Source organism: Aeromonas sp. CD (genome assembly GCF_033349375.1).
In the GTDB taxonomy this organism is placed as follows: domain Bacteria; phylum Pseudomonadota; class Gammaproteobacteria; order Enterobacterales; family Aeromonadaceae; genus Aeromonas; species Aeromonas hydrophila.
Genome location: NZ_CP137631.1, coordinates 3,627,588 through 3,685,006 on the forward strand (window position 1 = coordinate 3,627,588; position 57,419 = coordinate 3,685,006).

A 57,419-nucleotide genomic window follows, 5' to 3' on the forward strand; every position below is an offset into this window, starting at 1 on the left:
TGATGATCCCCAACCTCTACAAGTTGGCGGGCCAGCTCATCCCCTTCGTGCTGCACGTGGCGGCGCGCACCGTGGCGACCCATGCCCTGTCGATTTTCGGCGATCACTCGGACGTGATGGCGGTGCGCCAGACCGGCTGTGCCCTGCTCTGCGCCAGCAATGTGCAAGAAGCCCAGGACTTTGCCCTGATCGCTCAGGTGGCCAGCCTCAACAGCCGACTGCCCTTCATCCACTTCTTCGACGGCTTTCGTACCTCCCACGAGATCGCCAAGATAGTGCCGCTCGATGACGACACCCTGCGCGCCCTGCTGCCGGCCGAGGCGATCCGTGCCCATCGGGAGCGGGCGCTGACCCCCGACAAGCCGGTCATTCGCGGTACCGCCGCCAACCCGGACACCTATTTCCAGTGCCGGGAGGCCACCAACCCCTGGTATGACGATGGGTATCGCCATGTGAGCGAGGCGATGGACGCCTTCGGTGAGCGCACCGGCCGCCACTACCGGCCGTTCGAATACCTGGGTCACCCACAGGCCGAGCGGGTGCTGGTGCTGATGGGTTCCGCCATCGGCACCTGCGAGGAGGTGATCGCGCGGCTGATTGCACAGGGTGAGAAGGTGGGGCTGGTGAAGGTACGGCTCTACCGCCCCTTCTCGGCCGCACACCTGCTGGCGGTCATTCCGCAGAGCGCCCGCAAGATTGCGGTGCTGGATCGCACCAAGGAGCCGGGCGCCCTGGCCGAGCCGCTCTATCTGGACGTGATGAGCGCCCTGGCCGAGGCGGTCAGCCGAGGGGATCGTGCCAGCCTGCCACGGGTCATCGGCGGGCGCTACGGCCTCTCCTCCAAGGAGTTCAACCCGGCCTGCGTGCAGGCCATCTTCGATGAGCTGGCCCTGGACAACCCAAGGCCGCGCTTCACCGTCGGCATCTTCGACGACGTCACCGGCCTCTCCCTGCCGCTGCCGGCCCTCGATTATTCGAGTTCCGACCTTGGCAACCAGCACAAGCTGGAGGCGCTGTTCTACGGCCTTGGCAGCGACGGTACCGTGTCGGCGGCCAAGAACAGCATCAAGATCCTCGGCAACCACACCGACCTCTACCCTCAGGGCTACTTCGTCTACGACTCCAAGAAGGCGGGCGGCCTCACCGTCTCCCACCTGCGGGTCGGCGAGCGGCCGCTGCAGTCGGCCTACCTGGTGGACGAGGCGGACTTCATCGGCTGCCACCAGTGGCAGTTCATCGACATGTACCAGATGGCGGAGCGGCTGAGGCCCGACGGCATCTTCCTGCTCAACAGTCCCTACGACGCCGAGCAAATCTGGCAGCGGCTGCCCCAGGAGGTGCAACAGGCCCTGCTCCAGAAGCGTGCGCGCCTCTACACCATCAACGCCGCCAAGATTGCCCGCGAGTGCCAGCTCGGCAACCGCATCAATACCGTGATGCAGATGGCCTTCTTCCAGCTCACCGCCATCATACCGCCGGCAGAGGCGACCGAGCTGCTGCGCCAGACCATCGCATCAAGCTATGGCAGCAAGGGGCAGACACTGGTGGAGCGCAACTGGCAGGCCCTGGCCGCCACCTGTGAGGCGTTGACTCAGGTGCCGCTGCAGGCGCTTGACCCCGCCAGCCACCAGCGCCCGCCCGTGGTATCGACCAAGGCCCCCGACTTCGTACAGACCGTCACCGCCACCATGCTGGCGGGGCTGGGTGACAGCCTGCCGGTCTCCGCCTTCCCGCCGGACGGCACCTGGCCGGTGGGCACTACCCGCTGGGAGAAACGCAACATCGCCAAGGAGGTGCCCATCTGGCAGGCAGACCTCTGCACCCAGTGCAACTACTGCGTGGCGGCCTGCCCCCACTCCGCCATCCGTGCCAAGGTAGTGGACAAAGCGTCGCTGGAAGGGGCCCCCGCCACCCTGGATGCACTGGATGTGAAGGCCCGCGACATGCGCGGCCAGCAATACGTACTGCAGGTAGCGCCTGAGGATTGCACCGGCTGCAACCTCTGCGTCGAGGTGTGCCCGGCCAAGGATCGCACCGAACCGAGCCGCAAGGCGATCAACATGGAGTCCAGGCTGGATCACCTCGAGGCCCAGAAGGCCAACTACGACTTCTTCCTGGACTTGCCCGAGCGCAGCGCCGAGCAGCTGGAGCGCATCGACATCCGCACCTCCCAGCTCATCTCGCCGCTGTTTGAATACTCGGGCGCCTGCTCCGGCTGCGGCGAGACCCCCTACATCAAGCTGCTGACCCAGCTCTACGGGGACAGACTGCTCATCGCCAACGCCACCGGTTGCTCCTCCATCTATGGCGGCAACCTGCCCAGCACCCCCTACACCACCAACGCCGACGGGCGCGGGCCGGCCTGGGCCAACTCCTTGTTCGAGGACAACGCCGAGTTTGGCTTGGGCTTCAGGCTCACCGTGGATCAGCATCGCGAGCGGGTACGCCGCCTACTGGCGAGTCTGGGGGACGCCGTCCCGGCCGAACTGCAACAGGGGCTGCAAGACGCCAGCCTGCCGGTCTCCGAGCAGCGCGCCCATATCGAGCAGCTGCGCGCACTGCTGCAGGGGCGCACCGACGCCGCGGCCCGGGAGCTGGCCCGTGATGCAGACTACCTGGTGGAGAAATCGGTCTGGCTCATCGGCGGCGACGGCTGGGCCTACGACATCGGCTACGGCGGGCTGGATCACGTGCTGAGCCTGGGGGAGAACATCAACGTGCTGGTGCTCGACACCCAGTGCTACTCCAACACCGGCGGCCAGCAGTCCAAGGCCACCCCGCTCGGCGCCATCACCAAGTTTGGCGAGCAGGGCAAGCGCAAGGGGCGCAAGGATCTTGGCGCCAACGTGATGATGTACGGTCACGTCTACGTGGCGCAGATCTCCCTCGGCGCCCAGATGAACCAGACAGTGAAGGCGATTCAGGAGGCCGAAGCCTACCCGGGTCCGTCGCTCATCATCGCCTACAGCCCCTGCGAGGAGCACGGCTACGATCTGGCCCAGAGCCACGAGCAGATGAAGCAGCTGACCGCCACCGGCTTCTGGCCGCTCTACCGCTACGACCCGCGCCGCAGCGAGGAGGGCAAGGCGCCGCTGGCACTGGACTCTCGGGCCCCCAGCGCATCGCTGGCCGAGACCCTGCAGCAGGAGCCCCGCTTCAAGCGGCTGGAACGCCAGTTGCCGGAGATTGCCAGCCAGCTCTATCGGGAGGCGGAGCTGGACGCCAACCGCCGCTTCGCCTGGCTGAGCCAGCTGGCCGGCAAGGAGGCGCCAGCCCAGGAGTAGCAACGCAATCCCACCAACAAACAGGGCTCCCCATGGGGAGCCCTGTTGCTATGTCGCCGTCACGCCATCAGGCGTGGATACTGGCCAGCTCGTGGCGTTTCAACGCCAGCAGAGTGATGAGCAGCGCGGCGGTGGCGATCAGTGCCATGCCGATATAGGTGGCGCTGAAACCGGGTGCCAGCTCGGCCGGGCTCAGACTGGCCAGGTTGTGGCTGCTGCCCGCCGGCAGGGCGGAGTGAAACAGCACGGAGCAGATGGCCACCCCCACAGCGCCCCCCAGCTCACGGCCGAAGTTGAACAGCGACATGCCGATGCCGCGATCTTCCCGTGGCAGGGCGTTTTGCACCACCACCGACAGCGCCGGCAACACCAGGCCCAACCCCAACCCGGCAAACCCCAGCCCCAGTCTGGCCCAGACGTCGAAGTGGATTTGCCACAGCGCCAGCGCCGACAGGGCGAACCCCACCACCACGAAACGCCGGTAGTAGCCGGTGCGGCCGATCAGCTTGCCGCCGACGAAGGCCCCTGCCGTGATGCAGATCATGAAGATCACCATGTAGAGCCCGCTCTCGCTGGCCCCCATCCCCTTCTGCCACTGCATCTGCAGCGGTAGGTAGACCAGCACCGCGAACATCAGCAACTGCGAGGCCAGTGCCAGCAGCACGCTCACCAGATAACCGGGCAGCCGGGCCAGATGGGCCGGCAGAATAGGATCATGGGCGCGCCGCTCCACCAGAATGAGCAGCAGCAGGGCCAGCGCCAGTCCCGCCGCCAGCCAGATGGCGGGCAGGGCCGTCTCCGGCGAGAGCAGCAGCAGGCTCAGGGTGGTGACGGTGATCAGCAGCGCCGCCCCCTTCCAGTCGAAGCGACTGTGGCGGCGCACATTGAGGTGACCCAGGTTGCGGTTCACCAGCCAGAGCGCGAGCGCCCCGAGCGGCAGGTTGATCCAGAAGATCCAGCGCCAGCTGAGCTGCTCGGTGAAGTAGCCGCCGAGCAGGGGCCCGGCGATGCTGGAGACCGCATAGACCGCCGAGATGTAGCCCTGATACTTGCCCACCTCCCGCGGCGGTATGCTGTCGGCGATGACGGTGAAGGCGAGCGCGATCAGGCCGCCGCCCCCCAATCCTTGCAGCACGCGGGCCGCCAGCAGGGTCGGCAGATCCTGAGCCAGGCCGCAGGCCACGGATCCGGCCAGAAACAGGCCGATGCCGATGTTGAGCATGCGCACCCGGCCAAACATGTCACTCAGCTTGCCATAAATGGGCAGGGCGGCGGTGGCCGCCAGCAGGTAGGCGGTGACCACCCAGGTGAGGGCGGCGCCGGCGTTCAGCTCGGCCCCGATGATGGGCAAGGGGGTGGTGACTATGCTCTTTTCCAGTGAACCCAGGGCGATCACCAGGGCCACGCTCGAGAAGATGGTTTTTGGGGACATATAGGGGCTCGCTAATTTGAAATGCCAGGATCTGCGGCGCAGAACTTATTATTGTCTCATAAATCACCAGTCGATGGCCAAAACCACTGCCATGGCGCCGCCGACCCGCAACCATGACCCCGGTCGCGGCATTGCCTCCTGCATTCTGATAGGCTGGCTGTTCACACCCCAAGAGGAAGCAGCCCCATGTCCGAGCAGTTCCGGTTTGAGCAATACGATGCCCTGATTTTCGATATGGACGGCACCCTGGTCGACTCCATGCCCCTGCATCTGGATGCCTGGGAGGAGACCAGCGCCGAGTTCGGCCTGCCCTTCGATCGTGCCCAGCTCAATGAATTCGGCGGCATTCCCACCCGCAAGATAGTCGCCATCCTGGCCGAGCAGCATGGGCTGGATATCGATGTGGACGCCTTCACCCGGCGCAAGGTGGCGCTCTATCTTGAGCATATCGACAAGGTCAGCGTGTTTCCCACCATGTGGGAGCTGGTCAAGCGCTGCCACGGCAAGGTCCCGATGGGCATAGGCACGGGTTCATCGCGCGAGCACGCCCTGCACATCCTGAAAAACACCGGTCTGGATGCCTATATTCCCGTGCTGGTCAGTGCCGATGACATCGACAACCACAAGCCCCACCCCGACACCTTTCTGAAAGTGGCCGAGCTGCTCGGCGCCAACCCCGCCAACTGCCTGGTGTTCGAAGATACCCAGATTGGCCTGCAGGCCGGCCGCGCCGCCGGGATGGAGACGGTGCTGGCACTGGAGGGGGAGCTATACCAGAGGTAGCAGGGGAAAACCGGGCGGCGTTGGGCAAGACCGCAGCCCCCATCCTTCCCCTTACGAAGGCCTGTATCACCTGACCCGGCAAGCCCCTTTGGCAAACAAAACGCCTCCGCTGGGGAGGCGCTTTTTGGCGGGTCAGAGCGGCACAACAGCCTTGGTCGATGGTCTATTACATAGCGTTGGTGGATTCGAAAATCTTGTCCGCCAAGGTCTCTACAATCTTAATTGGAAAGAATTGATTCAGCTTCGCTCATGATATAGGCAATCTGCTCTTCACAATTTTTTCTACTGAAAATTTTATAGGTCGATAGGTGCGGCAACCTGATTAGTAATGATTTTTTCCCTTCCCGTTCATACCACCGCATCTGATACGTCACACGTCCCCATCCGATATGCGTGCGGTGCTCTTTACCAATCTGCTGATATCCCTGAGCTAATAGCAGCTGGTGTAACTCATCAAACACCAGCTGTGAAATTGATATATATAGGCGATTATATACTTTGTTAATCCTATCTGCCCAGATAGGCCTCATTTTTTCAATCAGCATCTGCTTATTGTTCAATGCATGCCAATTTGGAGAACGTGGTGGAATATAGTTTGTCATCAGACACCCATCCATCAATTCCTGATAAGTGGCTCCAACCATATTACCGAGTAAGGAGAACAATGCTCGCATCTGTTGCTGGAAAGGGGCTTCCCCTGCAGGAGCCCCATACCACTCCTCATCATAATAAGCACATTTTCCCTCACAAGATATAGCTCCTTGTGTCCAACCACTACCACCAGGATTTAACCCAAAAAAAGCTATTGGATAACGTGAATTCAACATGTTTTTATATGAGCAAAAAAGAAGATTCCAACCCAGTTCATTACTACTCAGCACATACTGATTCTCGATATAAGCAGTCATGGCTTTTTTATCATCTAATACAATCATTTATTCCTTCTCTCCTATCTGACCGACAATGAAAACAATACTGATATTCACCCCAAAGAAAGTCAATATAAAAATACAATTCAAGTGGGTTTAAAAAAACAAACCCAACCACTCATTCCATCTCAAGCATTTTAGAATCCTTTTATATGCATATGCGCACAAAAAACTCGACGTACCGATGTGGCAATCGCTCTAAAAACTCTAGTTGGAAAAATGTAACGAAGTGAATTTATAAAATCACCTACGCATTAATGTTATATATGAACTCTCATTTTTTATATCCATCATCATTATTTTTTACAAAGCAATTTATTATCGCTATCCCTAACTCCATTTTGTGGCGGGCCGATGAATTGGCTGAGTGAACTTTAATGCTTGGTGGTATGAAACCATGAATGATTACCTCTTCCTCTATCCACAGGATAACATCATAACCTGTTCCTCTCTTATCATTCCCTAGATCATGATCGAGGCTAATTTCAGAAACTTTACCTGTTTTTAACCATTTTATCGCCTCATCAGGACAGAATATACTAACCCAGCCTTCCGGTGTTTCTCTTTCGTCATCTAGATACAGTTTCATATTATCCAGCCTAATTAATTAGACAAACAATGTGTGCGTTTAAATAAGCCCCAGAAACTAGATACATATCAACTATCTCTACTTCATCCGGCCTGACTAGCCAAAATAATTAGCCTGCATCAATCTCATTGCCAGCAACTACTTATTTCACCCAACAGACGAGACATCCCACTATTAGCACCATCGATGATCTGCTCACCTGGAAATGGCAAATCAGATGACAGATGCGACTCTGGATTGATGTAATAGACCTTGGCCATAGGATTGGTGTTACCCAATAGAGAGTGAGCTGGTTCAACCAGTAGGCTGGTACCAATAATCACCACGATATCCGCCTCACAGAGCCAGCGGCGAGCCTGCCGATAGCCATAAATTTTTTCGCCAAACAGAACAACGTCGGGACGCAATTGCGAGCCAGTGTGTGGGCAACAGTCACCCACATAAATATCATCACACCATGGTCGGCGATATTTTGGGTGGCGAAATCCTTTGGGTACCAGAAACTGGATAGAGCCATGCAAATGGGTAACACTATGACTTCCAGCCCTTTCATGTAGATCATCGATATTCTGAGTGATGATCCTGACATGGTACTTCTGCTGTAGCTCAGCCATTAAGTAATGAGCCTGCGAAGGGCATGCTTTCAACATACTCCTTCGGCGTCGGTTGTGAAAGATCAAGAATTCAGTTAGGTTTTTCTCCAAGCTACTAACTTGAGAGTAGCGAATATTATCGCTTTGATACCAGAGTCCACTTTTCCCTCTAAACGTGGGAACTCCACTCTCGGCAGACAGACCCGCACCGGTAAAAAAGACCATGTTTAGTCGACCAATTTCATTTCGATTGTCGAGTTGCATACGATTTTTTCGATGGCGACGTTGATGTCTTAGCGCACGAGAAGAGATAATCTTCATTGCGACTCCTTGGGTAAAATATGTTTTACACAACAATATTTAGCGACACCAAATTAAAGGCTGGCATGAGTTAATAACGTATATTAACAAATGCGTGACTTATAGAAAGTATAGTCTCATCTACCCCAGAATTATGCTCGAAAGTAGGTTTACTATGCATAAAAAACCAAAAACGGTAATCCTGTGCAAAGTCATTGCAGGCCGATAATAACGAACCCCGACAATCACTATTTACTTTATCCAAGAGCACCTGTAGATCTTCTTGTGATATATCTTGAAGGCTAACCCCTTGGTGTCTGAGCCACCACTCTACCGCACACAAAGCGGTTAATAGGTTATAGTGTTGAAATGGCCGCTCCGAGGTAATGAGATAAAATAGTTCAGCTGCTCTGGAAAAAATACAGGGTTCATAACCCTCTCTGGTTTGATCTTGTGTAACCAATAGGATTATCCAATCCAGGATTTGCATCATTCTTCGAATGCGAAATCTAGCTGGAAGCTCTTGCTCCACCGAGTACACAATACACTGGTGGATTTCTAGTATTTTTCTCGCTGATATCATCAATACTTCCTAATAAATAGACTGGCGCTATACCACTCATATAAGGAAGATTTAGAAGCCTTTTATATCGCTAAATCAGGCTAAATTGGATAACCCACATATCAAAACAACGCCTCCGCAAGGGAGGCGTTTTCATTAGTAGCAGTGCCGGGATGACCCGGCCCCGCTTTACATGGCGTTGGTGGATTCGAAGATCTTGTCGGCCGAGGCTTCGACGAAGCCCGGGTAGAGCACACCGTCGGCCTGCGGGTAACGCAGGGCGAATTCGTAGAAACAACTCGGGATGGTGCGCACGCCGTCGGTGAAGGCCACGTCCGCCTTGTCGGCCATGGTGGACGATTGCTCCAGCATCACCTGCGGCTCCCCTTTCACCTCGCCACCCACGCCATTGAGCACGAAGCCTGCGGCCTTGAGGGCGGCATTGACCTGCTGGATGGTGTCGAAGTCTTTCAGGCGGTTGATGTTGACGGTGAAGTGGTTGGCGCGATAGCCCCAGGCCGCCATCCAGGCCGCATACTCGCTCTCCGCCAGCAGGGTCTGGTAATCGGCCCAGGATACCTGCCAGGGGGCGCCGGCATAGAGGAAGGCCTGGGTGTCGGTCAGATGATCAGGCACCTGATCCGCCAGCTTGTGGATGATGGCCTGGGCCGCGTCAGAGAGCTCTTCCACCTTCAGCTCGCTGATGAACACCTTGGGCGCGTCCGGGTCTTTATGCTCGAAGTGCTTGGCGTAGAGCTTCTTGGCCTTGAACACGTACTCGCCCTTCTGCTCGTAGCCGAGCGCCAGGAAATGGGCGGCCAGCTTCTCCAGCCCCAGCTTGGGCAGGTTGTAGGTGCGAAACGCCACGTGATCGTTGACGATGGGCTCGCCACCACCCAGCAGTTGATGAACCTTGTGGGCACTCGGGGTGACTTGAATGTAGTTATCCCACAAATGACCGAACAGGGTGTCGATATCCTTTTGCATCTCTCTTTCCTTTGATTGCGGGTACAGACAAGGGCACCAGTTCAGTGCCCCTTTTATTGTCGTGGTCAGACGCTGGCTCCAACGCAGAGAGCGCACGCCTTTGCCTTGTTTAGAACGTCAGGCCGGGGGACAGCTGATCCGGCATGGCGGCCTTGCTGTCTTCGACGGAAGCCACCGGGTACGCACAGTAGTCGGCGGCGTAGTAGGCGCTCGCCCTGTGGTTGCCGGAGGCGCCGATGCCACCGAACGGCGCGGCACTGGAGGCACCGGTGATGGGCTTGTTCCAGTTGACGATGCCGGCGCGAATGCGTTTGAAGAAGTGCTGCCAGTCCGCCTCGTTGTCACCGAGCAAGCCGGCCGAGAGGCCGAAGCTGGTGGCATTCGCCTTCTCGATGGCGGAATCGAAGTCGTCGTAACGAATGAGCTGCAGCAGCGGGCCGAAGTACTCTTCGTCCGGCAGCGCGCTGACTGCGGTCACGTCTATGATGCCTGGGGAGACGAAGCCGGTGCCCGCTTCCAGGTGCGTGAGGGTGAGCAGACTCTCGCCACCGAGGCGCTGCAGGTTGGCTTGCGCCTCGACCATGCCAAGCGCTGCTCGCTCGCTTATCATGGCGCCCATGAACGGCTGCTCGGCGGCGTCATAGAGGCCGACCTTGATCTGGCTGACCACCTCTACCAGGCGCTTGACCAGGGCATCGCCCCGCGCGCCGCGCTCGACAAACAGGCGGCGCGAGCAGGTGCAGCGCTGGCCAGAGGTAATGAAGGCGGACTGCACGATGGCATGGACGGCGCCATCGATGTCGCTCACGTCTTTCACGATCAGCGGGTTGTTGCCACCCATCTCGAGGGCCAGGATCTTGCCCGGCTGGCCGGCAAACTGCTGGTGCAGGAAGTGACCGGTACGGGACGAGCCGGTGAAGAAGAGGCCGTCGATGTCCGGATTGCCGGCCAGCGCCTTGCCGGTGTCGACCTCGCCCTGTACCAGGTTGAGCACGCCCTTGGGCAGTCCCGCCTCCTGCCAGATCTTCAACATGGCCTCAGCCACCATGGGAGTCAGCTCGGAGGGCTTGAACACCACGGTATTGCCGGCGATCAGCGCCGGTACGATATGGCCGTTGGGCAGGTGGCCCGGGAAGTTGTAGGGGCCGAACACGGCGACCACGCCGTGGGGCTTGTGGCGCACGAACGCCTTGGCGCCCGGCATGGGGTTCTCCACCGTGCCGGTGCGCTCGTCATGGGCGCGGATGGAGATGGCGATCTTGCCCTGCATGGCGGCCACTTCGGTGCGGGTCTCCCACAGCGGTTTGCCGGTTTCGCGGGCGATGGTCAGCGCCAACGCCTCCTTGTGCTCGCCGAGCAGGTCGGCATAGCGGCGCACGATGGCCAGACGATCCTCGAGGGCCAGATCGGACCAATGATAGAAGGCATGGCGGGCGGCCTTGACGGCGGCCTCTACCTGGGCGGCGCTGGCGGCCTCCCCTTGCCAGATCACCTGATTCTTGGCCGGGTCCTTTGACTCGAACGGCTTGCCTGCACCGGCCAGCCACTGACCATCAATAAACTGAACTAACTGGCTCATCCTTCACTCCCTGTGGTTCGCAGGCAGCCTTGGCTGCCTGTTTCATATGCGGTTTTACTGCTGATATGGCTCAATCGAGATCGACGGCGCGCACCATGTCGCCATCCTGCACCTTGAGTGCGGCCGCCATCTTGGGCGGGATGATGGCTTCGTGCTTGTCCAGATCGACCCGGATGTTGCCGTAGCAGGCGCGGTAGTGCTCGTAGCGGGTATTGCAGACCAGATGGGTCTTGCCGCCGATGGGCTCACCCACCAGCACCCGCAGCTTCTGACTGCGGCGCACGCTGCGAATGTTCTTCACGTCACACTCGACGGTGGGGCCGGCATCGAAGATGTCGACATAGCCGCGATTCACAAATCCTTCGTCCTGCAGCATCTTGATGGCCGGACGGGTCTTCTCGTGGGTCTGACCGATGACGGCACGCGCCTCGTTGCTCAGCAGATTGACGTAGATGGGGTACTTGGGCATCAGTTCGGCGATGAAGCGCTTCTTGCCGATGCCGGTGAGATAGTCGACGGTGGGAAAATCCATCGAGAAGAAATGCTTTTGCAGCCACTCGTAGAAGGGGCTGTGACCATCGGTATCGGAGACGCCACGCATCTCGGCGAAGACGGTCTCGTCAAACAGCTCGGGGTGTTCGGCCATGAACAGAAAGCGGTGCTTGGAGAGCAGACGGCCATTGAGCCCCTCGCGGGCGCATTCGCGCAGAAACAGGGTGCAGAGCTCGGAATTGCCGGTGTAGTCGTTGGAGAGGGTGAGGGTTTCCACGACGTTGTAGATGCCGAGCTTGGGGGAAGAGTGCACCACCTTGCCGATGTGATAGTTGTAGAACGGCTGGGACAGGCCCACGGCCGCATCGATGGCGCAGGTACCGACCATTTCGCCGGTCTCCAGATCCTCGGCGACGAAGAAATAGAGGCAGTCACCCTTGCCCGCAGGCTTGTCCGAAAAGGTCTGGGTGGAAGCATCTATCTTGCGCTGCAGCAGTTCATCGTTGACGGGCAACGAGGTCATGCCGGTGCCGGATTCGATGGCACAGGTCTTGAGACCGGCAAAATCTTTTTGCTCGATGGGACGGATAACCAACATAAATGACAACTCCCTTTCATTGACGACAGGTGGGGTCCCGGCTCCTGCCGGGAGGGCTCCCCACCTCAATTTTGATCAGGCGTTAACCACCTGGGCAACCGCTTTCTCGAACCGTACCAGCCCTTCCTTGATGTCCGCTTCCGGAATAACCAGGGACGGCGCGAAACGCACCACGTTGGTGCCGGCTACCAGCGCCATCAGCCCCTGGTCGATGGAGGCCAGCAGGAAGTCGCGGGAGCGGCCCTTGTAGTCGTCGTTCAGCACGGCGCCCAGCAGCAGACCCTTGCCGCGCACTTCGCTGAAGCAGTGGTACTTGGCATTGATGGCCTCGATCCCTTCGCGGAACAGCTGTTCGCGCTGCTTGATGCCATTGAGCACTTCCGGGGTGTTGACCACGTCGATCACCGCCTCGGCCACCGCGCAGGCCAGCGGGTTGCCGCCGTAGGTGGAGCCGTGAGTGCCCACTTTCAGGTGGGAGGCGATGTCGGTGGTGGTCAGCATGGCGCCGATGGGGAAACCGCCGCCCAGTGCCTTGGCGCTGGTGAGGATGTCCGGCGTGACGCCCAGACCCATGTAGGCAAACAGATCGCCGGTACGACCGACGCCGGATTGCACTTCGTCATAGATCAGCAGGGCGTTGTGCTTGTCGCACAGCTCGCGCACCCCTTTGGCAAACTCGTCGGTGGGACGAATGATGCCGCCCTCGCCCTGCAGCGGCTCCATCACCACGGCGCAGGTATTGTCGGAGATGACGGCAGCCAGCTCCGCCAGATCGTTGTAGGCCACGTGGGTGATGTCCGCGGGCTTGGGACCGAAACCATCGGAGTAGGCAGCCTGGCCGCCGACGCTGACGGTAAAGAAGGTACGACCGTGGAAGCCCTGGTGGAAGGCGATGATCTGGGTCTTGTGGGCACCGAATTTCTCGATGGCGTAGCGACGGGCCAGCTTGAGGGCGGCTTCGTTGGCTTCGGCACCGGAGTTGCAGAAATAGACCTTGTCGGCGAAGGTGGCGGCGACCAGCTTCTTGGCCAGGCGCAGGGCCGGCTCGTTGGTCATCACGTTGGAGAGGTGCCACAGCTTCTCGCCCTGGGTTTTCAGGGCCTCGACCAGCTTGGGATGGCAATGGCCCAGGCCATTGACGGCGATCCCGCCGGCGAAATCCACATACTCACGGCCTTCCTGATCCCAGACACGTGACCCTTCACCACGCACCGGGATGATCTTGGCGGGCGCATAGTTGGGAACCATCACTTCATCAAACACTTCACGTGTCACTGCCAACAACTCTGACATATTGCTCTCCTTCGATCTGGCGACAGAATAATCCACCGCCCAAAAGTTAAATCCATGTAAACACATCGGCATTGTCACAGAAAAAAAGCTAAAAGTCTGCAACAAAGCGCGTTACAGGGAACAATGTTCGACTGCCCGTGAGATTTTAGGCAACCGCATTGCATAACGGCTCAGGGGGTGTTGGCAAGAGATAATTTGGACAGGGAGGGAGGTGAATAAAGTGTCAGGGAAAATATTTTTGGCCTCCTTTCAATTCTGGGAGGCCGGTCACAACTATTCAGGGATTAGCCAAAAAATTGGCCAGCAACTGATGACCCTGCTCGCTCAGAATGCTCTCCGGATGGAACTGAACACCCTCTATATTCAACTGCTTATGGCGCAGGCCCATGATCTCATCCGGGCTGCCATCGGCATGTTCGCTCCAGGCGGTGATCTCGAGACAATCAGGCAAGGTGTCGCGCTCCACGATGAGCGAATGGTAGCGAGTGACCCGCAGCGGATCGTTGAGCCCCTTGAATACCCCCTCGCCGCGATGACGAATGAGCGAAGTCTTGCCGTGCATCATCTGGCGCGCACGTACAACCTGAGCACCGAAGGCCTGCGCCAGCGACTGGTGACCGAGGCAGACGCCGAGAATGGGGAGCTGGCCGGCAAAACGGGAGATGGCCGCCAGCGAAATACCCGCCTCATTGGGGGTGCAGGGACCGGGAGAGATCACCAGATAACGGGGAGAGAGCCGGGCAATGGCGTCCAGCGTCAGCTCGTCATTGCGCTTCACCACTACCTCCTGTCCCAGGGCGCCAAAATATTGCACCAGATTCCAGGTAAAGGAGTCGTAGTTATCGATCAACAACAGCATGGGTCAACCAGGGCAGAGAATTAACGATCCAGATAGCGACCCTGTTCCATTTCACGCTCGCGCTGGCACTCGGCCAGGTAGATGGCGGCGGCGATGGCAGGGGTTTTGTGGTGCTTGTCGATGGCATTGGAGACCATCAGTTGCAGGGTATTGAGGTTTTTGGCCTTGCGAAACTTGCGCAGCCAGTGACCCTTGTCACCCAACTCTTCAATCGTGGTATTTGATTCGACAGACATGCTAACTCTTGGGGCAGACGCCCGCGTTTGAAATTGGAAGATGAAATAACGAATAGCAGGTCGGGTAAAACAAAGAAAGCCAGGCAAATACCCAGCTCTCTTCTACTACACCTTCCCAGTATGTCAGGCTCGAGGAACGAAGCCGACTACATCATATACGCTGGCCAGGGTTTTTTCAGCCCTTTCCCGCGCCTTTTGTGCACCGGCCGCCAAAATGGCCTGCAGATGAGCCTCATCCTGACGCAGCTCGTGGAAGCGGGCCTGAATCGGCTCCAGCAGGGCGACCACGGCCTCGGCGGTTTCGGTCTTGAGGTGACCGTACATCTTGCCTTCGAAATGCTGCTCCAGCTCGGGGATGGAACGGCCGGTCACCCCGGACATCAGGGTCAGCAGGTTGGAGACCCCCGGCTTGTTTTCCGGATCGAAACGCACCACCGCCGGCTCGTCGGAGTCGGTCACCGCGCGCTTGATCTTCTTGACGATCTGCTTGGGATCTTCCAGCAGGCCGATGAAATTGGCCTCGTTGTCATCCGACTTGGACATCTTCTTGGTCGGATCCTGCAGGCTCATCACCCGGGCGCCTTCGGTCGGAATGAAGGGCTCCGGCAGGGTGAACACCTCACCGTAGAGGTTGTTGAAGCGGGTGCAGATGTCGCGGGTCAGCTCCAGATGCTGCTTCTGGTCGTTGCCCACCGGCACCTGATTGGCCTGATAGAGCAGGATGTCGGCCGCCATCAGCACCGGATAACCGAACAGGCCGACGTTGACGTTGTTCTCGAAACGGGCGGACTTGTCCTTGAACTGGGTCATGCGCGACAGCTCGCCCATCTGGGTGTAGCAGTTCAGGATCCAGCCAAGCTCGGCATGCTGCGGCACGTGGGACTGGATGAACACGGTGCTCTTGGCCGGATCGATGCCGACCGCCAGATAGAGGGCGGCGGCGTCCAGGCAGGCCTTGCGCAGGGCAGCCGGATCCTGGCGGGTGGTGATGGCGTGCAGATCGACGATGCAGTAAAGGCAGTCGAAGTCATCCTGCATGTTGACCCACTGACGCAGGGCCCCCATGTAGTTGCCGATGGTCAGCTGGCCCGACGGTTGGGCCCCGCTCAATACGATAGGTTTAGTCATCAGAGTGTTGATCCTTGTTATTCGGCCTGCCTGGCCAGCTTATTCGGCCAGCAGCGCGTCGAGCTGGGCAAACTGTTCGCATACCCAGTCCGGGCGGGAATCTGCGATGGGACGGCCGTAGTTGTAGCCATAGGTCAGTCCCACCACCTTCATGCCGGCAGCCTGGGCGGCCAGCACGTCATTTTCGGAGTCGCCCACCATCAGGGTGCGCGACGGGCTGACGCCCAGCTCGTGGCAGGCCAGCAGCAGCGGCTCCGGGCTCGGTTTTTTGACGGGCACGCAGTTGCCCCCCAGCCAGAGTGCGAAACAGTCGCCGATGCCGAGGGCATCGAGGATCGGCTGCACGAAGTGGCTCGGCTTGTTGGTCACGATCCCCTGCTGGTAACCCAGCGCCTGCAGGCGACGCAGGCTCTGTTCGACCCCGTCATACATGGCCAGCCCTTCCAGCAGGCAGGCCTGATAGTGGCGATCAAACAGCGGACGGGCGCTGGCAAACAGCTCGGGCGCCGCGCGATAGTCCAGCGCGCGCTGGATCAGCTTGTCGGCACCGTTACCGACCCAGGTCCGCACCACGGCTTCGTCGGCCTCGGCCAGCCCGAGTTCGGTCAGCGTACGGTTGACCGCCAGCGCCAGTTGCGGGGCGCTGTCGATCAGGGTGCCGTCCAGATCGAACAGCACTAGGTCAAAATCACGTTCAGCGTTTGACATGAGAGAGCTCCGCCCGCATCTCGTCGATCACCGCCTTGTAGTCCGGACGACTGAAGATGGCCGAGCCTGCCACGAACATGTCGGCGCCAGCCTGGGCAATTTCACGAATGTTGTCGACCTTGACCCCGCCATCGATCTCGAGGCGAATGTCGCGGCCGCTCTCGTCGATCAGGCGACGCACCTGACGCAGCTTGTCGAGGGTGCCGGGGATAAAGCTCTGGCCACCGAAGCCCGGGTTGACCGACATCAGCAGGATCACGTCCAGCTTGTCCATCACGTACTCCAGACAGGTGAGCGGCGTGGCCGGGTTCAGCACTAGGCCGGCCTGGCAGCCCTGCTCCTTGATGAGGCCCAGGGAGCGGTCGACGTGGTCGGACGCCTCCGGGTGGAAAGTGATGAGGGAGGCACCCGCCTTGGCAAAATCGGGAATGATGCGATCCACCGGCTTGACCATCAGGTGCACGTCGATGGGGGCTTCGATACCGTAGTCACGCAACGCCTGGCAGACCATGGGGCCTATGGTCAGGTTGGGCACATAATGGTTGTCCATCACATCGAAATGGACCACGTCGGCACCGGCGGCCAGCACCTTGGCGACATCGTCCCCCAGACGGGCAAAGTCGGCGGAGAGGATCGAGGGGGCAATCAGAAAGTCTTTCATCAGCGTCATCCATTGGCAGCGTGGCAGAAAAAGCGGCGCAATTTTACCGCAAATGGACGCCGAAAACGACCCGCACACGGTACGGAAAAAGCGAACGCCATCATCACTGCAAACAGGCACTGAAAACGCCCCGCACGCGGTACGGAAAAAGCGAATGCCATCATCACCGCATGCGGACGCTGAAAACGACCCGCACAGGGTACGGAAAAAGCGAACACCATCATCACCGCAAACAGGCACTGAAAACGCCCTGCACACGATACGGAAAAAGCGAACGCCATCATCGGCCACGGCAGACATTAAAAACGGCACCCCGAGGTGCCGTCTGTGTCAGCCGAGTGGCGCCAGTTCGGCGTCGCTCGGGTAGTAGCCCTGCTCCGGCTCGATGCCGGGCGGATAGAGCGCCAGCAACTCGGCCACCTTGTTGCGGGTGCCGCCGTTGCGGCTGATGGTGCGCTTGACCAGGATTTCATCGAGGCGAGCGCCACGATAAAGCTCGCGGGTCAGCTCGATGTCATGGTTGCTGATGAGCACGGGCACCCCTTTGCGCGCTGCGGTGTGGCGGGCCAGCCTGGCCAGCACGGCCTGATCGTCCAGGGTGAAACCGCCGGCCGAATAGGTGGTAAAGCTCGCGGTAGTGGAGAGCGGGGCATAGGGGGGATCGCAATAGATCACCCAATCCTCTTCCGCGCGCTGGATGGCATCGGCATAGCTTTCACAGATGAAGGTCGCCTTCTGCGCCTTCTCGGCGAAGGCCCACAGCTCTTTTTCCGGGAAATAGGGCTTCTTGTAGGAACCGAACGGGACGTTGAAGCCCCCCTTCTTGTTGTACCGGCACAGGCCGTTGAAACCGTGTCGATTCAGAAACAGGAACAGCAGGGCGCGCTCGAAACTGGTGTCGGTCTGGTTGAACTGGGTACGCAGCCGGTAGTAGGCCGCTTTGTGGTTGTGCTCGGTCACGAACAGCTTGCGTGACTCAGCGATGAACCGATCCGGCGTCAACTTGAGATGATTGTAAAGACCAATCAGATCCGGATTGATGTCGTTGAGCACATAGGCGTCGTAGTCGGTGTTGAGAAACACGGACCCGGCCCCGACGAAGGGCTCCAGCAACACACGCCCGGCTGGCAAACGCTCGGCAATCTCTTCAACCAGGGAGTATTTTCCCCCGGCCCATTTTAAAAAAGCGCGTGTTTTTTTCATGGAAATCCGGTGTTAAGAAGGCATCGACCAAAAAAGGGGGACGATTCTACCCCCTTCCCGGTCAAAATGGCTATTGCTTCAACTCTTTTTGTACCTGCGCAAACGACTTGGGCCAGGGTTGACCCTTCAGCAAGACGGGCGACAGCTTGCGAATGGCGGCCTTGGCCTGGTTACTGCTGGCATAGTCCCCCTGCAGCACCACGTACCAGGGGCTGCCGCGGAATTTGGTCTGATAGACCCAGATCTTGCCGGCCAGACCATTTTCGGCCACGAACTTGTCGACCGCCTTGGTGTTGCTCGCCCCCATCAGCTGGATGCTGTAGTGGTTTCTGGGCTTCTTGTTCAGAGTGGCAGCGGGGGTCAGCGCCACCTTGGGAGCAGGGGCCGCCACCGGTTCAACCGCGACTGGCTTGGCCACCGGCTTGCTGGCTGCTGGCGTGGGTTGGGCCTTGGCGGTGTTTGCCGGCTGGGCAGTCTGAGCAGTGGCATTGGGTGTAACAGCCTGCTCGGCAGGAGCAACTTGAGTGGCCACCGCTTGCGAATCGGTACCGGTCAGCTCATCCACCACCTCGGTGGGTAGGGCGCCGCTGACGTTGGGCTGCTTCATCAGCTTCTCAACCACCTCGTCGGAGATCACCACCCGGCGTCCTTCGTAGTTGGTCGATTCGGTGGTCACGGTGTCGCTCTCCACCGCCTTGGGTAATACCTTGGCATCCGGCTGCCAGTCGCGGACCACGCCGCCGGGATTGCTGGCGGCGCCATCACTGGCCGCACTCTGGCTGCCGTTCTGGCTGGTGTTGCTGCCACCGATGGTCAGTGGATCGCCACCCGAGACGGGGATGGGCAACGCCGTGGTTTGGGTGGGCTCGGGGGCAGTACTCTTGCTGTCGCCGCCAAACAGGGCCGGCAGCAGATAACTCAGCGCCAGCAGACCGCCGGCCAGCAGGGCCAGCAGGGTCGCAATCTTCTTGACGGGCAACTCGGCCTGACGTTTCTTGGGCCTTCTGTCGGTCATGATATCCTCCAGTAACTGCATGATGGTGGACGGATGTCCATTTGCCACTTTCAGGATCTCTTCCACTTTCGGCTTGGGCAAGAGGGCTGTCGGGATCTTGAGCTCTTTGGCCTTCTCATACAAGAAGATGCGTTGTTCGGGCGCGCCAAGCGGCGCGACTTCCAGCTCCAGCGCGGGCATCGCCCGCCCTTTCAGCTGCGCCTTCTGATTGCGACACCAGACGTCACTGCCGGAGAGCACGATGGCCAACTGATGGGGGATCTTCAGGGTATCGTTGTGACGACACAGGCTCCACAGCTCGCCGACCAGCTCGGCAGGCAGCTCGTCAGCCCGCTCGATCAGCAGCAGCAGGGTAGCCGGCTTGCCTTCCAGCATGCGGAAAAAGCTGTCTGCCAGCGCATCCTGCGGGTTGAACAACGGCCGGGCCACCACCTGGGGCAGCAACAGCTGGCGCACGTCCACCATCTTCATGGCGGGGCTGCCAATCAGGCTGACCACCCGCACTTTTTCCGGCAACGCTCCCAGCAGGGATTCGCACAAAGTGCCACGACCACTGCCGGGTTTGCCGGAAAGAAAGATAAAAGGATGATTGAATTCAATCAGATGCAGCAGCCGGTCAACCAGCTGCCGCTGGGAGGGAAATTTCAGCAGTTTATTCGTCACGACCAGACTCGATCACCGCCAGCAGTTCAGCATCGGAGACATCGGCCACCACCTGGGCATGACCTATGCCGACCGGCAGCACCAGACGCAGTTTGCCTTCCAGCACCTTCTTGTCGCGGCGCATGTGACGCATGAAGGCCGCAAAATCCATCTCTGGCGGCGCCTGCACCGGCAGATTGGCCGCCAGCAGCAAGGCCCGAATACGGTCTACCTGTTGCTCGGTCACGTCACCACGGGCCAGGGCGGTATTGGCAGCCAGCATGGTGCCTGCCGCCACGGCTTCGCCGTGCAGCCAGTTGCCATAGCCCTTCTCGGCTTCAATGGCATGGCCAAAGGTGTGGCCCAGGTTAAGCAGGGCACGCACACCATGTTCGGTCTCGTCCTGGCCAACTACATCGGCCTTGATCTCGCAGCAGCGGCGGATGGCATAGGCCAGCACGGCCGGCTCCTGCGCCTGCAGACGGGACATGTTGGCTTCGAGCCAGCAGAAGAATTCGACATCCCAGATGATGCCGTATTTGATCACCTCGGCCATGCCGGCGGCAAATTCGCGGGCAGGCAGGGTCTGGAGGCACTCGGTATCGATCACGACGTGTCTGGGCTGATAGAAGGCCCCGATCATGTTCTTGCCGAGGGGATGGTTGACGGCAGTCTTGCCACCAACGGAGGAATCAACCTGGGAGAGCAGTGTGGTAGGCACTTGAATGAACGGAATGCCACGTTGATAGCTTGCAGCAGCGAAGCCGACAACGTCCCCTATCACACCGCCACCCAGGGCAATCAGAGTGGTATCACGACCATGGTTGGTTTCCAGCAGAGCAGACATGATCCGCTCAAAGGTAGCCAGGGTCTTGTAGGCCTCGCCATCCGGCAGGATCAGGTGTTCAACCTGATAGCCCGACAGCAACTGGACAATCCGCTCAAGATACAAGGGCGCAACCACTGTGTTGGTCACAATCATGACCCGCTTGCCCTTGATGGTTTGCGTCAGCACCTCTGCATGCTGCAACAGACCTGCGGCTATCTCGATGGGATAGCTGCGTTCACCCAGTTCGACCTTCAACCTTTCCATGGACGTCCTCTATATTACATGCCGATCAACTTAACGATTTGATTGGCAACAACTTTAGCGCTCTGGTCATCAGTCTGGATGACAAAGTCAGCCACTTCTTCATACAGGGCGTTGCGTTCTTGTGCCAGACGCTCGAGTACTTCGCGCGGCGGCTCTTCGGTTTGCAGCAAGGGGCGACGCTTGTCTCTTTGCGTACGTGCCAGTTGCTTCTCAATGGTGGTTTCGAGGTACACCACGATGCCGCGAGCAGAGAGCTTGTTGCGTGTTTCACGGCTCTTGATGGCACCGCCACCCGTCGCCAGCACGATACCCTGCTGTTCGGAAAGGTCACCGATGACCTTCTCTTCGCGGATCCGGAAACCCTCTTCGCCTTCAACATCGAACACCCAGCCGATATCGGCACCACTGCGGCGCTCAATCTCATGATCTGAGTCGAAAAACTCCATATGCAGTTGTTCTGCCAGATGTCTACCTATGGTGCTCTTGCCCGCACCCATGGGACCTATCAGGAAAATATTGCGTTTCTCAGCCATGTCTTTTCGTTAGTAATTACAAACTGTACGACCCCGACAAACTCTCGATCGGGGTACCTATGAACCTTATCTTGCGATGGATCAGGAGGGGGATTATCTCAATAGAAATCAGGACTGGCAACCGCAGCCCTTACGCCCCAGCCTCATTGGGGCGTAAGGTTATATGTGTTTTACCTTCACATGTAAAGTCTTCAGAAGGCGTCGGTGACTATCTTCGGCGTCACGAAAATCAGCAGCTCGCGCTTTTTGTTCTCGCTGGTTGTCTTGCGAAACAACACGCCCAGACCCGGGATGTCGCCCAGCAGGGGCACCTTGCTGACGTCGCTCTTGATGGTCTGTTGATAGATGCCACCAAGTACCAGGGTCTCGCCATTGTTGACCAGCACCTGGGTGGTGATGGACTGGGCGTTGATGGAGACGGCATCACCGGTACCGGTCGGCACGGTTTCACCCTTGGTATCCTGGGTCACGGTCAAGTCCAGGATCACCCTGTTGTCAGGTGTGATCTGCGGCGTCACCTTGAGGCTCAGCACCGCCTTCTTGAAGGTGACCGAGGTTGCCCCGCTGGAAGAGGACTCCACATAGGGGATCTCGGTACCCTGCTCGATCAGCGCCGGTTTCTGGTTGGCCGTGGTGACCCGGGGACTGGCAATGATCTCGGCCTTGCTCTCTTTCTCCAGTGCCGACAGCTCGAGATCCAGCAAGGTACCATCCGCCAGCCGCGCCACCTGGAAGGCCAAAGTACCGGCCGCATTGGTCACCGGCAGATTGACATTAAGCCGATCGTCCACCCCCGGTCGGGTGATGGTCGAGCCGCCATTGTTGTTGCCGGAACCGTCATTGCCCTCGATGGTGCCTGAGGTACTGTTGCCGTGACCGTCGTTCTTGGTTACCCCCCAACGCACCCCGAGCGCCTCGTCAAAGCCGTCATCAATGGTCACCATGCGCGCCTCGATCACCACCTGCTTGACCGGAATATCCAGGATATCCAGCATCCGCTTGATGTTGCTGATGACGTCGGCCGTGTCCTTGACCACCAGCACGTTGGTCCGCTCATCGACGCTCACCGCCCCCTTGGAAGAGAGCAGCTTGGTGCTCTCGGACGAGAGCAGCGCCGCCACTTCGGATGCCTTGGCATAGTTGATCTGCAGATACTCGGTATAAAGCGGGGCCAGATCGGCGACCTGGTTGCGGCTCTCCAGCTGCTGTTTCTCGCGAGCAGCAATCTCTTCGGCCGGCGCGACCAGCAGGATGTTGTTATCCAGCCGCTTGTCGAGCCCCCGCACCTTCAAAATGATGTCGAGTGCCTGCTCCCAGGGTACCCCGTCCAGCCGCAGGGTGATGTTGCCCGACACCGAATCCGTGGTCACCAGATTAAGGTTGTTGAAATCCGCGATGAGCTGCAGCACGGTTCTCACCGGGATATCCTGGAAGTTGAGAGAGATGGGTTTGCCCTGATACTGCTTGCCGGCAGTCGCTGCGGTGCGCTTTTTCACCTCGACGATGAACATCTTGTCCGCCTGATCGTAACGGTAGTCAAACTGACCGTTGACCGAGAGTTCAAACAGGGTGTCGTTACCCTGGCGGAACACCTCAACCTGAGAGACAGGGGTAGCAAAATCCTGCACGTTGATCAGATTAAGCAAATCGTCCGGTACCCGGGTGCCGTGAAACTTGGCAAGCACCGTCTGACCACGGCTGCTGACGTCAACGGCGGCAGAGCTGTTGTCCAGCGTCACCAGAAATTCCCCCTGCCCGTCCTTGCCGCGCCGGAAGTCGACCCCCTTCACGGAATTGAAGTAGGCACCACTGGCCGCCGTCTGTGGTGATGGCAAGACCGGCTTGCTGGCCACCGGCGCTGCCACTGGAGCGCTTTGGCGAGCAAGCTGCTGACTGTTGATCAGAGCGGACGAGGCTGCCGGCTGGGTATTGATAAGTGCAGACGAGGTCGGCTGGGGAGCCACCAGCCCGGAAGATGCAGTGGTGGCTGGCAGCGGCATGGCTGCTTTTTCTCCCAGAGCCACCAACAGCTTGTTGCCCTGCTGATGCACCTGATAAGGGGTCAGTTGATCGAGAGCGATCTTGATATCGAGACCTGCCCCCTTGCCCTCGACTTTGAGGTTGTCCACCCCTTGCTGCTTGATGGGCAACGGGTTCACGTTGAGCGCCCCCACTGCCCCCGGCACATGCAGCAGCAGCTGATTGGGTTCATAGGAGAGACGATCGGTAAATCCACTGACCGGTTCACTGAAACTCAACTCCAGCAACAGCTGATCGGCCATCAGCGGATTGACCTTGACCTCCTGCAGGGTTGCCACGGCCCAGGCCTGGCTCCATGCTCCGGCGCAAAACAGCAGGGTAACTCGGGCTACCATACCTATTATTGTTTTCATCGCATCATCCCTGATTATCGTTTTGCTTCAAGATTGGCCATGCCCAGCTGAGTTTCTCGGGTCACCCAGCATCCTTTGCCATCCGGTATAGTCTCAATCAAATCCACGTAGGTATCAGTGATCCTGATCACCCGTCCCTGATCCAGTCCCATATGTTGATTGAGACCCACCCGGATGGATTGTCCATCAGGTGTCCTGATCAAGGCCCACAACTGTCCCTGCTTGCCAAGTGAGCCCTGCATGCTCAGGCTGGCCAGTGAATAGCGCTCCAGTACTTCTTTTTCCCTGTTGGCCACGATCTGGGCACAATCCGGCTTCACCTTGGCATCCACCTTGGCACTGCTGGTTTCAGGCTGGGGGGCGATGAAGGGGCTGCGCTGATCGCTGAGGTGATAAGCCATCGGAGAAAAGGGTTTGATTTCGGGAAGAGGCTCGATGGGTATTGGTTTTCTGGCCTTGGTTTCGGCCACATAGTTGTCCATGTCGTCCTGCCCACCGCAGGCGGTCAACAGCAGGGCAGGCAACAACACGCAGAGTAGCTTCATTTGGTCTGCCCCACGGTTTTGCCATTGTATTTGTAGGTTTTGGCCAGCATCGACATGGCGATCATGTCGCCTTGCTCCTTGCCCTGTCCCAGCGTGAACGATTCCAGGATGACGATACGCGGCAAGGCCGCCATGTCGGCCGTGAACTTGCCTATCTCATGATAAGTGCCCACCACTTCGATTCGCATGGGCAGCTCGGTGGAGAACTCGTGTTTGATCTCGGGCTCCCAATTGATGCGATTCAATTTGAGCCCATTGTCGGTGGCAATGAAACTGATGTCATCCAGCAATCCGGCCACTTCGTGAGTATTGGGCAACTGCTTGAGCTGGGTATCAACCAACTGTTCGAGCTGCACCATCTGCGTCTTGTAGGCGCCGAGGTTGGCAGCCAGCATCGCCTTGCTCTCGAACTGAGCCTTGAGCTCGGCCTCCTTGTTGGTCTCCTGGGTCAACAGGGTCAGCGAGTTGGCAATCACGTAGTAATAGATGGCACCCCCCAGCAAGGCACAGAAGAACAGGATGAAAATCCCCTTGGCCAGCTTGGGCCAGCTGGCAATGTTGTTGAAATCCAGTTCGTTGAGCTGTTGTAGATTCATTGCTGCCCCTTAGCCACGTCGACCGTGGCACCTGCGACCTGGAACATCATGGAGAACTGACTAAGCGAAACGGGCGCCACATCGGCCGCAAAAATCGTGCTGATCTTCGACTGCCCCAGCCAGCCGGAGCCATCGATGCGACGCATCATGCTGGCTACCCTGCCATAGGCCTCGGTCTTGCCATTCACATCTATTTGATTGTTCTGCAAGGCAAGCGTATTGAGGTAAACCCCGTTTGGAACCAGCGAAGGCAACTGGTTGAACAGGCGAACCGGCAGATTGCGACGCATCTGCAGGTGTTCGATCAATTGCATGCGATCGATCAACTCCTTGCGTCGCTCCTTGAGCAGGCGGATCTCACCAAGCTGGGCATCGAGTAAAGTCATCTCCTGCTGCAAACGCTGGTTGCGCTGCTGCTGATGGCCTATCTGCTGCTCCACCAGCCAATCGGCGGCAAAGCCGAGTGAAGCCGTGATAGCCATGAAGATGCCCAGCATGACCCCGAACTGTTTCTTCTGCCGCTGGGCCCTGGCCTCACGCCAGGGCAGGAGGTTTATATTTGACATGGCGTGAAGCTCCTCAATGCCAGACCCAGCGCCGTCATAAACTTGGCACCGTGGACCGCCCCCTCCCCTTTCGGCTTGCCAAACAGGGCAAAGGGATCAGGATGCAATACCTCACAGTTCAACTCGCTGCCGACCTGGGCCGCCAGCCCAGGCAGCAGACTGCCACCGCCGGTGAGCACCAGCCTGGACAACTCCCTGTTCCCGGAAGAGCTGCAAAACAGCTGCACGTTCCGCCTGACTTGCTGCAGCAGAGCATTCATATGGGGCAGCAACACATCCAGTTCGTGATCAACCGGCAGCTTGCCTTGCAACTTGGCCTGCTCGGCATCATCCAGCGACAGGTTGTAGAAAGAGGCCAGCGCCTGACTATATTGATCGCCACCGAAGTTTTGCAGGCGTGAGTAGATAACCTCTCCCTTTACCAGTGCAGCAAAGGTCATGGCGCTCGCTCCGATGTCGATCACACCGACCGGTTTCTCCCACTCCTGCAGCTCCGGCAGGCAGGCAAGCACGGCGCGGCCCAGCGCGTGGGCGCCCACATCTACCACCTTGGTGGTCATGTCGGCTTCCGCCAGCGCAGTCACCCGCCCGCTCACGCTCTCGGTGCGGGCCGCACTCAGCAACACTTCGCGGCGCTCCTGATCATTGACCTTACCCAGAATTTCAAAATCCAGGCTCACTTCATCAAGGGGAAAGGGAATGAGTTGTTCGGCCTCAAGCTGAACCTGATTCTCCAGCTCGTTCTCACCCAGCGCGGCATCCACCTGAATGACTTTGGTGATCACGTTGGAACCGGTGACGGCAGTCGCAACATACTGGCTGCTGCCCGAGATGAGGCGCTTGAGGGCCTTGAGAGACTGGCTGACCCGCTCGATATCCTGCAGCTGATAATCGACCAGAGTGCCTTTGGGAGTGGCGACTTCGGCCACCGATTCGAGATGCAGCTTGCCGGGACGACCGGTAATGGTCACGGCCTTGATGGTCTGGCTGCCAAAATCAATACCCGCCAGAGGAAGCAGAGAACCTTTGTTGAATAGCCCAAACATATACACATCCATGCGTTATTGGGTTTTAGGATTGATTGTAGGACAGCTAATCAGAAGATGATGACTTAACTCATCCTAAATGCTCTATCTATCAATGTCATAAAGTTTATGCCGAAAAGTGATACAACTCGCTTTCCGGCGGCCCCTCGCCTCCCCTTGGTTATTGAGCCGCAGAATGCTAACCTCCCGCCTCTTCTCGAGGCGCCGGGCTGCCGTCAGGAAAACCTCGAATTTCCGGAGGCAAAAGGGCTATACTCTGCGCCCGTTGGCTAATTTTAAGACGATTGGTAGTTCTTCCATGCTGAAATGGCTCGTACGCCTGTTTATTGTCATGATGCTGGGTGCTGTGCTGGGTGTTGCCAGCCTCATCGGTATCTACTTCTACATCAAGCCCCAGTTGCCGGATGTGACCGCGCTGCGCGACGTCAAGCTGGCCACCCCGATGAAGGTGTACAGCCGGGATGGGGAATTGATCTCCCAATTTGGCGAAATTCGTCGCATCCCGCTGCATCTGGATGAAATCCCTCAGTCGATGATCGATGCGGTACTGGCGACCGAAGATGCCCGTTTCTATGAGCACCCGGGGATTGACCCCATCGGCATCATTCGTGCAGCCACCGTCTGGGCCGTCTCCGGTCAGGCTCGCCAGGGTGCCAGTACCATCACCCAGCAGGTTGCCCGCAACTTCTTCCTGAGCAATGAAAAGACGCTGGTGCGCAAGATAAAAGAGGTCTTCCTGGCTTGGCGCATCGAGCAGAATCTCTCCAAGGACGAGATCCTGCAGCTCTATCTCAACAAGATCCCGCTCGGCTACCGGGCATTCGGGGTCGGTGCCGCCGCCCAGGTTTACTTTGGCAAGGAGGTCAAGGACCTGACGCTGGACGAGATCGCCATCATCGCCGGTCTGCCCAAGGCGCCGTCCATGCTGAACCCGATCCGCTCGCCGGAGCGTGCCTTTGCCCGTCGCAACGTGGTACTTGGCCGCATGCTGGAAACCGGCAAGATCACCCAGGCCCAGTTCGACGAAGCGTCCAAAATGCCGGTCAAGGCCCGTTATCACGGTGCCGAGATCACCTTGAATGCCCCTTACCTGGGGGAGATGGTGCGCCAGAAGATGGTGGAGCAGTTTGGTGAAGATGCCTACACCATGGGTCTGCACGTCTATACCACAGTTACCGCCAAGCGCCAGCGCGCCGCCCGTCTGGCATTGCTCGACGGCGTGTTCGACTATGACACTCGCCATGGCTACAAGGGCGTGACCGCCCAGCTGTGGAAAGCGGGCGAAGCCGATTGGGATTATGACAAGATCATGGCCCATCTGGCCAAGCAGCCCACCTATGAGCCGCTGATGGCCGCCGTCGTCACCAAGCTGGCTGACAAGAGTGCGACCATAGTGCTGAAGAACGGCAAGCAGGCTGAGCTTGGCTGGAACGGCATCAAGTGGGCACGCGCCTTCATCACCGATGACCGTCAGGGCTTTGCGCCCCGTTCTGCCCGCGACATGCTGAAAGTGGGCGCCCAGATCTGGGTACGGGAAAAGGGTGAAGAGCTGCTGCTCTCCCAGATCCCCGAGGTCAACGCCGCTCTGGTGGCCATGAACCCGCAGGATGGTGCCATCGAGGCGCTGGTCGGCGGCTTCAGCTTCGAGCTCTCCAAGTTCAACCGGGTCGATCAGGCACGCCGCCAGATAGGCTCCAACATCAAGCCGTTCCTCTATGCCACCGCGCTGGAACAGGGCTACACCCTGGCCTCTCTCATCAACGATGCGCCGATCAACCAGTGGGATCCCTCCAAGGGCCCCATGTGGCAGCCCAAGAACTCCCCGGCCATCTATGAAGGCCCCACCTCCCTGCGCCTCGGCCTCGCCAAGTCGAAGAACGTGATGTCGGTGCGCCTGATGCGCGCCATCGGGCTGGATACCTACATCGACGGCCTGACCCGCTTCGGCTTTGCTCGCGATACCATCTCGCCCAACGAGTCGCTGGCCCTGGGTGCCGCCGAGTTTACCCCGCTGGAAGTGGTGCGCGGCTACTCGGTCATGGCCAACGGCGGCTTCCAGGTCACCCCCTACTTCATCACCGAAGTCACCGACAGCTTTGGCGCACCTCTTTATCAGGCCAACCCGGCAGCCGCCTGCCGTGACTGTGGCGTGCTGGCCGCTGCCGGTCTCGACAGTGCGGATGCCTATGCCAATACGGCGCCGGACTGGAAAGCCCAGTGCCCCATCGATCCGGTCGTTCCCGGCAACATGGCACCGCAAACCATCAGTGCCCAGAGCACCTTCCTGGTGACCGACACCCTGACCACCGCCATCTGGGGTGGCAATGGCTGGCGCGGTACCGGCTGGCGGGCGGCACGTGACCTCAAGCGCCACGATATCTCCGGCAAGACCGGGACCACCAACGAATCCCGTGATGCCTGGTTCTCCGGCTATACCCCGAATCTAGTCGCCACCTCCTGGATCGGTTTTGACAACCACCAGCGTGGTCTGGGCCGGGCCGAATTTGGCGGTGGTGCCGCACAGCCCATCTGGATCGACTTCATGAAGACTGCGCTCAAGCAGGTGCCTGAGCGCAAGATGCCGGTACCGGAAGGGATCATCACGGTGCGGATCGATCGTGAGACCGGCCTGCTGACCAACCGGACCGACGGCAGCAGCACGGAAGAGTTCTTCAAGGAAGGCACCGAGCCGACCCGCTACGCGACACAGAGCTCGGATGGCAATCAGGTGTACGGCGGTGATGGTTCGTCCACCGATGGTCCCGTCTCCACCGACGATATCTTCTAAACCACAGCAGAAGATAAAAAAGCCGGCGCAATGCGCCGGTTTTCTTTTTTATGGCCTTGTAGTAGCGATGCGCAGTTAGCCAAGTAGGCTCTGCATCAAGCGCGAGATACGAGCGGCCAACTCGTTGAAACAGGGCCGGCGCACCGAGTAGTGGCGATAGAGCAGCGCTATGGTGCGCCCAGGCACGGGGTCTATCACAGGTCGATAGCTGACGCCTCCCTCTTCGGCATTGGCGGGCACGGCAAGCCTGGGCACCAGCGTCATGCCGCTGCCAGCAGCCACCATGTTGCGCAGCGTCTCCAAACTGGTGCCCTTGAAGCGCTGATCTTCGCCGATACCGGCGGCGAAGCAGAATCCCATCGCCTGATCCCGCAGACAGTGGCCATCTGCCAGCATCAGCAACTTCTTGCCCTTGAGATTGCTGAGCGGCACCGCCTTGGCCTTGGCCTCCGGGTGCTGCTGGGGCACCGCCAGCCACATGGGTTCCTTATAGAGCGGGATCGAACCAAACCCGTCCATGCCCTCCAGCTCGGCCAGGATCAAGCAATCCAGCTCCCCCTCTTCCAGCCGCTTGAGCAACACCTGGGTCTGCTCTTCATAGAGGTAGAACTCCAGCTTGGGAAAGTGCTCGCGCAGATCCTGAATGATATGGGGCAGCAGGTAGGGGCCGACGGTAGGAATGAAGCCGATGTGGATTTCACCGGACATGGGCTCGGCAAAGTGCTGGCCGATGCTCTTGAGCTCGCGCACCTCTTTGAGCACCTTGCGGGCCTGCTGGGCCATGGCATCACCAGCCGGGGTAAACAGCACCTTGCGCGAGGTACGCTCGATCAGGATCACCCCGAGTTCATCCTCCAGCTTGCGCAGCTGGCCGCTCAGGGTCGGCTGACTGACGAAGCAGCGCTCCGCCGCCTTGCGAAAGTGCTTCTCCTCTTCCAGCGCCACCAAATACTCGAGATCGCGAAGGTTCATACATCCAGAATCCTGCCAACCAATGGGGCCATTAGCATGCCCAAGAACGGCGGAGCGAACAAGGGATGGTGCAAGAGGGAGAGTCGGCAGGCCGATAAAACAAGACGGGCCCGGATCCAGGATCCGGGCCCGCAGCAGCGAGCATCCAACCCGCCTTACACCCGGAAGCGGCGCACCATCTCCTGCAACTGGGTCGCTAGGTGATTGAGGTCGTTACAGGCCTGTGCCATCTGGGTTGCACCGGCGGCCACTTCCTCGGAGGCATGGCTGATATTGACCACATTGCGGTTGAGCTCTTCACTCACCGCTCCCTGCTCTTCGGTGGCGGTCGCAATCTGGATATTCATGTGGGAGATGCTCTCCACCGAGCCGCTGATCTCGGAGATGGATGCCCCCGCCTCCCGCGCCGTGCTCACGGTGGAATTCATCATGTCCTGGCTCTGCTGCATGGTGGTGCCGGCCTGCTCGGCCCGCTGCTGCAGTTCGGCGATGATGGTGTTGATCTGGGAGGTGGAATCCTGAGTCCGCTTCGCCAGGGTACGCACCTCGTCGGCCACCACCGCAAAGCCGCGGCCCTGCTCGCCGGCCCGGGCCGCCTCGATGGCGGCGTTGAGCGCCAGCAGGTTGGTCTGCTCGGCGATCCCGCGGATCACCTCCAGTACCATGCCGATGTTGCGGCTGTCGTCGCCAAGCTGACGGATTACCACGGCGGTGCTCTCGATGGCACCGGCCACCTGCTCAATACGCTTGATGGAGTCGTTGACGGTGCGAGCCCCCAGTTCGGCAGTGCTGCTGGCGGCACTGGCGGCACTGGCGGCGTCGCTGGTGTTGCGGGACACCTCCTGCACCGTGGCCTGCATCTCATTCATGGCAGTGGCCAGCTGATTCAGCTCGTGCTGCTGGCTGTTCATGTTGTTGGCGGATTGGCGCGCCACCGCGCTGATCTCTTCGGCTGCCGAGCTCAGTTGCACCACGGAGCCGGAGACTTCGCTGACCAGGGTGCGCAAGTTCTTCTGCATCTCGCCAAAGCCCTTGGCCAGTTGCCCCAGCTCGTCGTTGTTGAACTGGCTGGCGTCAAGATGAGCCGCCAGATCGCCGGCTGCTACCTTGCGGGTCTGTTCCAGCATCGCCATCACCGGGTTGCGGATCTGGCCGGTCAGCAGCCAGGCCACCACCACCACGAACAAGACGGTGATAAGGCTCACCACGATACTCATGGTGCGCGAGCTGCTGTAGAGGTCGGCAACTGCCTTCACCATGCTGTCGGCAAGCTCGTTGTTGATCTCGCGCAGGCGATAGGATTTGGCGCCAACTTCTTCCAGGGCGATCCGGGTCTCGTTCTTGCGCAGGCTCTTCACTTTTTCCAGATCGCCGCTGGCAAAAGCCGCAATCAGCTGCTCGTGTACCGAGAAGTACTTGGCACCAGCGGCCAACAACGCCTCGTAAGTCTGCTTCTCCTCATCGGTGCTGAAGGGCAAGGAGCCATACTTTTGCGCCGCCGCGTCAAACTCCTGCTTGGCCTTGTTGAAGGTGACGGTGCGTTCGCTCACCTCCTGGGCATCCTGGTTGAGGCCGCCAATCACCTGCGCCAGCTCGGAGCGACGGGCATCGAGAATGGCCACGTGCATCTGGCTGGCATAGCGGGTCGATGGCAACAGGTTGCCCGAAATGGTGGCGGTATCCGTGTAGAGACGGGACAGCTGAGTGATGGAGAACCACGCCAGTCCCACCACTAGCAGGGCCAATACGGCAAAACCGGCGCTCAACTTCTGACCTATAGACATATTTTTGAACATGATTGGTATCCTTGGCGGCTAGACGCAAGCCTGCAGAGCCGAGCTCCCAGACTATCCCCATAGAGCATAGCGCGATGATCGCAAGCGGATGATTTTCAAACTGTCCGCTACTGAATATATCGTCTCGCCTGGGGATAGCATGAGCGCCGGACAGGTAGGAAAAATCTGCAACGAGCACCTCGGGCGCTGCACATCTGCCACCGGATACTGCCTGCTGTTCGCTCAACGACTCATCATGAGCTGGAGCTGGCGAGCAAACGCCTGCGGTTCACCCAGGAAGGAGGAGGCGGACAAGGGGGTGACTTTGTCGCCCTGCACCAATCCCAGGGTCGGGTAGCCCTGCCCGCCGAGACGGCGCATCCAGCGCTGGCTGTCGGCCAGATGACTCGCCAGGTCGGCCTGCTGGTAGGCCTTCACGAAATCATCCGCGCCAATGTTCTGCTCCGCCGCCAGGCTGGTCAGATGCTCGAGCGAACCGATCCAGATGCCATCGCGATAGTGGGATTGCTGGATGCGGTGCAGCAGGCTCAGACCGTTGCCACCCAGAGCCGTCACCGCCAGGATGGCGCGGATGGGCTGCTCCGAATCGAGCAGTAGACCATCGCGCAGCAGCAGCTCGTTGAAATAGCGCTCGCCGAAAGGCTGGCCGGTCAGCGCCTGGATCCGCTCGTCATGGGGACGGACGTAATCGCGCAGGGCCTGGCCCATCGCCTGCCTGCGCCCGCCAAGCCAGAGACCACCGGCGTGCAGCTCGATGCGCAGTTCCGGGATGGCAGCCGCAGCCTTCAACAGCGGGGCGGCGCCGTAGCACCAGCCACAGAGGGGGTCGTATACATAATGCAGAGTCGTTTCGTTCATGTGATTCACTCGTTCATTCGGCTAAAAAAACCGGGCCCTCGGGCCCGGTAAAAAAACACAGGGAAGTAGGCGTCAGGGGTTTACCACTTCATCTCGCCGGTGTTGACCTTGGCACCGATGGCCAGACCGTCGTCGACCGGCAGGGACGGGTAAGCCTTCTTCAGTGCTTCAATCAGCTGGCCGGAGTTCTTGGCTTTGGCCAGCTCCTGCTCAAAGCGCTCTACGTAGTCACGGGTGAAGGTCACGGCTTCAGTACCTTTGGGCGCAGTCCCCAGGAAGTGACCCGGCACCACGCGCTCGGGCTTCAGCGCCAGCAGATTGTTCAGCGCCTTGACCCAGTTGCTGCGAGCAGCCTTGGTCTGGCTGTCAGCCATCCACACGTGCACGCCGCTGTAGACCGGTACGCCACCAAACGCCGTCTTGATGGAGGGTGCCCACAGGTAGGCATTCGGGGTGTTCATCTCTTTGATCTCGATCTTCTCACCATCCAGGGTCAGATGGCTGGCCGTCATCACTTGCGGCACGGTCAGGCTCTTCGGTGCACCCTTGCCGAGGATGGGGCTCCAGTAGCTCAGCTTGGCGTCCTTGGTCTGGTTGATATGGTCGACCACATGCTGGTCCGCCAGCACCTTGACGTCCGGGAAGGCTGCCTTGATGGGTTCCAGACCGAAGTAGAAGTCGGGGTCACCGGCACTGATATAGACGGTGGTCAGCTTCTTGCCGCTCTTCTTGATCATGTCCACCAGCGCCTGGCCGTTTTGTACGTCGAACTGGGCATCGATCAGGATTGCTTCTTTGTCGCCGGTCACCAAGGAGGAGGAGACCGGGAAGATTGCCTTCTCGCCCGGGTTGTAGACGGTCACGGTGAGCGGGGCGGCCATGGCGGCACCGCTCAGCAGGGTGGTGGCCAGGGTCAGGTTGCGGATCAGGGTGTTGTTCATCGGGTATTCCTCATCAAGTCATCAGGGGTTCATCAGATGGACACAGTTTATTGGATCAATTCTGGTACAAATACAGCATAATAAGCACATCACTGTTGCATTAATCGAGCATATAGAGAGCCTGAGATGGATCGACTGACCGCATTGCGGGTCTTTGTCAGCGTAGTCGAACAGGGCAGCCTGAGCGGCGCCGGGGAGAAACTGGAGATGTCGCGCGCCATGGTGACGCGCTACCTGGCGGAGCTGGAGCAGTGGATGGGGGCACGGCTGCTGCACCGCACCACTCGCCGGCTCAGTCTGACCGGCCCTGGGGAAGAGGCGCTGAACCGGGCCCGCGCCATGCTGGCGCTGGGGGAAGAGATGGAGCAGATCGCCGTGCGCGGCGACGAGGCCCCCAAGGGGCAACTGCGCATCACCAGCAGCTATTCACTCTCGGAAGCCCTGCTGGTGGGCGCCGCCAACGACTACCTGGCGCGCTATGCGGGCACCGCCATCGACATCCTGCTGCTGGACCGCACCGTCAACCTGGTGGAGGAGCGGATCGATCTCGCCGTTCGCATCACCAATGACCTCGACCCCAATCTGGTGGCCCGCCGGCTCGGTACCTGTCACTCGGTGGTCTGCGCCAGCCCGGCCTATCTGGCCAGACACCCGACCCCGCACAAGGTGCAGGATCTCGCCCTGCACAACTGCCTCACCTACACCTATTTCGGCAAGAGCCTGTGGGAGTTTCAGGGACCGGACGGGCCCGAATCGGTACCGGTAAGCGGCAACCTCAGCGCCAACATCTCCAACCTGCTGCTGGAGGCGACGCTGGAGGGCGCCGGCATCAGCCTGCAGCCACGCTATTCGGTCCAGCCTCACCTCGACACCGGTACCCTGGTACCGCTGCTGGCGCAGTGGCAGCCCAAGCGACTCGGCGTCTACGCCGTCTACGGCACCCGCAAGCAGATGTCACCGCTGTTGCGCAGCTTCCTCGACTTTCTGGTGGAACGCATAGCCGTCGACCCCATGTGGCGAGAGTAGTGGCGGGAACAAGAGACAACGCAAACATGCGAAAGGGGCCAGCAGGCCCCTTTCGCGCATATGTCACACCAGTCCGCGGGCGTCAGGCTTCGAAGCCGGTCAGCGAAGATTCGGCAGGCGCCTCCTGCGTCACGTCCAGATAGATATCCCGGTAGGCCACATAGATGGAGTAGTTGAGCGCCGGGATCACCACCAGCAGACCCACCAGCATCAGCGCCGCGCCGAACAGCATCAGGATGGCGGCAATCAACCCCCACCAGAGGAAGGGCCACATGTTGGTCAGGCAGCCTTTGAAACTCAGTTTGGCGGCCTGCAGGATCCCCACGTCGTGGAAAAAGATGAGGGCGGGGGCGAAGGTGATGGCCATCAGCACCGGGATCAGCAGTGCCAGCCCCAGCAGCAGACAGAGCAGCAGCCCCTGGGCCTGGGCCGCCGTCACGACCAGAGATTCGGGATCCTGGGTCAGCAGGGAAGTGAGTCCCCACATGGAGAGCAGCCCCAGGCAGATGAGGCCGATCAGGCTGAACAGGGCCAACACCAGCAGACCCCCCAGCATCAGTGGGGTCAGCTTGTGGCGAAAACCGGAGAAGAAATCGGCGAAGCGCAGCGGGTTGCCTTCATAACCGTGACGGGCCACCGCCACCCAGCCGGCGCCCCAGACCATGTAGAGCAGCTGGGAGATGAGGCTGCCCGCCGGCAGACGCTCCAGCAGCAGGCCGACCGCAAACCAGATGAGGACCATGGCGACACTGACCCCCATCCCCTTGTTGAAGACATCGAAACCGGATCGCACCCAGACCCAGCCACGCCCGATGGGGTGACGAGCAGGTTCTGCGCGCAGGGGGGACAATCCATTCATAACATTTCCTCGGTTCAAAACGGCTGGTTGCCGATTCTAGAGCCATGGGCCGACCGACTCAATGGCGGGTCACCACCGAGGCCGGTTTTGCACGTCATGGCTGCTTGTATCAGACGTTACGGTTATCATAAGAGCCCCCTTTGCAAGGGGCATTCACTTATTCAAGAGAATCCAAGATGCGTACATCTCACCTGGCGCCAATTCTGCTGGCCTCCCTGTTGCTCAACCTCTGGCAGTGGCAGGCCGACCCTGTCGCACCTCAGCCGGGATCCGACACCGCCAGCCCCGCCAACAGCCCGTCACAATGCGATGCGGCCACCAGCCAGAACAGCGGCCAGAGCACCGGGCAGAGTCTGCTGGCCAAGCTGCCTGGCAAGGGAAGCCAGAACGAGCCCGCCCCCGCCCAGGAGGTGCTGCCTCCCAATCCCGAGCTGGAGGCCGCCATCAGTCAGTGGAGCCAGTCGAGCGAAGGCTCCGTGCTGATCGAGCGGCTCTATGACGCCGAACAGGGCAGCCAGCTCACCACCGTCTTCGACCGGCTCGACATAGTGGAAGACGTGCGCGCCCAGGTCCAGGAGCAACTGCGCGAGCTCTATCGCCTCGGTTTCGACCATCCCGATGCCTATGAGCAGGAGAGCCAGCGCATCTGGGGCAACCTCAGCAACCTGCTGGGGGAGGATACCCGCACCCGGCTCGAACAGGAGATCTACTCGGGCGATACCAACCGCCTGCTGGAGATCCAGGGTCGCCTGGCGGAGCACGGCGAGCTGCTGGCACCGGCCCAGCGCCAATCCCTGACGCGTCTGCTGAGCGAGGCGAACCAGCAACTGGCCCAGCAGGAGAGCGGCGATGCCGGCACCTATCTGGAGAATCAGCGAGCCTATACCCAGCGGGTGCTGGAGAGCAGCCGCAGCTTCCTCAATCCGGATCAGCTCAAGGTCGTACAAGACATGCTGGAGCTGGACCTGGTGCGCCAGGAGGTGTCGGTCCAGATGGAGGCCATCTACCAGCGCTTCCAGCCAGCGTCCTGATTTCGTTACCGTTTCGTTTTAGTCAACCCAGCCTGGAATCATCATGAGAGTCGTTTGTTGTCTATTGTTGCTGCTGGCCAGCCAGTCCGCCCTCGCCGAGGGCTTCATCAGTCGTCTGCTCAACCACCCGGTGCCGGGGGGCGTCGCCGTGGTGGCGCTCGGCAGCGAGGCGCAGGCCCCGACCGCCCGCTATCAGGGCAAGCCGGTACTGGTAGTACGTGAAGAGGGCAAGCGCTGGATTGCCATCGTCGGCATCCCCCTCAAGAGCCAGCCCGGCCCCCATCAGCTGCAGGTGAGTGATGGCCGCACCCTCGGCTTCACGGTCGGCACCAAGCACTACCGGGAGCAGCACATCAAGCTCAAGAACAGCCGTCAGGTCAACCCGCTGGCCGAAGACATGACCCGCATCAACCGCGAACTGGCGGAGCAGACCCGTGCCTACCAGACCTTCAGCACGGCCCAGCCGAGCAACCTGCTGTTCGACAAACCGGTGGACGGGCCGCTCTCCAGCCCGTTCGGACTGCGCCGCTTCTTCAACGGCGAGGAGCGCAACCCCCACTCCGGCCTCGACTTCGCGGTCGGTGCCGGCACCCCCATCAAGTCGCCGGCGGCGGGCAAGGTGATCCTGATCGGCAACTACTTCTTCAACGGCAATACGGTGTTCGTCGATCACGGTCAGGGCCTCATCAGCATGTTCTGCCACATGTCGAAGGTCGACGTGAAGCTGGGCCAGAGCCTGCCCCGCGGCGGCATCGTCGGCCGGGTCGGCGCCACCGGCCGCGCCACCGGTCCCCACATGCACTGGAATGTCAGTCTCAACGACGCCCGTGTCGACCCCGCCATCTTCATCGGTGCCTTCAAGCCCTGAGGTCGGTGACCTGTCAGGGGCGCTCAAAACGAAAAAGGCAGCCTAGGCTGCCTTTTTGATGGCCGAATGACGACATATCAGGCTGCGGCGTGCAGGCGCGCCTCCTTGCCCATGGCCCGCCACATCACCAGCACCAGCAGGGTGCTGCAGGTGGGCAGCGCCAGCCAGACGCCGGATACCCCCCACAGGGAGGAGAAGCCCCACAGGAAACCACCGATCAGCACCAGCTTGCCGCCGGTGAGCAGGGAGGCGATTCGGGCACGGTTGATGGCCTGGAAGTAGGTGGCCCCCACCAGCAGCAGGCCTTCCATCGGCAAGCCCCAGAAGTAGAGCCAGATGCCGAGGCTGGCCACCGGCAAGAGGGCTGCGTTGTCCCCGGCAAACAGGTAGACCACCCCCTCCGGCCACAGATAGAGCGGCAGCATGCCGCACAGAGCCACCAGCAGGGTCACCCCCAGCGCCAGGTTGCGCACCCGCAGCACCCGCGCCCAGTTGCCCGCCCCGGCGTTGAAGCTGGCGATGGGCTGGATGCCCATGGCGATCCCCTCGAAGATGAGATAGAAGAAGGCCTCGCTGTAGCTGATGACGCCGTAGGCCGCCACGTGCAGCGAGGTGCCCACCGCCAGCAGCGCCTTGTTGTGCAGCGCCAGTACCACCGACAGATAGAGGTACATCAGAAAGCTCGACACCCCGAGTCGCAGCGTTTCCCCCATCAACCGCCAGTCGGGTCGCAGGGTGTCCCAGCCAATGCGCAGCTGGCTGCGCGGGGTGAAGAAGTGCCACAGACAGAGGCCGCCGGTCACCGCCTGGGAGAGCATGGTCGCAATGGCGGCTCCCGCCAGCCCCCAGGGGATCACCGCCATCAGCAGGTAATCGAGCAGCACGTTGAGCACGCCGCCCCCCACCAGGATCCAGGTGGTGAGGCCGGGTCGTCCGTCGTTGCGCAGCAGGGCGGTAAACGCCATGGAGAGCACCGCAAACACCCCGAGCCAGGCATACCACTGCAGATAGGCGAAGCCGGCGTCAAAGATCACCCCCTCCGCCCCCATCCAGATCAGCATGGCCTCGCCGTAACGGATGCCGATGAAGGCGAGCAGCCCAGAGGCAATGAGCACCATCACCAGCGCATTGCCGACGATGTGGCGGGCCCTCGCCTGCTCCCCCTTGCCCAGATAAAACGAGGCGAGCGCCGAGGAGCCCATGCCGATCAGCGCCCCCACCGCATAGAGCACGGCGCAGATGGGGTACGCCAGCATCATGCCGGCCAGCCCGTCCTGACCCAGAATATGGCCGACGAAGATGCCGTCTATGGTGACATAGATGCCGGTGACCAGCATGGCGGCCACGGTCGGGGTGACGTAGCGCCAGAACAGGCGGGAAAGAGGGGCCGTGCCCAGATCGACTGCGGACATAAAATGCTCAACGGAGGGAAAAACGGCCAGAATAATAGCCAAAGCGGGCCGGGAACGCCCGTTATTTATGTTACAAATCATTAATATGGAAAACTTTACCCGCCCCGGCCCCTGCTTTAGGCTAGGGCGACCTCACCTGAACGGAAACGTGCGCCATGTTGCAACGCCTGCTCTGCCTGCTGCTCTCTCTCACTCTCCTCATTCCCCTTGCCCAGGCCGATGACGCCATCACCCAGGTAGAAGAGCTGCTGCAGAGCGTGCCCAAGACCGACACCCCGGAAAACCAGAAGTTGCGGGAAAGTTACCAGCAGGCGCTGCAGTTTGCCCGGGAGGCCCAGCGTTATCGCGAGCAGGGCAAGGCCTATCAGCAGATCCTCATCGACTATCCCAAGGAATCGGCCCGCCTCAAGGAGAGCCTGCACAACTACCAGCCCCAGCCTCGCCCGGCCCTCTCCTCCCTGAAGGAGGAGGCGCTGCGCCAGGCCATCGGCCTGAGCAGCAACCGCCAGCTCAACCTGCGCAAGGAGCGCCAGGGGGTGATGGACAGCCTCAACCAGCTGGAGAGCACCGGCCAGGAGTATCACCTGCGGGTCGACGAGCTGCGCAAACAGTTGCAGCAGACCCGCGCCCTGCTCGACCGGCTCAGCTTCAGCAGCGAATCGGACCGCCTGCAGGATGCCCAGCAGCTGGTCACCCGTCTCAAGGAGCAGAGCCTCTCCGACCGGATCCAGATGCTGGAGCTGGAGCAGCTCTCCGCCCAGCAGCGCAACGATCTCGGCAAGCTCAGGCTGCAGGAGCTCAACCTCGCCATCACCGACGAGGATGAGTGGCAGACCAGCCTGCTCAACCAGCAGAACCAGCTGCGCCGCGACAAGACCGAGCAGGCGCTGGCGGAGAGCGAGCGGCTGCGCAAGCAGCTCACCTCCGACATGCCGCTGTTGCTGGAGCAGCAACAGCAGAACCAGGCGCTCTCCATCCAGCTCGGCGCGCTGGAGGATCAGATAGAGCGGGTACAGGATGAGCAGCGGGTGATCGACAAGAACCTGTCGAGCCTGAACGACCTGGTCAACTCGGTGCGCGAGCAACTGGAGTGGCTGCAGATCAGCAACGCCTACGGCGAGAACCTGCGCAGCAAGCTCTCGGATCTGCCCGCCTACTTCCCCCTCGACAAGCTGGAGTCGGCCATCGTCAACGCCCGCATGGCCAAGTACCAGTACGAGACCGAGCAGGACGCGCTCAAGGATCCGCGCCAGATGCGCGATCAGCTGCTGGCCACCGACGAGGTGGCCCTCGATCGCGCCCAGCAGGCGGTGCTCGACAACCTGCTCAAGGCCCGTCGCCAACTGCTGACCCGGCTCAACGATGCCTCCGACAGCCTCATTCAGGAGCAGACCCGGCTCAAGCTGCTCTACAGCCGCCAGAACAGCAAGATCGACGAGATCCGCGAGCTCAGCGCCAGCCACCTGTTCTGGATGCCGGACGTGCGCCCGCTCACCCCGGCCGTGCTGCTCGGGGTACCGGCGGCCCTCGGCCTCGCCCTCAACCCGGTCAACTGGCTGCAACTGCCCCAGGCCATCGCCGAGAACAACCCCATCACCCTCACCTTCGCCGGCATCGGCATCCTGGTGCTGGCCTGGTGCTGGTTCAAACTGGCTCGCCACCTGACCCACTACAGCCAGCACATAGCACCCCGCATCGGCAAGGTGACCCAGGACAAGTTCAGCCTCACCAGCCGGCTGCTGATGCGCTCCCTGCTGGCCTCCCTGCCGCTGCCCGCCATGGTGCTGATGGTGCGCGGCCTGCTCGACGGCGCCTGGCAATATCCGTTCGCGGTGGCGGTGGCCCGTGGCCTCGGCGAGATCTGGTTCCTGCTGCTGGCACTCTTGATGGCCCGTCACCTCACGCTGGAGAAGGGGATCCTGATCCTCCATTTCCGCTGGCAGAAGGAGCGGGTGCAGAAGGTGTGGAGCCAGTTTCGCACCCTCTTGCTGGTGATCATCCCGAGTTTCTTCGTGCAGGGCATGGCCAACAGCTATCAGGAGCACGCCTTCTACGACTCCCTCGGCCGACTGGCCTTCATCGTCGGCGCCCTCTGGCTGCTGCTGTTTTTCGCCCGCCTCAACCGGGAGCGGCTGCCGCTCACCTGGGGCCAGGCCGACATGACCAAGCCGCACCTGCTGCACCACTTCATCTGGAACAGCCTGATGCTGGCCCCGCTGCTGGCGGTGATTGGCTCCCTGCTCGGCTACTTCTATACCTCCCGCATCCTGTTGCGCCAGCTGGAGCTGAGCCTGCTGATGGGGCTGGGCTGCCTGCTCGTCTACTACCTGGCGCACCGCTGGATGCTGATCCAGCGCCGCCGTCTCGCCTTCGAGCGGGCCAAGAGCAAACGGGCCGAGATCCTGGCCCAGCGCGGCCGGGAAGAGGGGCATGACGAGCTCAGCTCCGAGATCCCGGACGTGGTGGAAGACACCGAGCTGGATCTGGATACCATCAGCGCCCAGTCGCTCGGGCTGGTGCGCACCCTGCTGATGCTGGGCTTCACCATGCTGGTGGTGGTGCAGTGGTCCGAACTCAACTCGGCGTTCAGCTTCCTGCGCAGCATCGAGGTGTGGCAGGTGAGCAGCAAGATTGGCGGCATCGAACAGCTCTCCGCCATCACCTTGCAGGATCTGATGCTGACGGTGTTTACCTTCATCCTGACCGTGGTCACCGCCCGCAACCTGCCGGGCCTGATGGAGCTGACTCTGCTCCAGCACCTGAGCCTCTCCCCCGGCACCGGCTTTGCCATCACCACGGTGACCAAGTACATAGTGCTGGTGGTGGGGGCGCTGACCGGCTTCTCCATCCTCGGCATCGACTGGTCCAAGGCGCAGTGGATGGTGGCGGCCCTCTCCCTGGGTCTGGGTTTCGGGCTGCAGGAGATCTTCGCCAACTTCGTGTCGGGCCTCATCATCCTGTTCGAGAAACCGATCCGGCTCGGCGACACCGTCACCATTCGCGAGCTGACCGGCACCGTCACCAAGATCAAGACCCGCGCCACCACCATAGTGGACTGGGACAGGAAGGAGATCATCGTCCCCAACAAGGCCTTCATCACCGAGCAGTTCATCAACTGGTCGCTGTCAGACGCCATCACCCGGGTACGGCTGCGCATCCGCATCGGCCTGACCCAGGAACCCAGAAAGATACAGACCATTCTGGAAGAGTCGATCAGAGCCTCGACCCTGGTGCTGGAGACCCCCTCCCCCGAGGTGTTTCTGATCGAATTCACCGACTCGGCGCTGATCTACGAGATCCGGCTCTACGTGAACAGCATGGATCACCGCATGCCCATCACCCACGAGGTCCACTCGCTGGTACTGGAGAAATTGCAGCAACAGGGGCTGGGGCTGCCGCACCAGCAGATCGACATTCGTCTGAGCCGGGCCTGAGCAGGCACCACAGGAGTACATCATGCAGATCATTGCCCATCGCGGGGCCAGCGGACTGGCACCGGAAAACACCCTCAAGGCCATCCGGCTGGCTCTGGCGCTGGGCGCCGGGGCCATCGAGATCGACGTGCAGCTGGCCGACGGCGAGCTGTGGGTGTTCCACGACCGGCGGCTGGAGCGCTGCACCGACGGCGGCGGCGTGTTGACGGCCCAGTCGCGCGCCTATCTGGCGAGCCTGGATGCCGGTGAGGGAGAAGGGATCCCGACCCTGTGGCAGGTGATGGAGGCGATTGCCGGCCAGGCCGAGCTGCATATCGAGCTGAAAGGAGCGCAAACAGCCGACGAGGTGGCCCGACTGACCCGGCGTGCCGAGGCAGAGCTTGGCTTTGCACCCACGCAGTGGGTCGTCTCCTCCTTTCATCACCCGGAGCTCGCCCGCTTTGCCGCCCTGCGCCCCGACATCCGGCTGGGGGCGCTGACTTCCACCATTCCCCTCACCCTCGCCAAGTTTGCAGCCGAGCTGGGGGCCTGGTCGCTCAACTGCGACGTGGATTTTGTCGATCAGACGCTGGTGCAGGATGCCCACGACCGCGGGCTCAAGGTGCTGGTCTATACGGTCGATGAACCCGCCGATCAGGCGATGCTGGCCGCCATCGGCGTCGATGGCATCTTTACCAACCGACCGGACCGCTTCCTGCCGCCGGCCAAAAACGGACTCATTGTGCCAGGGGGAGTTCGATAACCGCTGATTTAAGCTATAAATTTAAAGGCGCACCGGGATACAAAAAGTTCTACTTTGGCCGATACAGTGTTGGCCCATAACAATAAAACCACACATCGCAGACTGACGCTCACAAGGATGTAAACATGAACTTATCCATCAAGAACAAGCTTGTCCTCGCCATCGGGGTCATTATCCTGGTCATCACCGGCCTGCAGGTCTGGTACAACACCACCCAGCTGAGAAGCGAAACCCAGCGCCTGATCTGGAGCTTCATCGACGACAGCTCGGCTGCCAATGTGAAAGGTATCTCCCGCTGGCTGGATGCCCGCATCAGCATGGTCACCTCCACCAAGGAGGCCTTCGCCAAGGAGGACGAACCCATCAGCCATCTGGCCCAATCCATGAATGCCGGCAACTTTGACCTGGTCTACGTCGGCACCAAGGATGGCAAGATGATCCAGAGCAAGCCGACCGATCTGCCGGCCGGCTATGACCCTCGTCAGCGCCCCTGGTACAAGGACGCCATGGCCGCCGGCAAGCTGGCCATCACGGCCCCCTACGCCGACATCACCACCGGCCAGCTGATCATCACCATCGCCGAGCCCTTCACCCGGGGCAATACCCAGGGGGTCATCGCCGGTGACGTCTCCATCGACGCCCTGGTACGCGATGTGCTGGCCATCAACTCGGAAGGGACCTACGCCATCCTGGTGGACAGCAATGGCACCATCATTGCCCACCCGGACAAGGAGCTCGCCCTCAAACAGGCGACCGCCATCTCCCCCGAGCTGACCGCCGCCAAGGTCAACGAGCTGGCCCATGACAACACCATCTCCGAGATGGAGATCAGCGGCAAACCCAGCGTGTTCGACCTGACCGAGATCCCCAACACCAACTGGTATTTCGGCATAGTGGTGGATGAAGCAGTCGCCTATCAGTCCGTCTCCCGCATGGTGACCTCCGCCCTGCTGCAAGGTCTGCTCACCATCCTCATCGTCGCCGGCTTCTCCTATGTCGCCATCAACGGCTCGCTGGCCCCGCTGAAAACCCTGGGCGAAGCGATTGCCGATCTCTCCCGCGGCAACGGCGACCTGACCCGCCGCGTCAAGATCGAGCGTGAAGACGAAGTGGGTATCGTCGCCAAGCACGTCAACACCTTTATCGACCGGATCCACGTGATGGTGCAGGACATCTCCAACTCCTCCGGACAGCTGAACCAGCAAGCCAAGTCGTCCCACAACATGGCGGAAAAATCGAGCCAGGGTCTGGCGCGCCAGCAAAACGAGATCTCCCAGATCGCCACCGCAGTACACGAGATGTCCGCCACCGCGGTGGAGGTGGCCAGCAACGCCGAGCAGACCGCCGATGCGGCCCGCAGCTCTTCCAGCAGCTGCGAGCATGGCAAGCAGGTGATCGCCCGCAACCAGCGCTCCATCACGGATCTGGCCACTCAGGTCAAGCAGGCCTCCGGCATCATTCAGGAGCTGGAAAAGAACGCCCAGGAGATCAACACCATCCTCTCCACCATCCAGGGCATCGCCGAGCAGACCAACCTGCTGGCGCTGAACGCCGCCATCGAAGCGGCCCGGGCCGGTGAACAGGGTCGCGGCTTTGCGGTGGTGGCCGACGAGGTGCGGGTGCTGTCCCAGCGTACCCACAGCTCCACCGTCGAGATCCGCAGCATGATCGAAACCCTGCAGCGCAACACCCAGGGCGCCGTCAGCACCATGCACGAAGGTCAGTTGCTAGCCCAGAACAGCGTGGAAGATGCCAACGATGCCACCCAGGCACTGGAGCAGATCACCGCCTCCATCAACCAGATCTCCGACATGGCCACCCAGATCTCCAGCGCCGCCGAGGAGCAGCGGGCGGTGACCGACGAGGTCAGCCGCAACATCCAGGCGGTCAAGGACGTCTCGGACGAGCTGGCGGTCGATGCCGACAGTTCGCGCCATCTGTCTGAACAACTTAAAAATATTTCAGGTGAACTGAGCAATCAGGTCGGCATGTTCCGGATCTGATCAACCGAAATCAAAGGGGCCACTCAGGCCCCTTTTTTTATGAAAAAATGCTTTTGTTTCAATAGTTATTACCACATCAACCATCGGGACAATGGGGATGAAAATCCCCATACGAAGCGGTATCTCGTCATAAAGTAACGCATCAAGGCCGACATTCGGATTAGTTTTTTGAACTAAAGCACAGCATTGTTCTATCCGTGAATAATTCTTATTAAATATTTTTGATAAAAAACTTAAAAACTTTATGGGTAATACCTAAAAAGAGAGGTGTTTCTCATTTTTTTGAAAGAAAACTACGTATAATCCTGAGCTTAAAATAACCATAGCAATGACAGCGGCTGATACCGATAACTGAAGGATGGCGATAATTACGGCGTTTTCATCCAAGGAATGGGGTGATTTTGATAAAAGTCACCATTGCCAAGCACTAAAACAAACCAGTTTGACTTGCATCAAGCCTGAATTTTTTTCATAGAGCAAAATCGTGCCCAGCAAATCTATCCCTAAGGAGGCAGATGTGGATATTATCAAGACCGATGTCGCCATCATCGGTGCTGGTGGCGGTGGCCTGCGTGCCGCAATCGCCATAGCAGAAGCCCACCCGGAGCTGGAGATCGCCCTGATCTCCAAGGTCTACCCGATGCGTAGCCACACCGTGGCCGCAGAAGGCGGTGCCGCCGGTGTCGTCCGTGATGATGACTCCCTCGAAAACCACTTCAACGACACCGTATCCGGTGGCGACTGGTTGTGTGAGCAAGACGTGGTCGACTACTTCGTCAACAATGCCACCAACGAGATGATCCAGCTGGAGCACTGGGGTTGCCCCTGGAGCCGCAAGCCGGACGGTAAAGCCAACGTGCGTCGTTTCGGCGGGATGAAGATCCCCCGCACCTGGTTCGCGGCGGACAAATCCGGCTTCCACATTCTGCACACCCTGTTCCAGACCTCCATCAAGTACCCGACCATCAAGCGCTTTGACGAGCACTTCTGCATGGATCTCATCGTGGAAGATGGCCGCGTCCAGGGCGTATTGACCTTCGACATCCAGAACGGCATCACCCGCTTCATCCAGGCCAAATCCGTCATTCTGGCCACCGGTGGCGCCGGCCGTGTCTATCGCTACAACACCAACGGCGGCATCGTCACCGGTGACGGCATGGCGCTGGCCTACCGCCACGGCGTGCCGTTGCGCGACATGGAGTTCGTGCAGTACCACCCGACCGGCCTGCCGGGTACCGGCATCCTGATGACCGAAGGTTGTCGTGGTGAAGGCGGCATCCTGCTCAACAAGGATGGCTACCGCTACCTGCAAGACTACGGTCTGGGCCCGGAAACCCCGGTCGGCCAGCCGAAGAACAAGCACATGGAGCTGGGCCCGCGTGACCGTCTCTCCCAAGCCTTCTGGCAGGAGCAACAAAAAGGCCGCGTGATCCAGGGCCCGATGGGCGATGTGGTTCACCTCGACCTGCGCCACCTCGGCGAGAAGTACCTGAAAGAGCGTCTGCCCTTCATCTGCGAACTGGCCAAGGCCTACGTGGGTGTGGATCCGGTGAAAGAGCCGATCCCGGTACGTCCGACTGCCCACTACACCATGGGCGGCATCGAGACCAACGGTCAGTGCGCAACCCGCATGCCGGGTCTGTACGCCCTGGGCGAGTGTGCCTCCGTCGGTCTGCACGGCGCCAACCGTCTGGGTTCCAACTCTCTGTCCGAGATCGTGGTATTCGGCAAGGTAGCCGGTGAGCACGCCGGTGAGTTTGCCAAGACCCAGCAACACGGCAACACCCAGGCGCTGGCCGCCAAGGCCGAGGCGCTGATCAAGCAGCACCTCTCCCTGCTCGATATCGACGGCACCGAAAACCCGGCCGATATCCGCAACGAGTTGGGCATGTCCATGGAAGCCGGGGTCGGTATCTACCGTACCGAAGAGCTGATGCAGGGCACCATCGACAAGATCAACGAGCTGAAAGCACGTTACAAGAAGATCAAGATCAACGACAAGTCCTCGGTCTTCAACACCGACCTGCTGTACGCCATCGAACTGGGCTACATGCTGGATGTGGCCGAAGCCATGGCGCACTCCGCCCTCAACCGGAAAGAGTCCCGCGGTTCCCACCAGCGTCTGGACGGTTACGAAGAGCGTGATGACGTGAACTTCCTCAAGCACACTCTCTCCTTCTACAACGGTGAAGGGGCCCCGACCATCGATTACTCCGATGTGAAGATCACTAAATCCCAACCGGCGAAACGCGTGTACGGTTCCGAGGGTGAGAAACAAGACGAGGCTAAGAAGAATGGCTGAGATGATCGAAATTGAAATCCTGCGCTACCGTCCCGAGCAGGATAACGAGCCCTGGATGCAGACCTTCCAGGTGCCCTACCTCAAAGAGATGTCCCTGCTGGATGCACTGCAATACATCAAGGATCATCTGGACTCTACCCTGAGCTTCCGCTGGTCCTGCCGGATGGCGATCTGCGGCTCCTGCGGCATGATGGTCAACGGCATTCCCAAGCTGGGTTGCAAGACCTTCCTGCGCGACTACCTGCCGGGCAAGATGACCATAGAGCCGCTCAACAACTTCCCGATCGAGCGCGATCTGGTGGTCGACATGTCCGACTTCATCGAGAAGCTGGAGAGCATCAAGCCGTACATCATCCCGGCCGAGCCGCGCAGCCTGTGCGACGGCGAGTACACCCAGACACCGGCTGACATGGCGAAGTATCACCAGTTCTCCATGTGCATCAACTGCGGTCTGTGCTATGCGGCCTGCCCGCAATATGGCATCAACAAGAAGTTCACCGGTCCGGCAGCACTGGCGCTGGCCTATCGCTACAACGCCGACAACCGCGACAGCGCGTCCAGAGAGCGGATGAAGATCATCAGCCAGGACGAGGGCGTCTGGGGTTGTACCTTCGTGGGCTACTGCTCCGAAGTGTGCCCGAAAGGCGTGGATCCGGCGGCGGCCATCCAGCTTGGCAAGGTCGAGAGCGCCAAGGACTACATGATCGCCATGTTCAAGCCAGATTGAGATCAGGAATGAGACCATGAACAACACCAATAGCAAACGTAAGCCTTACGTCCGCGAAATGAAGAAAGACTGGTGGCTGAAGAATGCCTTCTACACCGGTTACATGATCCGCGAAGGCACCAGCATCTTCGTCTCCATCTACGCCGTCGTGCTGATGTGGGGTCTGTTGCGGCTGGTACAGGGTCAGGAGGCGTTCAACGGCTGGCTGGAATCCCTGCAAAGCCCGATCGCCATCCTGTTCCATGTCATCGCCCTGGCAGCCTGCCTGTTCCACGCCAAGACCTGGTTCGCACTGGCCCCGAAAGCCATGCGCATCTTCCGTGGCGAAGACCTGGTGCCGGAGAAGCCGATCGTCATCGCCCAGTATGTGGCGCTGGCGGTGGTATCCCTGCTTGTCCTGATCATCGTGGCCTGAGGAGAAAACCATGAGACGTTCTGACGAACCCAGTTATTGGTGCCTGTTTGGTGCCGGGCTGTCACTCAGAAACGTTGGCCACGATCTCTCAATCATGATTTGAGGAAAAAATATGAGACGTTCTGACGAGCCTATATACTGGGGACTGTTTGGTGCCGGTGGCATGGTGGTTGCCATGCTGCTGCCGGTCATTGTCCTCATCACCGGTCTGCTGGTGCCCATGGGCATCATGGACGTGGAGACCATGAGCTACGAACGCGCACTCGAGTTCGCCAGCTCCTGGTGGGGTGCCTGCATCCTGCTGGTGATCATCGCCCTGCCCATCTGGCACGGCATGCACCGCATCTACCACGGTCTGCATGATCTGGGGATCCACACCACCAAGCTGCACCACTATGTGTTCTATGGCTTCGCCTTCCTGGTGTCCGCCATCACTCTGGGTCTGCTGATGGTACTGGTATTCCAGTAAGCGCATCCTGACGCAATGACAAACCGGGCCAAGTGCCCGGTTTTTTTATGGCCCCTCGGCGGCTCACGCCACAGCCCGATAACGGGCATGCTCCCTAGCTGTGCCAAGGCACCCAGCAACGTTCAATGCCAACTGTCAGCCCAGTCACCAGAGGCGCGGCGCCGGTTCACGGCCGTTTTCCGCGTAGTAGAGCGACGGCAGAAACTGCGCCAGATAGCTGAACTCGCTGTAGCAGTGGCGCATCAGATTGAAGCCTACCTCGTCCGGCACCTCGTCAAACCGATTGGCGCAGGCCTTGCCCAGCAGGAAACGACTGCGCAGCACACAGCCATAGGAAGTATCGCGCGCCAGGTGCAGCATCTCGCCATCCAGCGGCGCCCCCTGCTCATCCAGCGCCACCTCGTCGCCAAAACCGATGCGGGCGCAGATGGCGGCAGAGAGAGCCTGCGTCTCCCGCGCCTCCTGCAGCGGCTGCGGCGCGAACACCTCTTCGGCGCCATGGAACTTGAGGCGGGCCGCCACCGGTGGCAGCTCGGCAAGCCACTCCACCGCCGCTATGCTGGCCCCCACGTAGCGCTCCCCTTTTTTCCAGTGATGATCCCAGCCCCGGTGCTCGACGTGGTCGTGCGGGTGCCACCACCTGATGTGCTGGGTCGTTTCGAAGAAGGTGAACCACCAATCCAGCATGCGCCCCTTGCAGCCGTGCAGATCGGTGCGGATGGCGACCGTCAGCAGGCCGTCTGTGCTGCGGGTCAGGCCCATTTCCAGGCGCAGCGGCTGCGGCCTGAGCAACTCATTGATGTCATTGACGCCCCAGGGGGCAAACAACGGGGAAGTATCCATGATGAGACTCCAAAAAATTAGGAAACGAATTTCGTTTCCTAATTTAAGCTATGCCTGTATGCTGGGTCTGTCAATGCTTTCCAGGAGTCAATCATGTCACAGCAAACCGATGAAGAGACACGCTCTCGAGGCCGCCCGCTCACCCCGGAAGCCGACCTGCGCGCCGCCCTGGCCGAGGCGACGCTGACCTTGTTGCTCAAGGGGGGCTACGGCGCCGCGACCGTGGATGCGGTGGCCAAACAGGCGGGGGTAGCCAAGAAGACCCTCTACCGCTTTGCTGCCAACCGCGACGATCTGGTGGCGCAGGCGGTGCGCAGCTGGACCGATGCCTTTCAGCCGGCATTCGAGCAGGATGCAACCCATCCCGAGGAGCTGGGGAAAATGCTGGAGCAAGGCTTGCAAGCCATTGCCAGACAGGTGTTGAGCGCGCAGGCGGTGGGCATGTTCCGGCTGCTGCAGCATGAGTTCGCGGGGCGCGATGCCCTGCTGGCGGCCTATCAGGAGAACGGCATTGCCCGCGGCAGGGCGACCCTGGCCATCTGGTTGCAGCGCCAGCAGCAACTGGGCTGGCTGCGCGAGCTGGACACCGCCCAGACCAGCGACCTGCTGCTGGCGATGACCATGGCGGAGCCGCTGCGCCAGATGGCGCTCGGCTTGCTGGCACCGGGCAGCGACATCCGCGCGCGTATCGCCGCCGCCGTAGCCCTGGTTCTGCCCGGTCTGGTGCGAGAGTAAAGCCCCCTCGGCAAGAAGGCTGCACCAGGGCAACGGGCGAGATGACATCCGAGCACGTCCCCTGCCGAGGAGCCGCCAGGGCCCCCATCACCGTCATAAAAAAACCGGGCGTCAGGCCCGGTTGTTGATGGTGGTCACTCTGCCGGCGGCAAAAAGCGGCGCATCACCTCGTCGCTGTAACCGCTGTCCTGAAACTCGATGAACACCTGGTTGAGACGGGTCACCAGCTCATAGGCCCGTGGCGATCCCTTGCTCACCAGCAGATAGAAGCCCTTGCGGCTGGGCAGGGCGAGGTTGAGCAGGCCGCTCTCGCTCCGGTAGATGCCAAGGCCGATGCCGCTCATCAGCGGCTCAATCTCGCTGGGCAGGAAGTCGCAGCGATCGCGCCCCAGCATGTCCAGCGCCTGCTGCAGCTGCTTGACCCGGCGCGGCTCCAGCGCCAGTCCGTAAGGGGCATAGTTGTAGCCGATCACCCCGCACACCCGGGAGCGATTGACCGTCTGCAGATCGGGCGCCTCGGGGAAGCGCCGCTTGAGATAGAAAAATCCGAGGTGGGTGTAGTAGAGCGGCACGCTGTAGAAGGCATATTCCCCCCGCTCCGGCTTGTAGCTGGCATCCCAGGTCAGCTCACACAAGCGGTTCTGGCGATAATCGGCCAGCTCCTGCTGCACCCGCGCCCAGGGCAGATAACGGATCTTGTAGGGCAACCCGAGCTTTTTCAGGGCTTCGAGCACCTGGGTCGTGGCGGAGCCGGTGAGACGGCGGGTGTCGGGCACGCCATCCTTGCGCTCCCAGTAGGTGAAGGGGGCCCACTCGTTGCCCTCTCCCAGACAGATCTGCACCTCGGGCTGGGCCGCCTCCACCAGCCCGGCCAAGCCCCATCCCAGCAGCAACAACATGGATCGCGTCATCGTCTCCCTCCTTCGCTTCCCTTGCAGCTTAGTTCAGGTGGGGGTGATGCTCCCCGTCAGGGTGCCCCCTCCTGCCACAGGGCCAGCAGCGGCGCGGGGATGGCGCCGTAGCGCAAGGTCGGGGTCTGGTGCCAGTCGGCCAGCCGCTGCAGCGCTTTGGCCAGATCCTGCGCCAGGGTCCGGGTCACCCTGACCCCCGCCTCCAGATAGAGGCTCTTGATCTCGAAGATCCCCTGCTGGCGATGGGCCTTGGCGTCCATCCTGCCCACCAGCTTGCCGCGATGCAGCAGCGGCAGCACGAAGTAGCCGTACTGGCGCTTGGGCGCCGGGGTGTAGCACTCGATGCGATAGTCGAACTGGAACAGCTCGCTGGCCCGTTTGCGATCCCAGACCAGCGGATCAAACGGCGACAGCGCCGTGGTGTGGCTGGCCTTGAGAGTGCCGGACTGGGCCTGGGCCAGCTCGTCTGCCAGCGAGGCGTGCACGAAGGCGCCGTGCTGCCATCCCTCCACCCGCACCGGCAGCAGCTCTCCCTCGTCCGCCAGCTGATGGAGCAGGGCATCGTATTTGCCGCGCCGCAACCGATAGTAGTCGGCCACCCAGCCAGTCTTGACCAGCCCCAGCGCCCGGCAACTGGCTCGCACCATGTCCCTCTGCGCCTGTTCCAGGCTCGGCAGATCCCGCTCGTCGCGCCACTCGGGCATCACCCGCTCGGCCAGATCGTAAACCCGCTGGAAGTTGCGCCGCTCGCGCACCATCAGCTGGCCTGCGGTAAACAGCACCTCCAGATGGCGCTTCTCCGGCTTCCAGTCCCACCAGCCGTTGCCCTTCCCCTCCTTGCGTTCAAAATCCGCCGCCCGCACCGGACCGTGCTGGCGAATGCGCTCGATGATCTCGCCAATCTCCTGTTGATGGGTGGCGAGCCAGTTGGCCGAAAATTTCCAGCCCATGGCGGCGGGATCCAGCATGCGATGGCGCAGCAGGCGGTAATCCTCGCGTGGCACGAAGCAGGCCTCGTGCGCCCAGTATTCGAAGATCTCGCCATCGGCCAGCAACTGCTCCAGCCAGCGCGGATCGTACTGTCCCAGCCGGCTGAACAGCACCAGATAGGGGCTGCGGGCCACCACCGAGATGGTGTCTATCTGCAGCAGCGCCATACGGCGAATGGTGGCCAGCAGGTCGGCCGCGCGCGCCTTGCCACGGCGCGGCGTCAGCAGGCCCTGGGCCGCCAGTTGCAGATGACGGGCATCCTGCAGTGAAAGATGGGGAATCGACATGACGAACCACTCCTTGGTGTCGGGGGACGGCCGGCTGGCGGCACCTGGGGCTCAATGCAGGGAAACAGGCAAGCGGACCCCGCCAATCAGGCCATCAGCATGCCCAAGCCGCCGCCAAATGAAAATGCCCGGCTCAGAACCTGTTCACGATCTGTGACGAGAGGTCGTCAGCAAGGTAAAGAGCAGCGCAAGAACCAGAGTGTATATAAATACATGAGGATTCCGAGCAGCACATGAGCCTTGATCACGACCTCACAGTAAGAACATGAGCAGGTTCTCAGGGTTTGGTGATGACCGCCACATCCACGTGGGGAAACTCGACCTGTGCCTGCCAGCGGGCTGCCAGGGCGCGAAACGAGGCTTCGGCGAAGAAGACGATGTGGGTCGGATCGTGGCGGTAGCGCCACTGCCGGAAGCGCTCGTCCCCCAGCACCCGCTGGGTCTGCAGCACCAGCAGGCCGCCGGGCTTGAGGCAGCCCCACAGCCCGTCCAGCACGGCGCGCGGGGTGGCGATGTGCTCGATCACCTCGGTGCTGGTGATGAAGTCATACTGCTGCGCCAGCAGCTCGGGCTCATCGGCATAGAACTTGTCGTAGCCCGCCATCTGGTAGCCCGCCTCGCGCCCCATGGCGATCAGCGCCGGGCCCGGCCCGCAGCCAAAATCGAGGCCGCTGGCCGGCGGAGGCAGGCGGCGCTGCACCTCGCCGAAGGCCCGCTGCAGAAACTGGCGATAGCGGGGATCATCCACCTGGTTGTCGTGGCCGTCATAGACCGCCTTCTCGCGCGCAGGATCCAGGTGCTCGGCCGCATCCAGCCAGACCAGCTCGCAGGCCCGGCAGCGATGATACAGCTTGCCGGCCACCGGCAGCTCATAGGCATCGGCAGCGTAGCAGAGCGGGCAGGATAAGGGGGTCATGGCATCTCCTCTCGAAAGCGGGGCGGTCAAAAGTGGCCGCAGCTTGCCTGCCCGCCTGGCGGCTGACAAGGTTTTTGTCCGGTCGCCCCGTGTTCGGGCCGCAGCTTTACCTCTCTTTTCAACCAGTTGCCTCTGTGTGAAACAGATTTTTTACCTCTTAAGGGTTTCTTAAGTTTGCCCCTTTAGTCTGATGACAATCGACAAGAAGGAGCCATCCATGACCACCGACATTCAAGCCCCCTATCGGCTGACGCTGGCCGATACCCCGCAACAGGTCATGGCACTGCAAGGCTACATCCAGGCCGCCTACAGCCAGGAGTTCAACGCCCGCATTCCCCATTTTCTGCCCTGCCTGCTCGGCCTCTACCGGGCCGACGGCCTGCTGGTCGGCGCCTGCGGTCTCAAGCTGGCCGGCAGCGAGCGCCTCTATCTGGAGCAGTACCTGGAGCAGCCCATCGAAGCCGCCATCGAAACCCGGCTCGGCGCCCCCGCCCGGCGGGATCGCATCGTCGAAGTGGGCAATCTCGCCTGCAGCGAGCCCGGCAACGCCCGCCTGATGTTTGCGGCGCTCTGCCGCCTGCTGTGCGACAACGACCTCGACTACGTGGTGTTCACCGGCACCGCCAAGCTGCGCAACAGCTTTCACCGCCTGCACCTCACCCCGGTCGAGCTGGCCCCCGCCCAGGCCGACAAAGTGGGGGACGACGCCAGCGCCTGGGGCGCCTATTACCACTGCCAGCCCAAGGTGATGGTCGGCGATCTCGGCCAGGGACGGCAGGCACTGGCTCAGGGCAGCCTGCTGCTCTCCCTGCTGGCGCCCATGCCGTCCCTGTTCAACTGCCCGCACCGGAGCGCCTTATGATGCTGTTTGACCAAATCGCCTACTTCGCCCGCCAGACGCCCCACAGCCCGGCTCTTGCCAGCAGCCAGCACAGCCTCAGTTACGAGGCGCTGTGGCAGCAGTTGCCGCCGCTGGCCGACCACCTGCAGATGGCCGGGATCAGCCGGCTGGCGCTGCAGCTGGACAACGGCCTGCCCTGGGCGCTCATCGATCTTGCCTGCACCATGGCCGGCATAGTAGTGATCCCAGTCCCCCACTTCTTCAGCCTGGAGCAGCAGGAGTGGCTACTGGAGAGCAGCGGTGCCGACGCCCTGATCGGCCCCCACCATCCCGGCTGGCAGGCCAGCGAGCCGCTGCAACTGGCAGTCGGCGAGCTGCCACTGTGGCGCCGCACTCCTGCCCGGTTGCCGCCTCTGCCGGCCGGCACCGCCAAGATCACCTATACCTCCGGCACCACAGGGCAGCCCAAAGGCGTCTGCCTGTCGCTGGCCCAGATGATGGCGGTCTGCGCCTCGCTGGCCGAGCGGGTCGCCCCGGCCAACGTCGAGAAGCACCTGACCCTGCTGCCGCTCACCACCCTGCTGGAAAACCTGACCGGCCTCTACGTGCCGCTGCTCACCGGCGCCTGCAGCCGCATCCCTTCGCTGGCAGAGCTCGGCTTTGCCGGCTCCAGCAAGCTGGACCCGGCCACTCTGGCCCAGGCCCTGCTGCGCTGGCCCACCCACAGCCTGGTGCTGGTGCCCGAGCTGCTGCGCCTGCTGCTGGCCCTGTGCAGCACCAACCCGGCGCTGGCCGAACAGCTGGCCGGCTTGCGCTTCGTCGCGGTGGGCGGCGGCAAGGTCTCGCCCGAGCTCATCAGCCGGGCCCGCAAGCTGGGGCTGCCGGTCTACGAGGGGTACGGCCTGTCGGAGTGCGGCTCCGTCGTGGCTCTCAACGGCCCCGACGGCCACAGCCTGGGCAGCGTCGGCCAGCCACTGCCCCACTGCCGGGTATCGATCGCCGCCGACGGCGAGATCCTGGTGGAGGGAGCCGCCATGCTCGGCTATCTGGGCAGCGACGAACCGACGCCAGCACGGGTCGCCACCGGCGATCTGGGCCACCTGGATGATGAGGGCTATCTGCATATCACCGGGCGCAAGAAAAACGTCCAGATCACCGCCTTTGGCCGCAACTTCTCCCCCGAGTGGGTCGAGGCGGAAGCCCAGCTCTGCCCGGCCATCGCCCGCATCGTGATCTTCGGCGACGGCCAGCCGGCCAACGTCGCCCTGATCCAGCCACTGCCCGGCGCCGACGCCCAGCTGGCCCAGCAGATCGAGCAGCTCAATCATCGCCTGCCAGACTATGCCCGCATCCATCACTGGTTGCCGGTGGCGCTGGATCAGCATCCGGAGCTGCTGACCGCCAACGGTCGCCCCCGTCGCGAACGGATTTATCACCACTTTTCCCGGCAGATCAGCCAATGCCTTACAGGAGAGACCTCATGAGCTTCTATCAAGTGCTGCAACAAGCCACCGCCCCGGCCCGGGAGCATCTGTTCAACGCCCCCATCATAGAGGCGTGCCGCAAGGGGGAGATCTCCCGCGACATCTACCTGCGCTTCCTCTCCCAGGCTTTCTATCACGTGCGCCACACGGTGCCGCTCTTGATGGCCACCGGCGGCAAGCTGGGCCAGGAGTACGAGTGGGTGCGCGGCGCGATCAAAGAGTACATCGACGAGGAGTACGGCCATCAGGAGTGGATCCTGAGCGATATCCGCGCCTGTGGCGGCGATGCCGAGGCAGTGCGCCACGGCCAGCCCGAGCTGCCCATCGAGCTGATGGTGGCCTTCCTCTATGACCAGGTGCAACGCGGCAACCCCATGGGGTTCTTTGGGATGGTCCAGGTGCTGGAAGGCACCAGCGTCGCCATCGCCCTGACCGTGGCCGAGCAGCTCAAGGCAGGTCTCGGCCTGCCCCCTCAGGCCATGAGCTACCTGAGCTCCCACGGCGCGCTGGATCAGGAGCACCTTAAGTTCTTTGAATCCCTGATGAACCGGGTAGAAGCCCCGGCCGATCAGGCGGCCATCATTCACTCGGCCAAGGTGGTCTACCGCCTCTACGCCGACATGCTCTATCAACTGACGGAAAACCAGACATCATGAAGCTTGAAGGAAAACTCGTGCTGCTCACGGGCGCCAGCGGCGGGATCGGCGAAGCGCTGGCCCAGGAGCTGGCGGCCCAGGGGGCACACCTGTTGCTGCACGGACGCAGGGCCAGTGCGCTGGAGCGGCTTCGCAAGGAGCTGCCGCACCCGGAGCGCCACCAGACGGTGATCGCCGATCTGGGCTCGCCCCAGGAGCGGGCCAAACTGTTGCAGCATCCGGCGCTGGACGAGGGGCTGGATGTGCTGATCAACAACGCCGGCTGCAACCAGTTTGCCTGGCTGGAAGATCAGAGCAGCGAGCAGGTCGAGCGCCAGCTGCTGCTCAACGTCGAGGCGCCGATCCAGCTCACCCGCATGCTGCTGCCCCGCCTGCGCAAACCGGCGGTGATCATGAACGTCGGCTCCAGCTTCGGTGCCATCGGCTACGCCGGCTACAGCGTCTATTGCGCCAGCAAATTCGCCCTAC

The 57,419-nt window shown here is 60.7% G+C and carries 50 protein-coding genes (2 of these 50 cut by a window edge); 18 read left to right on the top strand and 32 right to left on the bottom strand.

What is annotated here, in order from left to right:
* Window positions 1-3,284: the 3' portion of a pyruvate:ferredoxin (flavodoxin) oxidoreductase gene (gene nifJ, locus R2E40_RS16730; protein WP_318163942.1), read on the top strand. The gene continues 262 nt to the left of window position 1, outside the view; only the last 3,284 of its 3,546 coding nucleotides appear in the window; its start codon lies off the left edge, out of view; its stop codon occupies window positions 3,282-3,284.
* 67 nt (window positions 3,285-3,351) lie between these two features.
* On the opposite strand, the gene R2E40_RS16735 is transcribed toward nifJ, so the two are convergent.
* Complete coding sequence (locus tag R2E40_RS16735) at window positions 3,352-4,716, bottom strand: MDR family MFS transporter (RefSeq protein WP_318163943.1); 1,365 nt, start codon at window positions 4,714-4,716, stop codon at window positions 3,352-3,354.
* Between the two features lie 186 nt (window positions 4,717-4,902).
* On the opposite strand from R2E40_RS16735, the gene R2E40_RS16740 reads away from it, so the two are divergent.
* On the top strand, window positions 4,903-5,499 hold the full coding sequence (locus tag R2E40_RS16740) for an HAD family hydrolase (RefSeq protein ID WP_201885569.1): 597 nt from the start codon (window positions 4,903-4,905) through the stop codon (window positions 5,497-5,499).
* Window positions 5,500-5,717: 218 nt separating this feature from the next.
* Here the strand turns inward: R2E40_RS16740 and R2E40_RS16745 are convergent, their stop codons facing one another.
* The 21 genes from R2E40_RS16745 to tapM all read right to left on the bottom strand — a co-directional run bounded on the left by R2E40_RS16745 (window position 5,718) and on the right by tapM (window position 26,657).
* The gene (locus R2E40_RS16745; protein ID WP_318163944.1) at window positions 5,718-6,434 is read right to left on the bottom strand and encodes a hypothetical protein; all 717 of its coding nucleotides are present in this window, start codon (window positions 6,432-6,434) and stop codon (window positions 5,718-5,720) included.
* A 268-nt stretch (window positions 6,435-6,702) separates the two neighbouring features.
* Entirely contained in the window at window positions 6,703-7,017 is a 315-nt protein-coding gene (locus R2E40_RS16750; protein WP_318163945.1) for a cyclic-phosphate processing receiver domain-containing protein, read from the bottom strand.
* A gap of 125 nt (window positions 7,018-7,142) precedes the next feature.
* Window positions 7,143-7,931 carry an SIR2 family NAD-dependent protein deacylase gene (locus tag R2E40_RS16755; RefSeq protein WP_318163946.1) on the bottom strand — a complete coding sequence of 263 codons (789 nt, stop codon included), beginning with the start codon at window positions 7,929-7,931 and terminating at the stop codon, window positions 7,143-7,145.
* Between the two features lie 730 nt (window positions 7,932-8,661).
* Complete coding sequence (locus R2E40_RS16760) at window positions 8,662-9,459, bottom strand: DUF1338 domain-containing protein (protein ID WP_318163947.1); 798 nt, start codon at window positions 9,457-9,459, stop codon at window positions 8,662-8,664.
* A gap of 109 nt (window positions 9,460-9,568) precedes the next feature.
* Window positions 9,569-11,038: a succinylglutamate-semialdehyde dehydrogenase gene (gene astD / locus R2E40_RS16765; protein WP_318163948.1), complete on the bottom strand. Its 1,470-nt coding sequence runs from the start codon at window positions 11,036-11,038 to the stop codon at window positions 9,569-9,571.
* A gap of 70 nt (window positions 11,039-11,108) precedes the next feature.
* Window positions 11,109-12,128, bottom strand: a complete 1,020-nt coding sequence (gene astA, locus R2E40_RS16770; RefSeq protein WP_042064928.1) for an arginine N-succinyltransferase — start codon at window positions 12,126-12,128, stop codon at window positions 11,109-11,111.
* A 75-nt stretch (window positions 12,129-12,203) separates the two neighbouring features.
* Window positions 12,204-13,421 (bottom strand): aspartate aminotransferase family protein, encoded by a 1,218-nt coding sequence (locus R2E40_RS16775; protein ID WP_011706957.1) that lies wholly within the window; start codon window positions 13,419-13,421, stop codon window positions 12,204-12,206.
* A gap of 277 nt (window positions 13,422-13,698) precedes the next feature.
* On the bottom strand, window positions 13,699-14,280 hold the full coding sequence (locus R2E40_RS16780; protein WP_016351623.1) for an aminodeoxychorismate synthase component II: 582 nt from the start codon (window positions 14,278-14,280) through the stop codon (window positions 13,699-13,701).
* 20 nt (window positions 14,281-14,300) lie between these two features.
* Complete coding sequence (locus R2E40_RS16785; protein WP_011706959.1) at window positions 14,301-14,516, bottom strand: hypothetical protein; 216 nt, start codon at window positions 14,514-14,516, stop codon at window positions 14,301-14,303.
* 123 nt (window positions 14,517-14,639) lie between these two features.
* Window positions 14,640-15,644 (bottom strand): tryptophan--tRNA ligase, encoded by a 1,005-nt coding sequence (gene trpS, locus R2E40_RS16790; RefSeq protein ID WP_005298400.1) that lies wholly within the window; start codon window positions 15,642-15,644, stop codon window positions 14,640-14,642.
* Window positions 15,645-15,683: 39 nt separating this feature from the next.
* Complete coding sequence (locus R2E40_RS16795) at window positions 15,684-16,352, bottom strand: phosphoglycolate phosphatase (protein WP_017409198.1); 669 nt, start codon at window positions 16,350-16,352, stop codon at window positions 15,684-15,686.
* On the bottom strand, window positions 16,339-17,013 hold the full coding sequence (gene rpe, locus R2E40_RS16800; RefSeq protein ID WP_016351625.1) for a ribulose-phosphate 3-epimerase: 675 nt from the start codon (window positions 17,011-17,013) through the stop codon (window positions 16,339-16,341). The genes R2E40_RS16795 and rpe overlap by 14 nt, the downstream gene beginning before the upstream one ends.
* Before the next feature lie 330 nt (window positions 17,014-17,343).
* Window positions 17,344-18,216: a Dam family site-specific DNA-(adenine-N6)-methyltransferase gene (locus R2E40_RS16805; protein WP_011706963.1), complete on the bottom strand. Its 873-nt coding sequence runs from the start codon at window positions 18,214-18,216 to the stop codon at window positions 17,344-17,346.
* A gap of 70 nt (window positions 18,217-18,286) precedes the next feature.
* Window positions 18,287-19,894 (bottom strand): SPOR domain-containing protein, encoded by a 1,608-nt coding sequence (locus R2E40_RS16810; protein WP_318163949.1) that lies wholly within the window; start codon window positions 19,892-19,894, stop codon window positions 18,287-18,289.
* On the bottom strand, window positions 19,884-20,966 hold the full coding sequence (gene aroB, locus R2E40_RS16815) for a 3-dehydroquinate synthase (RefSeq protein WP_318163950.1): 1,083 nt from the start codon (window positions 20,964-20,966) through the stop codon (window positions 19,884-19,886). The genes R2E40_RS16810 and aroB overlap by 11 nt, the downstream gene beginning before the upstream one ends.
* 14 nt (window positions 20,967-20,980) lie before the next feature.
* Window positions 20,981-21,499, bottom strand: coding sequence for a shikimate kinase AroK (gene aroK, locus R2E40_RS16820; RefSeq protein ID WP_005298388.1), 519 nt, complete (start codon window positions 21,497-21,499; stop codon window positions 20,981-20,983).
* A gap of 191 nt (window positions 21,500-21,690) precedes the next feature.
* Window positions 21,691-23,892 carry a type IV pilus secretin PilQ gene (locus R2E40_RS16825; protein ID WP_318163951.1) on the bottom strand — a complete coding sequence of 734 codons (2,202 nt, stop codon included), beginning with the start codon at window positions 23,890-23,892 and terminating at the stop codon, window positions 21,691-21,693.
* A 14-nt stretch (window positions 23,893-23,906) separates the two neighbouring features.
* Complete coding sequence (locus tag R2E40_RS16830) at window positions 23,907-24,437, bottom strand: pilus assembly protein PilP (protein ID WP_042064932.1); 531 nt, start codon at window positions 24,435-24,437, stop codon at window positions 23,907-23,909.
* Window positions 24,434-25,033 carry a PilO family type IV pilus biogenesis protein TapO gene (gene tapO / locus R2E40_RS16835; RefSeq protein WP_039215675.1) on the bottom strand — a complete coding sequence of 200 codons (600 nt, stop codon included), beginning with the start codon at window positions 25,031-25,033 and terminating at the stop codon, window positions 24,434-24,436. Before tapO ends, R2E40_RS16830 begins: the two co-directional genes overlap by 4 nt.
* Entirely contained in the window at window positions 25,030-25,599 is a 570-nt protein-coding gene (gene tapN, locus R2E40_RS16840; RefSeq protein WP_065478871.1) for a PilN family type IV pilus biogenesis protein TapN, read from the bottom strand. Before tapN ends, tapO begins: the two co-directional genes overlap by 4 nt.
* Complete coding sequence (gene tapM, locus R2E40_RS16845) at window positions 25,587-26,657, bottom strand: PilM family type IVa pilus assembly protein TapM (protein WP_081304666.1); 1,071 nt, start codon at window positions 26,655-26,657, stop codon at window positions 25,587-25,589. Before tapM ends, tapN begins: the two co-directional genes overlap by 13 nt.
* A 286-nt stretch (window positions 26,658-26,943) precedes the next feature.
* Here tapM and R2E40_RS16850 point away from each other — a divergent pair, with 286 nt between their 5' ends.
* Window positions 26,944-29,433 carry a PBP1A family penicillin-binding protein gene (locus R2E40_RS16850; protein WP_318163952.1) on the top strand — a complete coding sequence of 830 codons (2,490 nt, stop codon included), beginning with the start codon at window positions 26,944-26,946 and terminating at the stop codon, window positions 29,431-29,433.
* Window positions 29,434-29,508: 75 nt separating this feature from the next.
* Here R2E40_RS16850 and oxyR read toward each other — a convergent pair whose 3' ends face one another.
* From oxyR to R2E40_RS16870, 4 genes are all read right to left on the bottom strand, one after another.
* The gene (gene oxyR / locus R2E40_RS16855) at window positions 29,509-30,405 is read right to left on the bottom strand and encodes a DNA-binding transcriptional regulator OxyR (protein ID WP_318163953.1); all 897 of its coding nucleotides are present in this window, start codon (window positions 30,403-30,405) and stop codon (window positions 29,509-29,511) included.
* A 155-nt stretch (window positions 30,406-30,560) separates the two neighbouring features.
* Entirely contained in the window at window positions 30,561-32,201 is a 1,641-nt protein-coding gene (locus R2E40_RS16860; protein WP_253628139.1) for a methyl-accepting chemotaxis protein, read from the bottom strand.
* A 222-nt stretch (window positions 32,202-32,423) separates the two neighbouring features.
* Window positions 32,424-33,059 carry a DsbA family protein gene (locus R2E40_RS16865; protein ID WP_253628140.1) on the bottom strand — a complete coding sequence of 212 codons (636 nt, stop codon included), beginning with the start codon at window positions 33,057-33,059 and terminating at the stop codon, window positions 32,424-32,426.
* Window positions 33,060-33,139: 80 nt separating this feature from the next.
* A complete protein-coding gene (locus R2E40_RS16870; RefSeq protein WP_045527849.1) occupies window positions 33,140-34,000 on the bottom strand; it encodes a Vmh family MBL fold metallo-hydrolase in 861 nt (286 codons plus the stop codon).
* Between the two features lie 126 nt (window positions 34,001-34,126).
* Between R2E40_RS16870 and R2E40_RS16875 the strand changes: the two genes are divergently transcribed.
* Entirely contained in the window at window positions 34,127-35,026 is a 900-nt protein-coding gene (locus tag R2E40_RS16875; protein ID WP_253628141.1) for a LysR family transcriptional regulator, read from the top strand.
* A gap of 82 nt (window positions 35,027-35,108) precedes the next feature.
* On the opposite strand, the gene R2E40_RS16880 is transcribed toward R2E40_RS16875, so the two are convergent.
* Entirely contained in the window at window positions 35,109-35,885 is a 777-nt protein-coding gene (locus R2E40_RS16880; protein WP_253628142.1) for a BPSS1780 family membrane protein, read from the bottom strand.
* Window positions 35,886-36,061: 176 nt separating this feature from the next.
* On the opposite strand from R2E40_RS16880, the gene R2E40_RS16885 reads away from it, so the two are divergent.
* Entirely contained in the window at window positions 36,062-36,916 is an 855-nt protein-coding gene (locus R2E40_RS16885; RefSeq protein ID WP_253628143.1) for a hypothetical protein, read from the top strand.
* A gap of 43 nt (window positions 36,917-36,959) precedes the next feature.
* Window positions 36,960-37,784, top strand: a complete 825-nt coding sequence (locus tag R2E40_RS16890) for a M23 family metallopeptidase (RefSeq protein ID WP_253628144.1) — start codon at window positions 36,960-36,962, stop codon at window positions 37,782-37,784.
* Between the two features lie 77 nt (window positions 37,785-37,861).
* Here R2E40_RS16890 and R2E40_RS16895 read toward each other — a convergent pair whose 3' ends face one another.
* Window positions 37,862-39,196, bottom strand: a complete 1,335-nt coding sequence (locus R2E40_RS16895; RefSeq protein WP_318163954.1) for an MATE family efflux transporter — start codon at window positions 39,194-39,196, stop codon at window positions 37,862-37,864.
* A 155-nt stretch (window positions 39,197-39,351) separates the two neighbouring features.
* Between R2E40_RS16895 and mscM the strand changes: the two genes are divergently transcribed.
* From mscM to frdD, 7 genes are all read left to right on the top strand, one after another.
* The gene (mscM, locus tag R2E40_RS16900; protein ID WP_318163955.1) at window positions 39,352-42,630 is read left to right on the top strand and encodes a miniconductance mechanosensitive channel MscM; all 3,279 of its coding nucleotides are present in this window, start codon (window positions 39,352-39,354) and stop codon (window positions 42,628-42,630) included.
* Window positions 42,631-42,652: 22 nt separating this feature from the next.
* A complete protein-coding gene (locus R2E40_RS16905; protein ID WP_318163956.1) occupies window positions 42,653-43,372 on the top strand; it encodes a glycerophosphodiester phosphodiesterase in 720 nt (239 codons plus the stop codon).
* 125 nt (window positions 43,373-43,497) lie between these two features.
* Window positions 43,498-45,375, top strand: a complete 1,878-nt coding sequence (locus tag R2E40_RS16910) for a methyl-accepting chemotaxis protein (RefSeq protein WP_042065018.1) — start codon at window positions 43,498-43,500, stop codon at window positions 45,373-45,375.
* A gap of 517 nt (window positions 45,376-45,892) precedes the next feature.
* The gene (frdA, locus tag R2E40_RS16915) at window positions 45,893-47,677 is read left to right on the top strand and encodes a fumarate reductase (quinol) flavoprotein subunit (RefSeq protein ID WP_011706984.1); all 1,785 of its coding nucleotides are present in this window, start codon (window positions 45,893-45,895) and stop codon (window positions 47,675-47,677) included.
* The gene (locus R2E40_RS16920) at window positions 47,670-48,404 is read left to right on the top strand and encodes a succinate dehydrogenase/fumarate reductase iron-sulfur subunit (protein ID WP_011706985.1); all 735 of its coding nucleotides are present in this window, start codon (window positions 47,670-47,672) and stop codon (window positions 48,402-48,404) included. The genes frdA and R2E40_RS16920 overlap by 8 nt, the downstream gene beginning before the upstream one ends.
* Before the next feature lie 16 nt (window positions 48,405-48,420).
* Window positions 48,421-48,819, top strand: coding sequence for a fumarate reductase subunit C (locus R2E40_RS16925; protein WP_005298336.1), 399 nt, complete (start codon window positions 48,421-48,423; stop codon window positions 48,817-48,819).
* 112 nt (window positions 48,820-48,931) lie between these two features.
* The gene (frdD, locus tag R2E40_RS16930; RefSeq protein ID WP_011706986.1) at window positions 48,932-49,288 is read left to right on the top strand and encodes a fumarate reductase subunit FrdD; all 357 of its coding nucleotides are present in this window, start codon (window positions 48,932-48,934) and stop codon (window positions 49,286-49,288) included.
* 144 nt (window positions 49,289-49,432) lie between these two features.
* On the opposite strand, the gene R2E40_RS16935 is transcribed toward frdD, so the two are convergent.
* Window positions 49,433-50,131: a DAPG hydrolase family protein gene (locus R2E40_RS16935; protein ID WP_318163957.1), complete on the bottom strand. Its 699-nt coding sequence runs from the start codon at window positions 50,129-50,131 to the stop codon at window positions 49,433-49,435.
* A gap of 93 nt (window positions 50,132-50,224) precedes the next feature.
* On the opposite strand from R2E40_RS16935, the gene R2E40_RS16940 reads away from it, so the two are divergent.
* The gene (locus R2E40_RS16940) at window positions 50,225-50,866 is read left to right on the top strand and encodes a TetR/AcrR family transcriptional regulator (protein WP_042065014.1); all 642 of its coding nucleotides are present in this window, start codon (window positions 50,225-50,227) and stop codon (window positions 50,864-50,866) included.
* 134 nt (window positions 50,867-51,000) lie between these two features.
* Here the strand turns inward: R2E40_RS16940 and R2E40_RS16945 are convergent, their stop codons facing one another.
* The 3 genes from R2E40_RS16945 to R2E40_RS16955 form a co-directional block, all read right to left on the bottom strand.
* Window positions 51,001-51,777 carry a hypothetical protein gene (locus tag R2E40_RS16945; protein WP_318163958.1) on the bottom strand — a complete coding sequence of 259 codons (777 nt, stop codon included), beginning with the start codon at window positions 51,775-51,777 and terminating at the stop codon, window positions 51,001-51,003.
* A 56-nt stretch (window positions 51,778-51,833) separates the two neighbouring features.
* A complete protein-coding gene (locus R2E40_RS16950) occupies window positions 51,834-53,054 on the bottom strand; it encodes a winged helix-turn-helix domain-containing protein (RefSeq protein WP_318163959.1) in 1,221 nt (406 codons plus the stop codon).
* Between the two features lie 277 nt (window positions 53,055-53,331).
* Window positions 53,332-53,970 (bottom strand): class I SAM-dependent methyltransferase, encoded by a 639-nt coding sequence (locus tag R2E40_RS16955; protein WP_318163960.1) that lies wholly within the window; start codon window positions 53,968-53,970, stop codon window positions 53,332-53,334.
* A 217-nt stretch (window positions 53,971-54,187) separates the two neighbouring features.
* On the opposite strand from R2E40_RS16955, the gene R2E40_RS16960 reads away from it, so the two are divergent.
* The 4 genes in view from R2E40_RS16960 to R2E40_RS16975 are tightly spaced (each overlapping or abutting the next) and all read left to right on the top strand, a layout consistent with a single transcriptional unit that may run on beyond the window.
* A complete protein-coding gene (locus R2E40_RS16960; protein ID WP_318163961.1) occupies window positions 54,188-54,832 on the top strand; it encodes a thermostable hemolysin in 645 nt (214 codons plus the stop codon).
* On the top strand, window positions 54,829-56,295 hold the full coding sequence (locus tag R2E40_RS16965; RefSeq protein ID WP_275201420.1) for an AMP-dependent synthetase/ligase: 1,467 nt from the start codon (window positions 54,829-54,831) through the stop codon (window positions 56,293-56,295). The genes R2E40_RS16960 and R2E40_RS16965 overlap by 4 nt, the downstream gene beginning before the upstream one ends.
* Window positions 56,292-56,951 (top strand): iron-containing redox enzyme family protein, encoded by a 660-nt coding sequence (locus tag R2E40_RS16970; RefSeq protein WP_318163962.1) that lies wholly within the window; start codon window positions 56,292-56,294, stop codon window positions 56,949-56,951. Before R2E40_RS16965 ends, R2E40_RS16970 begins: the two co-directional genes overlap by 4 nt.
* A protein-coding gene (locus tag R2E40_RS16975; protein WP_318163963.1) for an SDR family oxidoreductase crosses the window boundary here: on the top strand, window positions 56,948-57,419 show its 5' portion. 374 nt of this gene lie beyond the right edge of the window; the window shows 472 of its 846 coding nt (coding positions 1-472); the start codon lies at window positions 56,948-56,950; its stop codon lies off the right edge, out of view. The genes R2E40_RS16970 and R2E40_RS16975 overlap by 4 nt, the downstream gene beginning before the upstream one ends.

Excerpts from the sequence above, each read along its gene's own strand:
- R2E40_RS16735 (WP_318163943.1), bottom strand. The coding sequence starts at position 4,716 with ATGTCCCCAAAAACCATCTTCTCGAGCGTGGCCCTGGTGATCGCCCTG.
- R2E40_RS16740 (WP_201885569.1), top strand. The coding sequence starts at position 4,903 with ATGTCCGAGCAGTTCCGGTTTGAGCAATACGATGCCCTGATTTTCGAT.
- R2E40_RS16745 (WP_318163944.1), bottom strand. The coding sequence starts at position 6,434 with ATGATTGTATTAGATGATAAAAAAGCCATGACTGCTTATATCGAGAAT.
- R2E40_RS16750 (WP_318163945.1), bottom strand. The coding sequence starts at position 7,017 with ATGAAACTGTATCTAGATGACGAAAGAGAAACACCGGAAGGCTGGGTT.
- R2E40_RS16755 (WP_318163946.1), bottom strand. The coding sequence starts at position 7,931 with ATGAAGATTATCTCTTCTCGTGCGCTAAGACATCAACGTCGCCATCGA.
- R2E40_RS16760 (WP_318163947.1), bottom strand. The coding sequence starts at position 9,459 with ATGCAAAAGGATATCGACACCCTGTTCGGTCATTTGTGGGATAACTAC.
- astD (WP_318163948.1), bottom strand. The coding sequence starts at position 11,038 with ATGAGCCAGTTAGTTCAGTTTATTGATGGTCAGTGGCTGGCCGGTGCA.
- astA (WP_042064928.1), bottom strand. The coding sequence starts at position 12,128 with ATGTTGGTTATCCGTCCCATCGAGCAAAAAGATTTTGCCGGTCTCAAG.
- R2E40_RS16775 (WP_011706957.1), bottom strand. The coding sequence starts at position 13,421 with ATGTCAGAGTTGTTGGCAGTGACACGTGAAGTGTTTGATGAAGTGATG.
- R2E40_RS16780 (WP_016351623.1), bottom strand. The coding sequence starts at position 14,280 with ATGCTGTTGTTGATCGATAACTACGACTCCTTTACCTGGAATCTGGTG.
- R2E40_RS16785 (WP_011706959.1), bottom strand. The coding sequence starts at position 14,516 with ATGTCTGTCGAATCAAATACCACGATTGAAGAGTTGGGTGACAAGGGT.
- trpS (WP_005298400.1), bottom strand. The coding sequence starts at position 15,644 with ATGACTAAACCTATCGTATTGAGCGGGGCCCAACCGTCGGGCCAGCTG.
- R2E40_RS16795 (WP_017409198.1), bottom strand. The coding sequence starts at position 16,352 with ATGTCAAACGCTGAACGTGATTTTGACCTAGTGCTGTTCGATCTGGAC.
- rpe (WP_016351625.1), bottom strand. The coding sequence starts at position 17,013 with ATGAAAGACTTTCTGATTGCCCCCTCGATCCTCTCCGCCGACTTTGCC.
- R2E40_RS16805 (WP_011706963.1), bottom strand. The coding sequence starts at position 18,216 with ATGAAAAAAACACGCGCTTTTTTAAAATGGGCCGGGGGAAAATACTCC.
- aroB (WP_318163950.1), bottom strand. The coding sequence starts at position 20,966 with ATGGAAAGGTTGAAGGTCGAACTGGGTGAACGCAGCTATCCCATCGAG.
- aroK (WP_005298388.1), bottom strand. The coding sequence starts at position 21,499 with ATGGCTGAGAAACGCAATATTTTCCTGATAGGTCCCATGGGTGCGGGC.
- R2E40_RS16825 (WP_318163951.1), bottom strand. The coding sequence starts at position 23,892 with ATGAAAACAATAATAGGTATGGTAGCCCGAGTTACCCTGCTGTTTTGC.
- R2E40_RS16830 (WP_042064932.1), bottom strand. The coding sequence starts at position 24,437 with ATGAAGCTACTCTGCGTGTTGTTGCCTGCCCTGCTGTTGACCGCCTGC.
- tapO (WP_039215675.1), bottom strand. The coding sequence starts at position 25,033 with ATGAATCTACAACAGCTCAACGAACTGGATTTCAACAACATTGCCAGC.
- tapN (WP_065478871.1), bottom strand. The coding sequence starts at position 25,599 with ATGTCAAATATAAACCTCCTGCCCTGGCGTGAGGCCAGGGCCCAGCGG.
- tapM (WP_081304666.1), bottom strand. The coding sequence starts at position 26,657 with ATGGATGTGTATATGTTTGGGCTATTCAACAAAGGTTCTCTGCTTCCT.
- R2E40_RS16850 (WP_318163952.1), top strand. The coding sequence starts at position 26,944 with ATGCTGAAATGGCTCGTACGCCTGTTTATTGTCATGATGCTGGGTGCT.
- oxyR (WP_318163953.1), bottom strand. The coding sequence starts at position 30,405 with ATGAACCTTCGCGATCTCGAGTATTTGGTGGCGCTGGAAGAGGAGAAG.
- R2E40_RS16860 (WP_253628139.1), bottom strand. The coding sequence starts at position 32,201 with ATGTTCAAAAATATGTCTATAGGTCAGAAGTTGAGCGCCGGTTTTGCC.
- R2E40_RS16865 (WP_253628140.1), bottom strand. The coding sequence starts at position 33,059 with ATGAACGAAACGACTCTGCATTATGTATACGACCCCCTCTGTGGCTGG.
- R2E40_RS16870 (WP_045527849.1), bottom strand. The coding sequence starts at position 34,000 with ATGAACAACACCCTGATCCGCAACCTGACCCTGGCCACCACCCTGCTG.
- R2E40_RS16875 (WP_253628141.1), top strand. The coding sequence starts at position 34,127 with ATGGATCGACTGACCGCATTGCGGGTCTTTGTCAGCGTAGTCGAACAG.
- R2E40_RS16880 (WP_253628142.1), bottom strand. The coding sequence starts at position 35,885 with ATGAATGGATTGTCCCCCCTGCGCGCAGAACCTGCTCGTCACCCCATC.
- R2E40_RS16885 (WP_253628143.1), top strand. The coding sequence starts at position 36,062 with ATGCGTACATCTCACCTGGCGCCAATTCTGCTGGCCTCCCTGTTGCTC.
- R2E40_RS16890 (WP_253628144.1), top strand. The coding sequence starts at position 36,960 with ATGAGAGTCGTTTGTTGTCTATTGTTGCTGCTGGCCAGCCAGTCCGCC.
- R2E40_RS16895 (WP_318163954.1), bottom strand. The coding sequence starts at position 39,196 with ATGTCCGCAGTCGATCTGGGCACGGCCCCTCTTTCCCGCCTGTTCTGG.
- mscM (WP_318163955.1), top strand. The coding sequence starts at position 39,352 with ATGTTGCAACGCCTGCTCTGCCTGCTGCTCTCTCTCACTCTCCTCATT.
- R2E40_RS16905 (WP_318163956.1), top strand. The coding sequence starts at position 42,653 with ATGCAGATCATTGCCCATCGCGGGGCCAGCGGACTGGCACCGGAAAAC.
- R2E40_RS16910 (WP_042065018.1), top strand. The coding sequence starts at position 43,498 with ATGAACTTATCCATCAAGAACAAGCTTGTCCTCGCCATCGGGGTCATT.
- R2E40_RS16920 (WP_011706985.1), top strand. The coding sequence starts at position 47,670 with ATGGCTGAGATGATCGAAATTGAAATCCTGCGCTACCGTCCCGAGCAG.
- R2E40_RS16925 (WP_005298336.1), top strand. The coding sequence starts at position 48,421 with ATGAACAACACCAATAGCAAACGTAAGCCTTACGTCCGCGAAATGAAG.
- frdD (WP_011706986.1), top strand. The coding sequence starts at position 48,932 with ATGAGACGTTCTGACGAGCCTATATACTGGGGACTGTTTGGTGCCGGT.
- R2E40_RS16935 (WP_318163957.1), bottom strand. The coding sequence starts at position 50,131 with ATGGATACTTCCCCGTTGTTTGCCCCCTGGGGCGTCAATGACATCAAT.
- R2E40_RS16940 (WP_042065014.1), top strand. The coding sequence starts at position 50,225 with ATGTCACAGCAAACCGATGAAGAGACACGCTCTCGAGGCCGCCCGCTC.
- R2E40_RS16945 (WP_318163958.1), bottom strand. The coding sequence starts at position 51,777 with ATGACGCGATCCATGTTGTTGCTGCTGGGATGGGGCTTGGCCGGGCTG.
- R2E40_RS16950 (WP_318163959.1), bottom strand. The coding sequence starts at position 53,054 with ATGTCGATTCCCCATCTTTCACTGCAGGATGCCCGTCATCTGCAACTG.
- R2E40_RS16955 (WP_318163960.1), bottom strand. The coding sequence starts at position 53,970 with ATGACCCCCTTATCCTGCCCGCTCTGCTACGCTGCCGATGCCTATGAG.
- R2E40_RS16960 (WP_318163961.1), top strand. The coding sequence starts at position 54,188 with ATGACCACCGACATTCAAGCCCCCTATCGGCTGACGCTGGCCGATACC.
- R2E40_RS16965 (WP_275201420.1), top strand. The coding sequence starts at position 54,829 with ATGATGCTGTTTGACCAAATCGCCTACTTCGCCCGCCAGACGCCCCAC.
- R2E40_RS16970 (WP_318163962.1), top strand. The coding sequence starts at position 56,292 with ATGAGCTTCTATCAAGTGCTGCAACAAGCCACCGCCCCGGCCCGGGAG.